Source organism: Allobosea sp. FG18, from assembly GCF_057809495.1.
Genome location: NZ_JBMDKB010000021.1, coordinates 1 through 54,147, shown reverse-complemented (window position 1 = coordinate 54,147; position 54,147 = coordinate 1). Strand labels below are relative to the sequence as shown.

At 66.4% G+C, this 54,147-nt stretch carries 58 protein-coding genes and 2 tRNA genes; 36 read left to right on the top strand and 24 right to left on the bottom strand.

Annotation, left to right across the window (positions count from 1 at the left end):
- Positions 1–516: 516 nt before the first annotated feature.
- Together ACODTJ_RS21875 and ACODTJ_RS21870 are read left to right on the top strand one after the other, a co-directional pair.
- Positions 517–831, top strand: coding sequence for a hypothetical protein (locus ACODTJ_RS21875; protein WP_454656361.1), 315 nt, complete (start codon positions 517–519; stop codon positions 829–831).
- A gap of 166 nt (positions 832–997) precedes the next feature.
- On the top strand, positions 998–4,444 hold the full coding sequence (locus ACODTJ_RS21870; protein WP_454656360.1) for a tetratricopeptide repeat protein: 3,447 nt from the start codon (positions 998–1,000) through the stop codon (positions 4,442–4,444).
- A gap of 3 nt (positions 4,445–4,447) precedes the next feature.
- On the opposite strand, the gene ACODTJ_RS21865 is transcribed toward ACODTJ_RS21870, so the two are convergent.
- The 4 genes from ACODTJ_RS21865 to ACODTJ_RS21850 all read right to left on the bottom strand — a co-directional run bounded on the left by ACODTJ_RS21865 (position 4,448) and on the right by ACODTJ_RS21850 (position 7,783).
- A complete protein-coding gene (locus ACODTJ_RS21865; RefSeq protein ID WP_441471609.1) occupies positions 4,448–4,792 on the bottom strand; it encodes a lipid-A-disaccharide synthase N-terminal domain-containing protein in 345 nt (114 codons plus the stop codon).
- A complete protein-coding gene (locus ACODTJ_RS21860) occupies positions 4,792–5,535 on the bottom strand; it encodes a glycosyltransferase family 2 protein (protein WP_454656359.1) in 744 nt (247 codons plus the stop codon). The genes ACODTJ_RS21865 and ACODTJ_RS21860 overlap by 1 nt, the downstream gene beginning before the upstream one ends.
- A 79-nt stretch (positions 5,536–5,614) precedes the next feature.
- Complete coding sequence (locus ACODTJ_RS21855; RefSeq protein ID WP_454656358.1) at positions 5,615–7,309, bottom strand: ArnT family glycosyltransferase; 1,695 nt, start codon at positions 7,307–7,309, stop codon at positions 5,615–5,617.
- A gap of 216 nt (positions 7,310–7,525) precedes the next feature.
- A complete protein-coding gene (locus ACODTJ_RS21850; protein ID WP_454656357.1) occupies positions 7,526–7,783 on the bottom strand; it encodes a hypothetical protein in 258 nt (85 codons plus the stop codon).
- Between the two features lie 103 nt (positions 7,784–7,886).
- Between ACODTJ_RS21850 and ACODTJ_RS21845 the strand changes: the two genes are divergently transcribed.
- Complete coding sequence (locus tag ACODTJ_RS21845) at positions 7,887–8,177, top strand: hypothetical protein (protein WP_454656356.1); 291 nt, start codon at positions 7,887–7,889, stop codon at positions 8,175–8,177.
- A 4-nt stretch (positions 8,178–8,181) separates the two neighbouring features.
- Here the strand turns inward: ACODTJ_RS21845 and ACODTJ_RS21840 are convergent, their stop codons facing one another.
- Both ACODTJ_RS21840 and ACODTJ_RS21835 read right to left on the bottom strand, forming a co-directional pair.
- Positions 8,182–9,192 carry a hypothetical protein gene (locus ACODTJ_RS21840; RefSeq protein WP_454656355.1) on the bottom strand — a complete coding sequence of 337 codons (1,011 nt, stop codon included), beginning with the start codon at positions 9,190–9,192 and terminating at the stop codon, positions 8,182–8,184.
- 44 nt (positions 9,193–9,236) lie between these two features.
- The gene (locus tag ACODTJ_RS21835; RefSeq protein ID WP_454656354.1) at positions 9,237–10,223 is read right to left on the bottom strand and encodes an extracellular solute-binding protein; all 987 of its coding nucleotides are present in this window, start codon (positions 10,221–10,223) and stop codon (positions 9,237–9,239) included.
- A 111-nt stretch (positions 10,224–10,334) separates the two neighbouring features.
- On the opposite strand from ACODTJ_RS21835, the gene ACODTJ_RS21830 reads away from it, so the two are divergent.
- The 3 genes from ACODTJ_RS21830 (at position 10,335) to ACODTJ_RS21820 (ending at position 13,445) form a co-directional block, all read left to right on the top strand.
- Complete coding sequence (locus ACODTJ_RS21830; RefSeq protein ID WP_454656353.1) at positions 10,335–11,378, top strand: ABC transporter ATP-binding protein; 1,044 nt, start codon at positions 10,335–10,337, stop codon at positions 11,376–11,378.
- The gene (locus ACODTJ_RS21825) at positions 11,375–13,048 is read left to right on the top strand and encodes an ABC transporter permease (RefSeq protein ID WP_454656352.1); all 1,674 of its coding nucleotides are present in this window, start codon (positions 11,375–11,377) and stop codon (positions 13,046–13,048) included. The genes ACODTJ_RS21830 and ACODTJ_RS21825 overlap by 4 nt, the downstream gene beginning before the upstream one ends.
- Positions 13,049–13,178: 130 nt before the next feature.
- Entirely contained in the window at positions 13,179–13,445 is a 267-nt protein-coding gene (locus tag ACODTJ_RS21820; RefSeq protein ID WP_454656351.1) for a hypothetical protein, read from the top strand.
- Positions 13,446–13,554: 109 nt separating this feature from the next.
- On the opposite strand, the gene ACODTJ_RS21815 is transcribed toward ACODTJ_RS21820, so the two are convergent.
- From ACODTJ_RS21815 to ACODTJ_RS21805, 3 genes are all read right to left on the bottom strand, one after another.
- A tRNA-Arg gene (locus ACODTJ_RS21815) sits at positions 13,555–13,631 on the bottom strand.
- 31 nt (positions 13,632–13,662) lie between these two features.
- Positions 13,663–13,968: an ETC complex I subunit gene (locus ACODTJ_RS21810; RefSeq protein ID WP_454656350.1), complete on the bottom strand. Its 306-nt coding sequence runs from the start codon at positions 13,966–13,968 to the stop codon at positions 13,663–13,665.
- Positions 13,969–14,037: 69 nt separating this feature from the next.
- Positions 14,038–14,114, bottom strand: a tRNA-Pro gene (locus tag ACODTJ_RS21805).
- A 173-nt stretch (positions 14,115–14,287) separates the two neighbouring features.
- On the opposite strand from ACODTJ_RS21805, the gene ACODTJ_RS21800 reads away from it, so the two are divergent.
- Positions 14,288–14,779, top strand: coding sequence for an HNH endonuclease (locus ACODTJ_RS21800; protein WP_454656349.1), 492 nt, complete (start codon positions 14,288–14,290; stop codon positions 14,777–14,779).
- Here the strand turns inward: ACODTJ_RS21800 and ACODTJ_RS21795 are convergent.
- The 3 genes from ACODTJ_RS21795 to ACODTJ_RS21785 all read right to left on the bottom strand — a co-directional run bounded on the left by ACODTJ_RS21795 (position 14,673) and on the right by ACODTJ_RS21785 (position 15,403).
- A complete protein-coding gene (locus ACODTJ_RS21795) occupies positions 14,673–14,978 on the bottom strand; it encodes a hypothetical protein (RefSeq protein ID WP_454659070.1) in 306 nt (101 codons plus the stop codon). The genes ACODTJ_RS21800 and ACODTJ_RS21795 overlap by 107 nt on opposite strands.
- 35 nt (positions 14,979–15,013) lie before the next feature.
- Entirely contained in the window at positions 15,014–15,151 is a 138-nt protein-coding gene (locus tag ACODTJ_RS21790) for a hypothetical protein (RefSeq protein WP_454656348.1), read from the bottom strand.
- Between the two features lie 114 nt (positions 15,152–15,265).
- Positions 15,266–15,403 (bottom strand): hypothetical protein, encoded by a 138-nt coding sequence (locus ACODTJ_RS21785; protein ID WP_454656347.1) that lies wholly within the window; start codon positions 15,401–15,403, stop codon positions 15,266–15,268.
- A 117-nt stretch (positions 15,404–15,520) separates the two neighbouring features.
- Here ACODTJ_RS21785 and ACODTJ_RS21780 point away from each other — a divergent pair, with 117 nt between their 5' ends.
- Positions 15,521–16,378 (top strand): DUF6270 domain-containing protein, encoded by an 858-nt coding sequence (locus ACODTJ_RS21780; protein ID WP_454656346.1) that lies wholly within the window; start codon positions 15,521–15,523, stop codon positions 16,376–16,378.
- Positions 16,379–17,171: 793 nt separating this feature from the next.
- The gene (locus ACODTJ_RS21775; RefSeq protein ID WP_488850042.1) at positions 17,172–18,197 is read left to right on the top strand and encodes a DUF6745 domain-containing protein; all 1,026 of its coding nucleotides are present in this window, start codon (positions 17,172–17,174) and stop codon (positions 18,195–18,197) included.
- A 161-nt stretch (positions 18,198–18,358) separates the two neighbouring features.
- On the opposite strand, the gene ACODTJ_RS21770 is transcribed toward ACODTJ_RS21775, so the two are convergent.
- Complete coding sequence (locus ACODTJ_RS21770; RefSeq protein WP_454656344.1) at positions 18,359–18,841, bottom strand: DUF192 domain-containing protein; 483 nt, start codon at positions 18,839–18,841, stop codon at positions 18,359–18,361.
- Positions 18,842–19,044: 203 nt separating this feature from the next.
- On the opposite strand from ACODTJ_RS21770, the gene ACODTJ_RS21765 reads away from it, so the two are divergent.
- Positions 19,045–20,874: a hypothetical protein gene (locus tag ACODTJ_RS21765; RefSeq protein ID WP_454656343.1), complete on the top strand. Its 1,830-nt coding sequence runs from the start codon at positions 19,045–19,047 to the stop codon at positions 20,872–20,874.
- 45 nt (positions 20,875–20,919) lie between these two features.
- Positions 20,920–21,633 carry a CatB-related O-acetyltransferase gene (locus ACODTJ_RS21760; RefSeq protein WP_488850039.1) on the top strand — a complete coding sequence of 238 codons (714 nt, stop codon included), beginning with the start codon at positions 20,920–20,922 and terminating at the stop codon, positions 21,631–21,633.
- Here ACODTJ_RS21760 and ACODTJ_RS21755 read toward each other — a convergent pair.
- From ACODTJ_RS21755 to aspS, 5 genes are read right to left on the bottom strand one after another with little or no spacing between them, the layout of a single operon-like run.
- Positions 21,605–22,657, bottom strand: a complete 1,053-nt coding sequence (locus ACODTJ_RS21755) for an acyltransferase family protein (RefSeq protein ID WP_454656341.1) — start codon at positions 22,655–22,657, stop codon at positions 21,605–21,607. The genes ACODTJ_RS21760 and ACODTJ_RS21755 overlap by 29 nt on opposite strands.
- Complete coding sequence (locus tag ACODTJ_RS21750) at positions 22,654–23,535, bottom strand: glycosyltransferase family 2 protein (protein WP_454656340.1); 882 nt, start codon at positions 23,533–23,535, stop codon at positions 22,654–22,656. Before ACODTJ_RS21750 ends, ACODTJ_RS21755 begins: the two co-directional genes overlap by 4 nt.
- 42 nt (positions 23,536–23,577) lie before the next feature.
- Positions 23,578–23,880, bottom strand: coding sequence for a hypothetical protein (locus tag ACODTJ_RS21745; RefSeq protein ID WP_454656339.1), 303 nt, complete (start codon positions 23,878–23,880; stop codon positions 23,578–23,580).
- Positions 23,881–23,893: 13 nt separating this feature from the next.
- Positions 23,894–24,262, bottom strand: coding sequence for a hypothetical protein (locus tag ACODTJ_RS21740; protein WP_454656338.1), 369 nt, complete (start codon positions 24,260–24,262; stop codon positions 23,894–23,896).
- 5 nt (positions 24,263–24,267) lie between these two features.
- Complete coding sequence (gene aspS / locus ACODTJ_RS21735; RefSeq protein ID WP_454658973.1) at positions 24,268–26,046, bottom strand: aspartate--tRNA ligase; 1,779 nt, start codon at positions 26,044–26,046, stop codon at positions 24,268–24,270.
- Between the two features lie 143 nt (positions 26,047–26,189).
- On the opposite strand from aspS, the gene rnd reads away from it, so the two are divergent.
- The 3 genes from rnd (at position 26,190) to ACODTJ_RS21720 (ending at position 27,940) form a co-directional block, all read left to right on the top strand.
- Positions 26,190–27,329 carry a ribonuclease D gene (rnd, locus tag ACODTJ_RS21730; protein WP_454656337.1) on the top strand — a complete coding sequence of 380 codons (1,140 nt, stop codon included), beginning with the start codon at positions 26,190–26,192 and terminating at the stop codon, positions 27,327–27,329.
- Positions 27,330–27,423: 94 nt separating this feature from the next.
- A complete protein-coding gene (locus ACODTJ_RS21725) occupies positions 27,424–27,669 on the top strand; it encodes a type II toxin-antitoxin system Phd/YefM family antitoxin (RefSeq protein WP_454656336.1) in 246 nt (81 codons plus the stop codon).
- On the top strand, positions 27,659–27,940 hold the full coding sequence (locus ACODTJ_RS21720) for a type II toxin-antitoxin system RelE family toxin (protein WP_454656335.1): 282 nt from the start codon (positions 27,659–27,661) through the stop codon (positions 27,938–27,940). Before ACODTJ_RS21725 ends, ACODTJ_RS21720 begins: the two co-directional genes overlap by 11 nt.
- 12 nt (positions 27,941–27,952) lie before the next feature.
- Here ACODTJ_RS21720 and fliP read toward each other — a convergent pair whose 3' ends face one another.
- Positions 27,953–28,720, bottom strand: coding sequence for a flagellar type III secretion system pore protein FliP (gene fliP / locus ACODTJ_RS21715; protein ID WP_454658972.1), 768 nt, complete (start codon positions 28,718–28,720; stop codon positions 27,953–27,955).
- A 155-nt stretch (positions 28,721–28,875) separates the two neighbouring features.
- Positions 28,876–30,213 carry a hypothetical protein gene (locus ACODTJ_RS21710; RefSeq protein WP_454656334.1) on the bottom strand — a complete coding sequence of 446 codons (1,338 nt, stop codon included), beginning with the start codon at positions 30,211–30,213 and terminating at the stop codon, positions 28,876–28,878.
- Between the two features lie 223 nt (positions 30,214–30,436).
- Here ACODTJ_RS21710 and flgB point away from each other — a divergent pair, with 223 nt between their 5' ends.
- The 7 genes from flgB to cckA all read left to right on the top strand — a co-directional run bounded on the left by flgB (position 30,437) and on the right by cckA (position 36,381).
- Entirely contained in the window at positions 30,437–30,838 is a 402-nt protein-coding gene (gene flgB, locus ACODTJ_RS21705; protein ID WP_454656333.1) for a flagellar basal body rod protein FlgB, read from the top strand.
- 2 nt (positions 30,839–30,840) lie between these two features.
- Complete coding sequence (gene flgC / locus ACODTJ_RS21700) at positions 30,841–31,251, top strand: flagellar basal body rod protein FlgC (protein WP_377838759.1); 411 nt, start codon at positions 30,841–30,843, stop codon at positions 31,249–31,251.
- Positions 31,252–31,283: 32 nt separating this feature from the next.
- Positions 31,284–31,607 (top strand): flagellar hook-basal body complex protein FliE, encoded by a 324-nt coding sequence (gene fliE / locus ACODTJ_RS21695; protein WP_454656332.1) that lies wholly within the window; start codon positions 31,284–31,286, stop codon positions 31,605–31,607.
- Positions 31,608–31,631: 24 nt separating this feature from the next.
- A complete protein-coding gene (gene fliQ, locus ACODTJ_RS21690; protein ID WP_047578234.1) occupies positions 31,632–31,898 on the top strand; it encodes a flagellar biosynthesis protein FliQ in 267 nt (88 codons plus the stop codon).
- A gap of 77 nt (positions 31,899–31,975) precedes the next feature.
- Positions 31,976–32,731: a flagellar biosynthetic protein FliR gene (gene fliR / locus ACODTJ_RS21685; RefSeq protein ID WP_454658971.1), complete on the top strand. Its 756-nt coding sequence runs from the start codon at positions 31,976–31,978 to the stop codon at positions 32,729–32,731.
- Between the two features lie 7 nt (positions 32,732–32,738).
- Entirely contained in the window at positions 32,739–33,806 is a 1,068-nt protein-coding gene (gene flhB, locus ACODTJ_RS21680) for a flagellar biosynthesis protein FlhB (protein WP_454656331.1), read from the top strand.
- A 70-nt stretch (positions 33,807–33,876) separates the two neighbouring features.
- Positions 33,877–36,381: a cell cycle histidine kinase CckA gene (cckA, locus tag ACODTJ_RS21675; RefSeq protein WP_488850032.1), complete on the top strand. Its 2,505-nt coding sequence runs from the start codon at positions 33,877–33,879 to the stop codon at positions 36,379–36,381.
- 33 nt (positions 36,382–36,414) lie between these two features.
- Here cckA and ACODTJ_RS21670 read toward each other — a convergent pair whose 3' ends face one another.
- Together ACODTJ_RS21670 and ACODTJ_RS21665 are read right to left on the bottom strand one after the other, a co-directional pair.
- Complete coding sequence (locus ACODTJ_RS21670) at positions 36,415–36,837, bottom strand: DUF1330 domain-containing protein (RefSeq protein WP_488850030.1); 423 nt, start codon at positions 36,835–36,837, stop codon at positions 36,415–36,417.
- Positions 36,837–37,664: a crotonase/enoyl-CoA hydratase family protein gene (locus ACODTJ_RS21665; protein WP_488850028.1), complete on the bottom strand. Its 828-nt coding sequence runs from the start codon at positions 37,662–37,664 to the stop codon at positions 36,837–36,839. Before ACODTJ_RS21665 ends, ACODTJ_RS21670 begins: the two co-directional genes overlap by 1 nt.
- A gap of 81 nt (positions 37,665–37,745) precedes the next feature.
- Here ACODTJ_RS21665 and ACODTJ_RS21660 point away from each other — a divergent pair, with 81 nt between their 5' ends.
- From ACODTJ_RS21660 to ACODTJ_RS21635, 6 genes are all read left to right on the top strand, one after another.
- Positions 37,746–38,339 (top strand): TetR/AcrR family transcriptional regulator, encoded by a 594-nt coding sequence (locus tag ACODTJ_RS21660; protein ID WP_454656327.1) that lies wholly within the window; start codon positions 37,746–37,748, stop codon positions 38,337–38,339.
- Positions 38,340–38,514: 175 nt separating this feature from the next.
- Positions 38,515–39,561 (top strand): recombinase RecA, encoded by a 1,047-nt coding sequence (gene recA / locus ACODTJ_RS21655; protein WP_257732354.1) that lies wholly within the window; start codon positions 38,515–38,517, stop codon positions 39,559–39,561.
- A gap of 322 nt (positions 39,562–39,883) precedes the next feature.
- Positions 39,884–42,526, top strand: coding sequence for an alanine--tRNA ligase (gene alaS, locus ACODTJ_RS21650; protein WP_454656326.1), 2,643 nt, complete (start codon positions 39,884–39,886; stop codon positions 42,524–42,526).
- Positions 42,527–42,533: 7 nt separating this feature from the next.
- Positions 42,534–43,697, top strand: a complete 1,164-nt coding sequence (locus ACODTJ_RS21645; RefSeq protein ID WP_454656325.1) for a cyclic nucleotide-gated ion channel — start codon at positions 42,534–42,536, stop codon at positions 43,695–43,697.
- 2 nt (positions 43,698–43,699) lie between these two features.
- Entirely contained in the window at positions 43,700–44,323 is a 624-nt protein-coding gene (locus tag ACODTJ_RS21640; protein WP_454656324.1) for a hypothetical protein, read from the top strand.
- Between the two features lie 68 nt (positions 44,324–44,391).
- Positions 44,392–45,027, top strand: coding sequence for a class I SAM-dependent methyltransferase (locus ACODTJ_RS21635; RefSeq protein ID WP_454656323.1), 636 nt, complete (start codon positions 44,392–44,394; stop codon positions 45,025–45,027).
- A gap of 80 nt (positions 45,028–45,107) precedes the next feature.
- On the opposite strand, the gene ACODTJ_RS21630 is transcribed toward ACODTJ_RS21635, so the two are convergent.
- A complete protein-coding gene (locus ACODTJ_RS21630; RefSeq protein WP_454656322.1) occupies positions 45,108–46,322 on the bottom strand; it encodes an NADP-dependent isocitrate dehydrogenase in 1,215 nt (404 codons plus the stop codon).
- Between the two features lie 328 nt (positions 46,323–46,650).
- Between ACODTJ_RS21630 and ACODTJ_RS21625 the strand changes: the two genes are divergently transcribed.
- The 4 genes from ACODTJ_RS21625 (at position 46,651) to ACODTJ_RS21610 (ending at position 50,228) form a co-directional block, all read left to right on the top strand.
- A complete protein-coding gene (locus ACODTJ_RS21625; RefSeq protein WP_454656321.1) occupies positions 46,651–47,463 on the top strand; it encodes a hypothetical protein in 813 nt (270 codons plus the stop codon).
- Between the two features lie 77 nt (positions 47,464–47,540).
- On the top strand, positions 47,541–48,278 hold the full coding sequence (locus ACODTJ_RS21620) for an SDR family NAD(P)-dependent oxidoreductase (RefSeq protein WP_454656320.1): 738 nt from the start codon (positions 47,541–47,543) through the stop codon (positions 48,276–48,278).
- A gap of 89 nt (positions 48,279–48,367) precedes the next feature.
- A complete protein-coding gene (locus ACODTJ_RS21615; protein ID WP_454656319.1) occupies positions 48,368–48,913 on the top strand; it encodes a 2,4'-dihydroxyacetophenone dioxygenase family protein in 546 nt (181 codons plus the stop codon).
- Between the two features lie 142 nt (positions 48,914–49,055).
- The gene (locus tag ACODTJ_RS21610) at positions 49,056–50,228 is read left to right on the top strand and encodes a lipase family protein (protein WP_454656318.1); all 1,173 of its coding nucleotides are present in this window, start codon (positions 49,056–49,058) and stop codon (positions 50,226–50,228) included.
- Positions 50,229–50,280: 52 nt separating this feature from the next.
- Here ACODTJ_RS21610 and ACODTJ_RS21605 read toward each other — a convergent pair whose 3' ends face one another.
- Positions 50,281–50,688, bottom strand: coding sequence for a flagellar assembly protein FliX (locus tag ACODTJ_RS21605; RefSeq protein ID WP_454656317.1), 408 nt, complete (start codon positions 50,686–50,688; stop codon positions 50,281–50,283).
- A gap of 374 nt (positions 50,689–51,062) precedes the next feature.
- Here ACODTJ_RS21605 and ACODTJ_RS21600 point away from each other — a divergent pair, with 374 nt between their 5' ends.
- From ACODTJ_RS21600 to ACODTJ_RS21580, 5 genes are all read left to right on the top strand, one after another.
- A complete protein-coding gene (locus ACODTJ_RS21600) occupies positions 51,063–52,148 on the top strand; it encodes a flagellar basal body P-ring protein FlgI (RefSeq protein WP_454658970.1) in 1,086 nt (361 codons plus the stop codon).
- Positions 52,148–52,504, top strand: coding sequence for a rod-binding protein (locus ACODTJ_RS21595; protein ID WP_454656316.1), 357 nt, complete (start codon positions 52,148–52,150; stop codon positions 52,502–52,504). Before ACODTJ_RS21600 ends, ACODTJ_RS21595 begins: the two co-directional genes overlap by 1 nt.
- Positions 52,491–52,979, top strand: a complete 489-nt coding sequence (locus ACODTJ_RS21590; RefSeq protein ID WP_377838773.1) for a hypothetical protein — start codon at positions 52,491–52,493, stop codon at positions 52,977–52,979. The genes ACODTJ_RS21595 and ACODTJ_RS21590 overlap by 14 nt, the downstream gene beginning before the upstream one ends.
- Positions 52,980–53,203: 224 nt before the next feature.
- Positions 53,204–53,656, top strand: a complete 453-nt coding sequence (locus tag ACODTJ_RS21585) for a hypothetical protein (protein ID WP_454656315.1) — start codon at positions 53,204–53,206, stop codon at positions 53,654–53,656.
- Positions 53,657–53,909: 253 nt separating this feature from the next.
- A partial coding sequence (locus tag ACODTJ_RS21580) for a flagellin N-terminal helical domain-containing protein (RefSeq protein ID WP_488850021.1) occupies positions 53,910–54,147 on the top strand: 238 nt, incomplete at its 3' end.

Here is a 54,147-nt window from a genome sequence, read left to right as displayed (position 1 = left end):
CGAGTTCCAGCTCGCGTGGCGGCGTGGAACTGGGGATTGTCAGCGATCGTTCAGGTCTGGCGGCGGATGATCGCGACAGGAGGAAACTTCAATGCGGTTCACAGCCCTCGCTTCGGTTTTGCTGTTCGGAACGCTTGCGGCAGGCTGCGTCGATCAGCGCTCCTACGCTTACCCGGGCTCGTACTGCGATGAGTATGGCTGCGGTGCGCCGGTTGCCCCGGTCGTCCAGGCGCCCGCTTATTGGGGCGGCGGCCCCGGCTACGGCGGCTATCCACGATACAGGGGCGGAGGATATCGCGGCGGGCCGTATGGCGGGCCGCCTCCGCCGGTCGGCTACAATCCCCCGACCTGCAGCGAATGTTAGAGCCGTCCGCTTTGAACGGCCGAGCTTCGATGGTGCGCCTGACGGTTCCGAACAAGGACGTCCGCCAACGCTGGCGTCAGGCGCCGGGGATTGGCTGCCAGCGATGGTTGGTCAAGCTTCTGCTTTTGTCGCCCGCAGGTTAGAAGGCGCCGATGTGGCACAGCGCTAAGGGCATCATCAAGAGCACGAGCGGCCTGAACGATATCGTGCTCCACGTCCTGCTGGGCGCGGCCATCTTCATCGTCCTGGCGATCGCCTTGAGGCGGCCGCTCTTGGCGTTCCTGCTGACCACGATCATCCAGATCGCCAACGAGCTCGTCGACCTCATCGAGGACGCGACGGGAACCGGCGTGGCCGGCTCCCTCGCCGATATCGTCTGGACGATGATCATCCCGGTCGTGCTTCTCGGCATCTGGGCGCTGAGGTCGCGGTTCCGGCGGCCCATTCGTGATCGTTCGAACCGGTGACGTCGCGGTGCCGGCGATCATTCGCGATCCGCCCGAGGACATCCCACCTCACCGCGAAAACCCGTCATCGTCAGTGGTTGAGGGATGCGACTGTTAACACGCCATTATGGTTGACGCGCTAGCGTGCCGGAGGGCCGCTGCGTTCGGATGAAGGCGGCGAGGCCCAGTGTCGCGTTGGGTCGAGTATCACGGTTTGCGTCTGTCGCGCTCCTTTGCCTTCGGTATCGGGCTGGCCGCTCTCACGCTCGCCGCCGGCCTGGAGACGCCTGCCTTCGCGGCTGGCGCGAACCTGCGCGGCGAAGCCATGCCGGCGGGCTTCGGCCGGCTGTCCCTGACCTTCGACGAGCCGATCCAGACCCGTATCCGCGTCTCCAACGGCGTGCTGATCGTCGCCTTCGGTAGCCAGGTCCAGGTCGATGTCGCCCGCATTGCCCGCGAATTGCCGAACTACGTCTCCGTCGCTCGCGTCGATCCCGACGGGCGCGGCATGCGCTTCGCACTGACCCAATCCTACAAGGCCAACCTGATCGAGGCCGGCGACAAGGCCTTCATCGACCTGCTGCCGCAGAACTGGTCGGGCGTCATGCCCGGCCCGCCGCCGGAAGCCCTCGCCGAGCTGACCGAGCGCCTGCGCCTCGCCGAAGTCCGGGCGAAAGACGCCGCGCGCCAGCCTCCCGCCCCTCCAGCCACGCTGACGATGAGCTCGGCCAGCCTGCCGACGCTGGAGCGCCTGATTTTCAAGGCACCGGCCGAGACGAAGCTCGCCAGCAACCTGTCGGACGGTACGCTGAAGCTGGTCTTCGACCGGCCGATGAATGTCGAGGCCGCCGCCATCCGCAATGCCCTGCCGACCGATATCGACCTCACCGGCCTCGATGCCGGCAAGGAAGCGCTGAGCCTGACCCTGTCGCTGCCCAAGGACTGGCAGGTCCGCAGCTTCGACGACGAGACCGGACTGGTCGTCGACCTGCTGCGCCCTGTGAAGCAGGAAGCGCCATCGCTTGTCGAGTTGTCAAAGCCGCCAGCACCGACGCCGCCTGCTCCGGCTGCGACACCGCCAACCGAACCCGCTCCAAAGTCCGCGGCGACGGCACCGGCGGCCCAGCCAGCCACACCGCCCACCCAGGCTGTGGCCGCAGCGCCAACTGCGCCCGAAGTGCCGCCGGGCCCGGTCGCCATCACGGTCGACGGCAAGCGCCTCGATTTCCGTTTCACCCGCCCCACGGGGGCCGCCGCCTTTCTCGATGCCGGCGTGATGACGCTGGTCTTCGACACGCGCGACACCATCGATCCCGCGAAGCTCGCCGGGCTGATGCCCAAGCTGATCGAGGACAGCACGGTCACCCGCGAGGGCAAGGTGACCCTCGTCAGGCTCAGGCTCGCCGGCCAGCCGCTTGCGCGCGTCTTCGACAACGGCCCGACCTGGTCGCTCGATCTCGGCGAGGATGCGGGACGGCCCGCCACCCCGGTCGAGCCGCAGCGCAGCATGGACGAGCGCGGCCAGACCATCGTCGCCGTGCCGCTCGCCGGCCTCACCGGCATCCACTGGCTTGAAACCGGCCCCGCCGGCCTTCCCGTTGCCGTAGCCACCGCGACGGGCCCGACCCGGCTGACGCCCAAACCCTATCAGTTCGTCGAATTCGGCCTGCTCCCGACAGCGCAGGGACTGGCCGTCCAGCCACATGCGGACGACGTCGCGGTCCGCGCCGGCACGGAGCAGGTCCGCATCGGCCGCAGCGGCGGGCTCAACGTCTCGCTCGACATCGGCGCCCCCCTCCCCAAGCCGGAGGAGAAGGCCAGGAAGCAGGAGGCAGCTCCGCTGCTGGACGGCGACGCCTGGGCCAGGCTGCGCCTCGACAATCCGCGCGAGCGCGCCCGCGCCCTGATGCTCGACATCACCGACGCTTCGCGTGGCCGCAAATCCGAAGCCCGTCTCGCGCTCGCCCGTTTCTATGCCGCCAACGGGCTGATGCCCGAGGCCGCCGGCCCGCTCAACGCCTTGCTCGCGGACGATAAGGCGATGCGCGGCAACCGCGAGGCGCTCTTCCTCAGGGGCGTCATCGCCACCGGGATGCATCGGCACCAACAGGCGCTGGCCGCCTTCGATGCCGGTCCGATCAAGGACGATGTCGAGGCAGGGCTGTGGCGCGCGCTGGTCGAGGAGCGCCTGAACCGCAATGCCCAGGCGCTGGTCGGTTTCCGCCGCGCCGAATCCGTGCTCGACCGCTATCCGCTCCATCTCCAGGGCGAATTCCGCGAGGCCATGGCACGCACTGCGCTCGCCCAGCAGGATATCGCTGTCGCCGAGCGCCAGATCCAGGCACTGGCGGACATGCCGCGCGGCAGTTTCGACCAGGAGCATCTCGCCCTGCTCCAGGCGCGGCTCGACGATATCAGCGGCCGCCCGGAGGCCGCGATGAACGGTTACAAGCCGCTCTTCGAGGCCAAGAGCCGCCCGGTCGCGGCGGAAGCTCAGTTGCGTGCGGTCAAGCTCGCGGATGCCGAGAAGCGCACCGACATCAAGCCCGAGGAAGCCATCGCCCGGCTGGAGACCGTCTCGGTCATCTGGCGCGGCGGCCGGCTGGAGATCGAGGCGCTGGCCGGACTCGGCCGGCTCTATGCCGACCAGCAGCGCTGGCGCGACGCCTTCATGGTCGCGCGCCGCGCCAACGAGAACTTCACCGAGGATCCGCTGACCAGCCGCATGCACGACGAGACGGCGCAGCGCTTCGCCGAGTTGTTCAGCGGCTCCGGCCTCGGCAAGCTGCCGCGCATCGAGACGCTGGCGCTGTTCTACGACTTCAAGGAATTCCTGCCGATCGGCCGGCGCGGCGACGAGATCACGCGCCTGCTCGCCGACCGGCTGGTCGAGCTCGACCTGCTCGATCAGGCCTCCGAGATCCTGAAATACCAGATGGACCGGCGCCTCAGCGGCGCGGCGCGTTCCACGGTCGCGGCACGCCTCGCCATGATCGACCTGATGAATGGCAAGCCCGCCGACGCGGTCCGCGCGCTCAACACCACGCGCCTCGTCGAGCTGCCGGCAGATGTCAAGCGCGCCCGTCTGCTGCTCGAGGCCAAGGCGCTCTCGGACCTCTCGCGCACCGATCAGGCGCTCGAGATGCTGGAGGTCGAGCGAGGCCCCGAGATCGATCGGTTGCGCGCCGACATCTACTGGACCGGCCGCCGTTGGCGCGAGGCGGGCGAGGCCTACGAGCGCCTGCTCGGCGAGAGCTGGCGCGGCGACGGCGCGCTCGGGGACAGCGAGCGAGCCGATGTCATGCGTGCCGGCGTGTCGTATGTGATGGCGAGCGAGAACCTGTCGCTCGACCGGCTGCGCAGCAAGTTCGCGCCGAAGATGGCCCGCGGCGCCGATGCCCGGACCTTCGCCTTCATCACCGGGGCCGACCGGACCCGCGCCGCCGACATCCGCGAGATGGCGCGCGCCACCGCGAATGCCGACACGCTCTCGGACTTCCTGAAGGCCTATCGCGAGCGCTATCCCGCCTATTCGGCAGCGATGCGCAAGCCGCAGGCTCCTGCCGCCGACAAGCTGCCTTCGCCCGCCGAGGGCGCGGCAGCCGAGCCTGCGGCGCCGCCGTCGCGGAGCTAGATCCTAGCCCGGACCCGAATTCGTGTCCTCGCCGCGCGCCTTGGCGCGCAGGACGAATTGCAGGTTGCGAATGTAGACGAAGACACCGAAGCCCTGGCCGAGGATGAAGACCGGGTCGCGCCGATAGAGCGCATACATCAGCAGCAAGGCGCCGCCGCCGATCGAAAACCACCAGAAGGTCATCGGCACGACCGAACGCCCGGCCTTCTCGCTCGCCAGCCACTGCACGACGAAGCGCATGGTGAAGAGCCCCTGCGCGACGACGCCGAGCAGGACCCACCAGTCGATATTGTTGACGAAGACGTCGTGGAAATAATTGCCGATGGTCTGCTGCAGGTCGATGAGCATCACATCGTCTCCGAGACGATCTGGGGCACGCGCTTGCGCCGCCGGATCAGCCACCAGACACCGGCGAGATCGAGGATACCGACCCAGAGCCGGTCGAAGAAGCCGTAATTCGAGACACCGGTCAGCCGCGGCCGGTCGTGCACGTCGACATGCAGCACCTTGTGGCCCTCACGCGCCATCAGCGCCGGCATGAAGCGATGCAGCGCATCGAAATACGGCAGGGCGAGATAGGCCTCGCGGCGGAAGCATTTCAGCCCGCAGCCGGTATCGCGCGTATCGTCCTTCAGCACGCGCACGCGCACGCCATTGGCGATCTTCGATTGCCAGCGCTTGAAGCCGGTATCCTTGCGACCGACGCGCTGCCCCTGCACCATCCCGGCCTGGAGGCCGGCCTTCTGCAGGACCTCGACCATCTCCGGCAGGAAGGCCGGATCGTTCTGGCCATCGCCGTCGAGTGTCGCCACGATCGCCGAGCGGGCATGGCGCACGCCGCTGCGCACGGCCGCGCTCTGGCCGCAGGACTGGGCGTGGGTGACGACGCGCAACCAGGGCCGCGTCGCGGCAAGATCGGCCAGCGCAGTCGCCGTGCCGTCGGTCGAGCCGTCATTGACATAGACGATCTCGAACGGGCCGATCGCCGCGCAGGCCTTCTCGATATCGGCGACGAGCGGCGCGATGTTGCCGACTTCGTTGCGCACCGGCACGACGACGCTGAGCAGCGGATGGGAAGAGGTTTCGGTCAAAGGGACATCATCCGGAAAAACGGTCCGCAAACTGCGTCAGAGCGACGGATAGGGCAAGGGTTTCGAGCAGAAGGGTGCCTCACGGCGAGCGGGCGAAGACGGCGATCTCCAGCTTGCGCCCGCCATTGAGGTTGAAGCCGTTGATCGTGGTCACGAGTCGCGGCTTCGGGTTCTGGCTCGCCAGCGCCGCATTGAAATCAGTGGCGAAGCGGCTCTCGACGAAGGCGACGCGGCAGCCCGGCTGGTTGAGGAAGGCGGCTGCATCGGCGCCGCTCGCGGCCATGGCGAGCTTCGTGCCGGTCAGGAAGACCAGGCTCGGCTCGCGATAGCCCAGCGTCACGACGGCCGGATCGGCACAGCCGGCAGCCTTGACGCTCTCCGCCAGCCGCGGTGAGAGCTTCAGCGAGCGCAGGCTCTCGATGGCAAAGGGATAGACCGCGATGGTCAGCAGCAGGCTCGCCAGCACGCAGCGCCAGAGCGCGCCCTCGAAATCGAGCCGCCGGAACGCCGCGACGACGCTGACGCCGGCGAGCAGGACGAGCGCGAAGAACGGCAGCGCGAGCAACGGCACCGCCCGGTCGAGCGTCCAGTTGCCGAACAGGATCGTGCCCATCAGCGCCAGCGGCACGATCACGACGAGGCAGGCGGTGAGCACCGCGCCGCGCCGGTAGCGGTTGATTCCCCCATTGAGCACGGCGAGCAGCAGGAGCGCGGTGATCGCCGGATAGAGCGGCAGAACGTAATGCGGCAGCTTGGTCGGCACCGCCTCGAAGACCAGCCAGGACGGCACGATCCAGGCGATCAGGAACAGGATCTGCGGCTCCTTGCGTCGCACCCAGGCGAAGGGCACCGCCATCGCCGCGAAGGCCGCCGCCGGCCAGTAGGTCGCGAAGAAGACGACGAGATAAAGCCCGGGCGGCCCCCAATGCTTTTCCTGCCCCTCGGCGACCTTGCCGAGCATGTCCTGGCCGACGCTGTCGGCGAAGAAGCTGCCGCCGGTCTTGATCATGATCGCGGCGAACCAGGGCAGCGCGACCACAAGGCAGAGCAGGAGCCCGGCGCCGAAGCGCAGCGGCTTCAGCCAGCGGAAGGAGCGCTGGCTCGCGCTCAGCACGAGGATGGCGAGGCCCCAGACCATCGGCACGATCGGCCCCTTGATCAGCAGGCCGAGCGCGGTGGCGCCCCAGAACACCAGCCAGTTGCGCCGGTCCGGCACGAAGGCGAGCGAGCGCGTCCAGTCGAGCCAGGTCCGGGCCAGCGCGCCCATCGTGGCAACGGCGCAGGCCGCCAGAAGCGCATCGGTCTTGGCGATGCGCGCCTCGACCCCGAGCAGCACCGCGGCAGCCATCAGCGCCCCGCCAAGCAAGGCCAGCGGCGGCGACAGGAAGGCCAATAGAGCCCAATAGGTCAGGAGCACGGTCGCGGTCGCGCCGATGAGCGAGGGAATGCGATAGAGCCAGATCTGCGTGCGCGCCTCCGGCACACCGAGCGCCTCGCCGGCCTTCACCGCCGCGCTCTGCAGCCAGTAGATGCCGACCGGCTTCTTGTGGCGGGCTTCGTCCTGGAAGCGGATATCGACGAAATCGCCGGTCTCCAGCATCTGCTTGCTCGCCTGCGCGAAGCGCGGCTCGTCACGGTCGAGCGGCTGGAGCGTGCTGTATCCGGGCAGAAAGGCAGCGAGCGACAAGAGCAGCAGGAAGATGCAGGCCCGCAAATGGCTGGCCGAAGCCGCTTGCTTGAGGCGGTCGATCGCTGGCGTGAGCGAAAACATCATTCATCCCCGCGGCTGCCGGCCGCAACTGTCCAGAATGCCGGCTGCCGCCCGATGGCGGGCCATTCAGGCACGATCAAGGCGGTGCCGCGCGGGGTTTACGCCGCCGGGCGTAGGTCGGCAAGCGCCGAAGGCCGATGGAGCCGATACAGGGCGCTGCGCCGCGTCATATAATATCGCGATGTGGACGCCAGCCGTCGATCGCCGGCGGCTCCCGCGTCAGTCGATGGAGGCCGCGCTGTCGACGCGGATCGCCTGGACCATGCGCGGGGACAGGGTCATGGCCTGATCTGGCGCCGGCACGACAGGCCCCACCGAAGCCGACAGGTTGATCGGCAACTCACAGGCCGCCTTGGGGCCGAGCATGGAGGCAGATTCGAGCACTGGCAGGCTGGCCGTCCTAACGAAACCGGGCTCAGCCGATGCCGGAGACGAAAGAGCCGCCGCGAGGGCGGCGATGGCGACGAACCGCAACATGGTTGCTCTCCACATGTCCCCCAATCCCATAACGAGGCAAGGCGCGACCTGTTCCGTTGGGCTGGAACCGAGCTATGCTGGCCGGAAACGGGGAAGGCTCGGCATGACGCGCCTGCTGACGAAAGCGCTGCTCTCCGGCCTCGTCGGCCTCGTCATCGGCCCGCTTTTGGGTGTGATCGCGGTCTTCGGCCTGATGCTGTTCGATCCGAAATGCGGCAGCCCCGGCGATTCCGGCGGCTGCGCGATGGGCCTGCTGACGGTGCCGGTCGCCCTCGCCCTGCCGAGCTTCGGGCTGTTCGCGCTCGTCAGCCTGATCAGAAACCTGTGGAGGCTGCGCCCGCGCGACCCCGCCGCCAAGATCCGCAAATTGCGGAACTGGGGCCGGGAAGACTGACGCCTCAGCGATCGAACGCGATTCCGAGATAGGTCCGGTCGTCGGTCCAGCCGTCGGCCCCGGAGCCCTTGACGCTGGCATAGGGGCCGATCTTGTCGGGGTCGATCCGCTCGACCTCGGCGAAGCTCGCCTCCCAGGCCGCGACCCCGAAAGCGTCCGGCTCGGCGAAATAGCCGTCGCTGAACAATTCGAGCCGCGCGACCTCGGTGGCGGGGTAATCCGCCGTGAAGACGTGCCGCTCGGCGATGGCGAAGCCGTCGAGCACGCCATAGCCGAGATCGCTCGTGGGATGATTGGAGAAGACGCGCTGGCCGCTGATGCCGCTATCGACGATCCGTTCGATCTCGGCCCGCGCGATCGTCGGCATCTCCTCGTCGCAAAGCCGCAGCACATGCGCCCTGATCGTGGCGCAAGCCTCAGCGCTCAGCCCGGCCGGCGGCTCGCGCAAACCATTCCAGACGGCATCGTCCGAGATCGAGCGCTGAGGCAGCGGATCGGCCCGCATCCTGCCAAGATGCGCCCAGCATTCGCGCCGGATCAGCGCCGTCACCCGGTCGAGCGGCTTCTCCTCGACATGGCGGATCGTTCCCAGCGCTTTCCCGCTCAGCCGGATGCCGGAATCGCCGATCGAGACCAGTTGCAGCACCGGGCCGTCATGATAGCCCAGCGCCAGCGTGCAGCCGATCCGGACGGCGGGATCGGCCGATGCCTTGTCCAGCAGACCATGCGCGGCATAGCCCCCGCGCAGTGCATCGCCCAGCGCCTGGACCAGCCTGCGTATGCGATCCGGCCCGCCGCGAACGCTCAGGTCCTCGTCGAGCAGGAAGCGGGTGAGCTCCGTCGCCACGAGGACGGAGGCGAAGCGCCCGGCCCGCATGGCGCCAAAACGGCGCCCGCTGCGGTCGGTCACCCCGTCGATCACGGCATAGCCGCGGCCGGGCAGGATGACGACACTGTCCTCGTTCTCCTCAGGCGTGGCGAAGCGCTTGCCGAGGCTGAAGCATTCAATCTGCATGGTCGTCGTCGTATCCGGCTGTCAGCGTATGCCCGTCGCCTCTGTCAGTTGCCGGTCACCTGGCGCCACTTCTCGATCATCGCCTTGGTGCCGCCGAGCTCCTCGACGGACTTGAGCTTGACCAGCTTCAGTTCGGAAAGCGGCTTCACATCGCCGGGCGCGGCGACATCCTTGCGCACCGAGCGGCGGCCCGCCTCCTTGACCAGCGCCTCCTGCGTCTTCTTCGACAAGGCCCAGTCGATGAAGCGCTTCGCCGGCTCCGGGTTAGGCGCGCCCTTCAGCATCGCGACACCGTCGGGCGAGGTCGTGGTGCCGTCCTCGACATAGGCGATCTTCACCGGGGCACCGCCGGCGACATATTCGAGCGCGTTGTCCTCGAGCGTCAGGCCGAGCGGCGCCTCGCCATCGGCGACGAAGCGCGGGACCGCGCCGGAGCTGTCGGAAAAGACGAAGTTCTTGGCCAGCTTGCCGTAGACATCCCAGCCCTTGTCGCCGCCGGCGGTCAGCACGGTCGTCATCTGCTGGAAGGCCGAACCGGAATTGTCGACGCGGGCCGAGGCAACCTTGCCCTTCCACTTCGGATCGGAGAGCTCGGCCCAGTTCTTCGGGATGTCGGCATCCTTGACCATGCGCTTATTGACCATCAGCACGTAGATGACGGTCGTGTAGGGCGTCCAGGCCGGGCTGCTGACGAAGCGCTCGTCGATGGCGCCCTGATCCTTCGGCGCATAGGGCGCGAGCAGGTCGGCATTCTCGCCCAGCAGCGAGCCGGTCACGCTCCAGATCACGTCGGCCTTGGGCGCGGCAGCCTCGGCACGGGCCCGGCGGAAGACGTCGCCGGAACCGAGCTGGACGACCTCGGCCTTGATGCCGGTTTCCGCTTCGAAGAGCGGGATCATCTTCTGCACGATCGAGGACTTGTGGGCGGTGTAGAGCACGACCTTGTTGTCGGCCGCGACCGCCGCTCCCGCGACACCGAACAGCCCCGCCGCCAGCAGGATGCGGCCGACCCAGATTTTCCGCGACGTCATGATGTTCAAGATCCTCTCCCAGTGCGTCGATCTGTGCCGACGATGATCAGCCATCTTGCCGTCCAATCGCGGCCATGCGCAACTAGGGGAAAGGGGAGATTCTTTGCCGGCATGGCTTATTTGAACGTCGAAGGCGCGATCAAGCGCTACGGGCCCACAACCGCGCTGAACGGCGTGTCCTTTTCCGTTGCCCAAGGGGAGTTCTTCACGCTGCTCGGCCCGTCCGGCTGCGGCAAGACGACCTTGCTGCGCTCGATAGCCGGCTTCTCGCAACTGTCGGAGGGCAAGGTTTCGCTCGACGGCACCGATCTGCTCTCAGTGCCGCCACACAAGCGCGATATCGGCATGGTTTTCCAGGACTATGCGATCTTCCCGCACCTGACCGTCGCCGAGAACGTCGCGTTCGGCCTCAAGGCGCGCAAGGTCGCCGCGTCGGAGATTCGCGACCGCGTCGCGGAGGCCCTGGCGACCGTCCGCCTCTCGGCGCTGTCCGAGCGCCTGCCCGCAGCGCTCTCGGGCGGCCAGCAGCAGCGCATCGGCATCGCCCGGGCGATGGTGGTGAAACCGCGCCTGCTGCTGATGGACGAGCCCCTATCCAATCTCGACGCCAAGCTCCGGCTCGACCTGCGCGACGAGATTCGCGACATCCAGCGCACGATCGGCATCGCCGCGATCTATGTCACCCACGATCAGGAAGAAGCGCTCGCCATCTCCGACCGGATCTGCGTGATGGATGGCGGCTCGATCGAGCAGATCGGCACGCCACAGCAGATCTATGGCAAGCCAGCGACACGCTTCGTCGCCTCCTTCGTCGGAACGATGAACCTGCTCCAGCCCTCCACCTTCGGCCTGCCGGACGTACCGGGCGTGGCGCAATGGGCCCTGCGGCCGGAGCGCCTGCGCCTTGCCGAGGCCGGGGCGGCCGGGCACGGCGCCTCCGCCATCACCGGCGTGGTCGAGCATTTCACCTATCTCGGCCGCGAGGCCCATCTGACGGTCCAGGCCCAGGGGAACCGGCTCGTCGCGCAGATCGCCGCCCCTCCCCCGGACCTCGTCATCGAGGCCGGTCGGGAAATCCAGCTCAGCTTCGACCGGGCCGATCTGCACGCCTTCGATGCCGCAGGCCAGCGTCTCCAGACGGAGCTTGCGGCATGAGCGCGGTCGCCGCCCCGGCAAGGCGCATCGGTTGGCGCCCGGATTTCTGGACGCTCGTCGCGGTAGGAGCCTGGGCGATCCTGATCGTGCTGCTGCTCATCCCGCTCGGCCTCGTGCTGATCTCCAGCTTCCGCGACGAGAGCGGCCAGCTCACGCTCGCTAACTGGCAGAGGCTATTCACCAGCACGCGCTACTTCAACGCCCTGATCAACACGCTGATCGTCGGCTTCGGCGGGCTGGCGGGCGCGCTCCTGCTCGGCTCGGTCATGGCCTTCTGCATGGCTCGCCTCCGCATCGCGGGCGGCCGCTTCGTTTCGATGATGGCGATCCTGGCGCTGGTCTCGCCGCCCTTTATCGGCGCCTATTCCTGGATCGTGCTGTTCGGCTCGGGCGGCATCGTCAGGCAGACCCTGATGAGCTGGGGCATCAACATGCCGCCGATCTTCGGCGTCTGGGGCATCCTCATAGTCTTCGCCTTCAAGTTCTATCCTTACGTCTACCTGCTGACGTCAGGCGCGCTCGCCAACATCAACCGCTCTCTGGAGGAGGCGGCAGAGAATCTCGGGCTGACGCCGTTCCAGCGCGTGATGAAAATCTCGTTCCCGCTGGTCCTGCCGGCGCTCTCGGCCGGCGGCCTGCTCGCGCTGATCCATGCCATCGCCGATTTCGGCACGCCACGCCTGCTCGGGCGCGGCTTCAACGTGCTCGCGACCGAGGCCTACACCGCCTATTCCGCCGAGATCGGCTCCAATCTCGGCATGGCGACCACGCTCAGCCTCGTCCTGATCTTGATGTCGATGATCTTCGTCTTCATCCAGCGCTACATGTCGCGGCGCAACGTCTACCACAGCAACCTAATCAACCGGCCCGAGAAGATCCAGCTGCGCGGCTTCGCGAATGTCGCGGCCCATGCGGCGGTCTATTTCATCGCGCTGGGCGGCGCGATGCCGGCGATCATCGCGGCGATCTACTCGATCAGGAAGACAAACGGGCCGGTCTTCCAGCCCGGCTTCGGCCTCGAAAGCTACAGCCGCATCATCGCCACGCTCGGCGACGTCGTGCGCAACTCGCTCGTCTTCTCCGGCGTCTCCGTGCTGCTGATCGTCGTGATCGGCACGCTGATCGGCTGCCTCGTCGCCAGGCGCAACACTGCCCAGAGCTCGCTGCTCGATGCGACCCTGATGGTGCCCTATGTCATGCCGGGCATCGTCGTCGGCGTCGCCTTCATCGCGGCTTTCAACACGCCGCCGCTGGTGATGACCGGCACGGCGGCGATCATCATCCTCTCCGTCTTTATCCGCCGCCTGCCCTATGCGGTGCGCTCCTCGGCGGCGGCGCTGCGGCAAGTCGGACCGAGCATGGAGGAAGCAGCGATCTCGCTCGGCTACAGCCCGGTCCAGGCCTTCATGAAGGTGACGATCCCGCTGATCCTGCCCGGCATCGTCGCCGGCGCGATGCTGTCCTTCGTGACGGCGGTCAACGAGCTCTCCTCGTCGCTGGTGCTCTATGTCGGCGGGACGATCACGATGCCGGTCAAGATCTACATCGCGATCAACGATGGCGACTACGGCACGGCCGCCTCACTCTCGACGATCCTGCTCGTGCTCAGCGGCACCGCGATCTACCTCGCCTTCCGCCTGCTGGGCCGCGACGAACGCGCCTTGCTCTAGGCGCAAGGCCAGGCGAGGCCCACAGGCAGATCAGATCAAGGCACGGTTCTTGAAACGCCGCCAACGAGAGGCCATCTCTCGGATCAGGCTGGAACAACGCGTTCCCGCAATGGAACAAAGAGGGTACGAAATGTCGCTCTACGGGACTTTGAAGAGCAGCGTTACAAGGGTTCGCCAGATGCCGGCTCCAAACATTCGGCAAGCTCCACTTGCTTTCGGCATGGTCAGTCTGGCGATCGGCTACTACCTACGCAAGATTCTTGGTCTGTACGACGCAGCCGCCGTCACCCCGCTTGGACTCTCTTTGCTCTCCGTTGCTGGAGCGGCGCTCCTGACATGCGCGATCGTGATCGCGGCGGGCTTCGTCGCCGAGGGCGAACGCGCTGAGCAGGCGTAGCAGCGGCCCGGCAAGCCCCAGCTCGATCACGCCTTGAAAGACAGTTGGAAAGCGGCTGGATTCTTCCAACTGTCGAGGCACCGCAAACGGGCTGAGTGCTTGAAAGGAGTGGCGAGCCCGGCAGGATTCGAACCTGCGACCAGCAGCTTAGAAGGCTGCTGCTCTATCCATCTGAGCTACGGGCCCGAAAGCGAGGGAAGTCCCTCGCCTGTCGGCATCAATGCGTCCACTGACCGACGCGCGTGAACTTGAAATTGTCGGAATAGGAGGCCGTGCGACGCTTGGCTTCGTTCGGCTGTTCGACGCGATAGGCGATGCCGTTGCGCGTGGCATAGGCGACGGCAGCAGCCTCGCTGTCGAACCAGAGCTTGAGCTGGCTCTTCATGTCCGAGGACGAGGTCCAGCCCATCAGCGGCTCGATCTGCCGCGGCGCCTCCGGCTCGTACTCGAGCAGCCAGCGCTCGGTCTTGGCCGTGCCGGACTGCATGGCCGTGCGGGCCGGGCGATAGATGCGTGCGGTCATGAAAGCGCTCTGCCGTCACCAAACCTGTGCAGCCCGCGACGCGAACCGCTTCATACAACCTCGGAATGATGGTCGGGGCACCAGGATTCGAACCTGGGACCCTCTGCTCCCAAAGCAGATGCGCTACCGGGCTGCGCTATACCCCGACAGTCCGCAAGTGCATCGAAACACTCGCGAAACTCCCGCAACGTCCAAACGTCAAGCCGTTGCAGGCCGGAACGCAATAGCATCGGCCGGTCGGTTTGGGAACAGGAAGTTCCCGTAAACTCCCCAGCGATGTTCTGCGCTCGTTCCGGCCCCTCTCCCCGGAGGGCTGGCCGTGGGTGAGCGGGCGACGATCCAGCAGCTCTCTGCTGAGCAGGGAAGTCGGTGCGCCTATTGTGGCGTTCGACTTGTCGTTCCAGGTCTCGACCGGAGGGGGGGGCGGACAGCTTGGAAGGAAGGCCAGCCGAACACCGGCCCTCGCCGGTCCTACAAGTTCCGCCGCGCGACCTTCGACCACGTCGTCCCCAAATCGGCGGGCGGCAAGGATCGATGGGATAATCTCGTCGTCGCCTGTCTCTGGCGCAACGGCTACCGCGCGAACCAGCCGGCCGATGTCGCCTTCCTGAAAATCGCTCGCCGGCTTCGGCGCCGCTCGCACCCGCACCAGCAATACGAAACCACCGGCTGGCGGCCGTCGTCGAACAACGGCTTGCGATCGATCACCTATCCCGCGGCTCCCGTCGAGGCCTCCCCCCCATGTCTGAGCGGGCAAGCACGAGCAGGTTCAGGCTTTCGACGATCTTGCCGTTCTGGACGGCGTCATTGATGTCGCCGGCTTCTATCTTCTTCTCGACGCGGTCGATCCGAAGCTCCTGGGCCTTAGCCGCTGCCCCGAGCTTCTCCATGTTGTTCTCTCGGCTGTAGTACCAGCCGAAAGCGACGAACAGGATCAGCACTATGTTGAACGTGCTGACGGGCTGCTTCATGAAGGCTTTCAGCATATCGGGCCCCGTTTTATCATCCATCGGCATATCCTAAAGCGCAGGCCAGTCGGGATTGTTCACTTCGAGGCAGCGATGTGTTTGATCGCTTGATCCTTGGCGGCGGAGCCGGAAGACGATCCGACCCAGTAGTAGACGACGCCGGCCGCCAGAGACTGCCAGGCGCCAAGCAGGAACAGCACCACGTCCTGCTGCACGCCAGACGCTTGCCGAGATCCCTCCGGCCTTCGTAGCGCTCGAAATAGGCCGGACCGCCGTACGCCTTCAGCGCCTTGAAATAGTCCGTCTCAAGGCATGCTTGAGCCAGGAACTCAGCCTCGCGTCCCGGCGTGCCGATCCCGCCCGCCTTCAAGCCATTCCTGATTGTCGACGATGCCTTGGACAACGGCAGCATTGCGTTTCGCGCCGCACGCCTTGGCGAGCTGCGTCAGGTCAGAGGTCGTGAACATGAATGCTCCGAGCAACAAAAAACCCGCCGGGCATGCGACGGGTTCTTTGGGGTTGAGATTAGATGAGTGATCGGGCAGATTAATGATTAGGCATTTTCAGGGGTTGGGGTTGAAATCTTGAAACGAGATTGGCCGAACGGCTTAGATTCCGTTCGATCTATTGGCGTAATCGGTTCATGTGTCGCACGAGATGCTAGGGTTTCTGTCTTTCCAGAAGCGCAGTGCCATTACCTTTGGCGCGTAAACACCATTAGTCTCATGTCAAGAAATTTGCGGAATCCCGTGAATCTGGAGCGGTTTGATTTCGACGAACCATCGCTAATGACCATTGACAGGGACATAAACAAGAATTTTGACCTAAACGAGCTAATGAGCCATGGTTCAATTATAATAGATTTTTATCGTGACACTTACTCTGTAGTTGATTTGGGCGGTGGTCGCTACGTAACATTCGGGTATGAACTAGAGAAGATTGGCTGCGAAGCGCTGGATTTGCCTGTTGTTAGGGGCATACCATTCACTGATCCATCTTACCCCGAACTATGGCTGTCCCATTTCCTAAAATTCTCCCGGCGCGTTAACGCGGCTAAAGTCAACGTTTTCATCGCACCGGTCCACCAATCTAGCGTTTGGTGGACAGAGACTGAGTTTAGGCGAGATGAGACTTGGCTGCCCCGCCATGTGATCGTGAGAGCGAAGGTTCTTGGGTTCATGCAAAGGATCGCTTTAGCAAGCCTTAGGCGGTCTGTTATGATCCCGATGCAGCCCGAAGACATAAAGCTGGATGAAACTCATGAATATGGGCTTGGTCCTTCGCATCTTTCTCAGAGCTCCTACGATAGAGCCAGCCTATTGATGCGCAAGTTCCCAGAAATCGTTCACTCCATCAGCGCATCAGCGGCGCGCCGATCGGAAATTATTCGGGATGAAATGAGTGATTGGATTACAATGTCGAGACAGGGCCACCCAATCTAACGCTATGTGACAATTTTAAGCACACCTCCGTCATTCCATAAATCACCTGAGATCAGCCCGGATGTCGACGTAGGCAATGAGGTAAGCCCGACTATCGCGGCCGACACTCCGTTGCGCCTTAACCGGAAGAACTGTAGGAAACTCAATTCATTATCCGCTGCCACAAAAGCAGGCAGCTCTTGCGCAGTAAGGTCAAACATTAGCTTACGATTGTTTGCGGTGGCGGCGGTTTCATCCATCCAGAAACGAGGGATTGGAGCCGCTTTTTCTGATTCAATGAATGTCTGAACTCAGCTCCCAAAGCGGGCAAATTCTGAACCAGAGCGAACGACAGATAGATCGGTCAAATTCGCGACGTTACCAATGTAAGCGTCGTGCGCGCCTGCCGCTCGGATGGCGGCAGAAGGCCCGATAGCCGCCGTAGCAAAGCTTGCAGCGCCCCATTTCGGATTTGACATCGCGATCGGACCGGACCCATCGACGTGATACCGAACTTTGGCGTCTGAGGGCGATTGCGGCCCTTGAAAGATCGGCGCGACAAGCGAGAGGGAATTCCCCGAGAAATTCACGTCATCCCAGGTGTTGTTAGCGAAGCCGGCGTGCGGCCTCTGGCGCCACGTACAGCCGTGAGGCTGCCAGGTCGCAGGTCGAGTTGCAGGCCTGGAATGCCGTCAACAACTGTCGCGGCGGCTCGCTCTGGGCTGCTGGGTGGGCTGCTTACCTCTCCTTCTTCCGCGACGTGTGCGGCTGGTCTGACCCAGTCCTAGAGCGCTTTGAGATCGACGAAGCCCTGATGAAGAGCTGCGGTTGGGTCTGGTGGCATGAGAACGTGCTCGCCATCTCCGACCGCCCGACCGTGATCAATCGCGACAAGCAGGGCCGGCTTCATAGCGAGGTCGGGCCGTCAATCGCCTATCGCGATGGCTGGCAGCTTCACCACTGGCACGGAACGTCTGTCCCTGCCGAGTGGATCGAGAAGCGCGCTGATCTCAGCCCGAACACGGTCATCAAGGCTCAGAACGTCGAGCAGCGTGCGGCAGGAGCAGCAATCGTTGGATGGCCGAAGATGCTTTCCGTCCTCAAGTCGAAGACGGTCAATAAGCACGCCAACCCGAACATCGGCGAGCTGATCGAATTGACGCTTCCGGGCCTTGATGAGCCGAAGGAGCGCGTCCGCGAGCTATCCGATTCCGAAGAGGAGAAGCTGTTCGCCAATGTGCGTCCAGGCTATCGGCCGATCCTGCGCTTCGCGGTGCTGTCTGCCCTTCGTCGCAACGAGCTGCTGGCGATGCACTGGGAGCACGTCGACTGGGGCGGCCGGCGTCTCAACCTGATGCGCAAGGGTGAGGTCATCGGCTTCATCCCGCTCTCGACCGAGATGGAGCGCGTCCTGCGGAGCGTCATCCCAGAGGGCGAAACGAGCCCTGCCGGCCCGGTCTGGCTTTACCGGCCTGCCCGCCATGAGGAAGGCGCCGATAACCTGACACCGCGCCCGATCACGCATGAGGGGCTGAAGACCGAGTTCCGTCGCGCTCGCAAGAACGCCGGCATGAAGTCAAGCCACCAAGATCCGCTGATGGGCTACCGATTCCACGACAACCGACGCACCGGCATCACTCGCTTGGTGCGCGATAGCGGCAACCTGAAGCTCGGTCAGAAGCTCGGCCGGCATGCCTCAATTGCGACGACGATGAAGTATGCCCACGCCACCGAGGACGATCTGCGCAAAGCGCTCGACGCCGTGCATTCTTCCCGTGAAAGTTCCCAGATTGATAACGAAGCTCTCGAAAACACCAAGGAAATCAAGAGGATCGTATGATTAGGCAATCTGCTCCCAAAGCAGATGCGCTACCGGGCTGCGCTATACCCCGACGAAGCATTCCAAACGTTGCGGTTCGCTATCATGCTACAGGCCGCGCCGGCAAGCGAAAGCCAACCGCATCGCGTCGCCCGTGTGCAGCAATCTGGCCGCCGCACCCCTCAGCGCTTGAACAGCGCGTGCTCGACCTTGTCTCCCGCCTTGATGCCGAGCTGCTTGCTGACGCCGCCATTGATCTCCAGCACCGACAGAACCGGCTCCCCCGATGGAATCGTCCGCGTCGAGAGCGGCTCGGTGCGCTCGGCGATGCGCGCAATCGTGCCATCCGCCCGGATGAACAGCATGTCGAGGGAGATGTAGGTATTCTGCATCCACATCGCCACCGGCTCGGTGGCGGCGAAATCGAACAGCATGCCGCGGTCAGCCGGCATGTAGCTGCGGAACATCAGGCCCTTCGCCCGCTGATCCGGCGTGCGCATCACCTCGACCTGGAAGGTGTGGCGCGTGCCACCGCTGACGATGACGAGCGATTCGAGGCCCGCGCCTCCGGCTGCGGCCGGCTGGCCCTGCGCCTGCAGCCCGGCCGGGGCCAAGGCGATCAGCGCCAGCGCGACGGCGGCGAGAGCGGTTCTGACGGCATGCATCGCTTTGGACTCCGTGGCGGCCATGGCCCGCATGCTCTAGAAGCGGCCGATGGCAAATCTTCGGCAGATGGCCGCGTTCGCCGCCTTTCGGTCAAGCCTTTCGTCATCATATGAATGCGGGATGCCACGCGGCGCCGCCTGACGGCTTTCTTTCGTCATCGGCTTGCGGCAGTTTCGCCGGACCAAAGAACCAGGAGATATCCATGATCGCTGCGCGCCCTCGTCGGACGACGCATCTCGCAGGCACGGCCCTGGCCGCCTTGTTCCTGACCTTCGCGTCCTCGACCTGGGCCGCCGATTTCCAGCTCGACAACGTCAAGATCGACCTCGGCAAGCTGGTGATCAACGCGCCGAAGATCGCGGTCAAAGGCTCGACCCTGGAGAAGGATGCCTTCCTGGCGCTGTTCACTGGCACCGGCGAATCGGCTGCCGGCCGGGCGGCCAAGCTGAACGCCGCCGAGATCAGCGCGCCGGAACTCTCGCTGGTCCAGACGGTCGGCGACCAGAAGCAAACCACGACCTATCGCGACATCCGCCTCACCGATATCCGCGAGGGCAAGGTCGGCCGCGGCGAATCGGCCAGCGCCAGCATCACGGCCGACGGCGCCACGACCGGCCCGATGAAGGGCGAGCTGAAGCGCACTACCTTCGACGCCTTCGACCTGCGCCAGATCACCCGCGTCCTGACCGAGAAGGCAGCGCCCGGCACCAACGAGGCGATGCTGCCGATCATCGGGAATTTCGAGCAGGACGGCTACAACCTGGATATGGGCAAGGCCGGCAAGATGTCGCTCGGCCGCACCACCGCGCGCGGCTTCGCGGCCAAGGTCGGCCCCGAGCCGCTGCTCGAGGTCATGTCCCGCCTCGCGGCGGCGAGCGAAGAGGTCGAGCGCAAGCAGGGCGACAAGACGGCCGATGCCGACAAGTCGCCGACGAAGACCGAGGCCGAACGGCAGCTCGGCCTTTCCGTGCTCTCGCTCTTCGACATGTTCGAATACGGCAGCGGCGAGGCGCGCGACCTCGTCATGACCGTGAACCCGCCGCCGAAGACCACCGCCAAGGGCGACGCCGTCGACATGCGGATCGCCCGCATGGCCTTCGGCGAGAACACCTCGGCGAAATCCGGCTTCGTCATGGAAGGCTTCCAGTTCCGCTCCGGCGAGGCCAAGGGCGGCATCGATTCGATCGGCTATTCCGGCTTCGCTTTCGCTTCCGTCATCCGCGAATTGCGGGCCGCGCTGGCCGAGCCGGATAAGCCGATCGACGAGTTCGATTTCCGCCGCTTCATCCCGACCCTCGGCACCATCCGGCTTGCCGGCATCTCGATCGACGCGCCCGCGATCATAACCGGCAAGGAGCCGGTCAAGATCTCGCTCGGCACCTTCGAGATCAAGGCGGGCGAGCAGTTGAACGGCATCCCGACCAGCCTGGCGCTGACGATCGACAAGCTCGTCACCCCGGTTTCCGAGGCCACCGGCAACCCGGCCGCCAAGGACATGATCGCGATGGGCATCCGCACGCTCGACCTCTCGGCCAAGCTCGACCTCGCCTGGGAGGCAGCCAAGAACGAGATCGCCATTCGCACGCTCTCCTTCGGCAGCGCCGGCCTCGCCCAGATCGAGGCCTCCGGCACGCTCGGCAACGTCACCAAGGACCTGTTCGCCAGCGATCTCGCGCTTGCCCAGGTCGCGGCGCTCGGCGCCACCGCCCGCAACCTGCAGGTCAAGCTGCAGAATTTCGGCCTGGTCGAGAAGCTGGTCGAGAACGAGGCGCGCAAGTCCAAGCGCAAGGTCGAGGATGTCCGCCAGCAGTTCACGATGGTCGCGAGCCTTGGCCTTGCCGCCATTCTCGGCCCGTCCGACGGCGCCAAGAGCGTCGCCGCCGCCGCCGCCCGCTTCGTCGCCAAGCCCGGCACGCTCACCGTCTCCGCCAGCGCCAAGTCGGCGACGGGCCTGGGCCTCGCCGACGTCATCACCATGACGGAGCCGACGGAGATCTTCGAGAAGATCGACCTCAAGGCCGATGCGCAGTGAGCTGAGCATTTTTAAGCGAAGTGGACACCGGTTCGCGTGAAGAAAATGCGACCAACTGAGGATCACGCCGTCGCGCCCGAAGACCGCAACTGGCGCCCCTCCGCCGTCCAGGCGTGGTGGGCGGGCCTGGCGCCCGTCCCCCGCGGCTGGCTGCGCAAGCGCCTGAACCCGGACAACCAGACCCGGCTGCATCTCGCGAAGCTGATCACGCGGCGGCCGGGGCAGTTCACGGTCGGCGCCTATACCTATGGGCGCCCCAAGGTGCGCTTTCCGGAAAGCGGCGCCCGGCTCGTCATCGGGCGCTACGGCTCGATCGCTGAACAGGTCGAGATCCTGCTCGGCGGCAACCACCGCCTCGACTGGGCGACGACCTATCCCTTTCCCGCCCTGCCCGGCCTCTGGCCTCAGGCGGGTGCGCGATCGGATTATCATTCGTCGCGCGGCGACGTCGTTATCGGGCACGACGTCTGGCTCGGCTCGCAATGCATGGTGATGTCGGGCGTTACGATCGGCCATGGCGCCGTGGTCGCGGCGCGCTCCGTCGTCACGCGCGACGTGCCGCCCTATGCGATCGTCGCCGGCAATCCGGCCCGTGTCGTCAGGTATCGCTTCGACGAAACCCGGATCGCAGCACTCGTCGAAACCGCCTGGTGGAACCGGCCTCGCGCCGAGATCGAACCGCTGATCCCGCTGCTGCTGTCAGAGCAGATCGACGCGTTGCTGGAAGCGCTCAGGAAGCGCCCATCAGCCGGCGCTTGAGCCCGAGCGCCGGCTTCTCGATCAGGTACCAGGACAGCGCCGCCACGACGACGGTCACGGCCAGCGACGGCCAGAGCAGCGCCACCGCGCCAAGCGAGGGGAACAGCGCGTGCAGCGCCTGCTGCACTGGCCAGCCATAGAGATAGACACCGTAAGAGAGATCGGCCGGCGGCTCGACCGAGCGCCGTGTCAGGGCCGGCGCCAGCGCCAGCACGAGAACGCCCCAGGCTGTGACGAGATAAAGCGCCGCCTTGTAGAACGGCGTGAAGGAGAGCGGCACCAGCGCGAGCAGCGCAACGGCCAGCAGCGGCAGCGAGAGCGGCACCTTCTCGCGATAGAGATAGACGACGCCACCGGCGAGGAAGATCAGCGGCAGGCGCAGCGCCGTCTCCGTGCCCTTCGAACCATGCGGCGCCATGACCTCACGCAGGACGACGGCCAGCGTCAGCACCAGGAGCGCCGCCAGCGCGAGACGCGGCCGCGCCAGTATTCCGGCGAGCCCCGCGACGAGCACACCGAGATAGCACAGCGTCTCGTATTTCAGCGTCCACACCGTCCCCAGCGGGAAGGGCAACGGGTTGGTCTCGAAGACGCCAGGCAAGGCCGCCGCGCTCTTGAAGGTGGTGAGCGTGCCCGAGATGAAGCGCCACAGCCGCGGGTCGCTGAAATAGGCGGATCGGTCGAGTGTCGTCATCGCTGCGCCCAGCACGAGCGCGACGATCAGCGTCGCCGCGATCAGCCCCGGCGCGATCCTGAGCAGGCGCGCCACGACATAGTCGCGCCAGCCGCGCCTGACGAAGCTCATCGTCACCAGAAAGCCGGAGACCGCGAAGAAACCGTTGACCGCATGCTCACCCAGCGTGAAGCCCGTCGTCTGGAACCAGGGCTCCTGCTCCACCCGCCCGTCTGTGACGCTGAAGGCATGCGACACCACGACAGCGAGAGCCATCTCGAGCCGGAGCAGGCCGAAATTATTGTGCGGATTAGCGAGCGCCTCCGCGACCGTGGACCGAGGCCCGCTCATGGCATCTCCCCCAGCCCCTCATGGGCGAGCGCCGTCTCGCCACGCCGCCAGGCACGCGCGCCGGCGGCCGAGCCAGCATGCGCGAACATCTTCTCGCGCTTCAGCAAAAGCCCGTAGCCCGCAGCCTTGCCGATATTCTCCAGCATGCGGATCGGCCCTGGCCCGGCGAGCCCGTATTTCCGGGCGATGTAGTGCTCGGACCAGGCGAGGTGCCAGCGCGCCTTGAAGCGCCGCTGCGGCGACGGCGCCGTCGAGCGGCCACGGCCATGGCGCGCCTCGGCTTCATGGACATGGACAAGCGCATGGCCGGCATCGCGCATGCGCCGGCACAGATCGTCATCCTCGTAGAACAGGAAGATTGCCGGGTCGAAGCCGCCGAGCGCGACGAAGGCCTCGCGCCGGATCAGCAGGCAGGCCCCCGACAGGAAGGGAAGGCAGGCATCGCCTTCCGGGATCGCCATGGCACCTGAGCGATTGAGATGCGGAGGCGAAAGCAGCGAGCGCGGCTGCAGGAAGATGCGGCCCGACGGCTCGACGATGCGCGGCGCCAGCATTCCGGCATCGGGATAGCGTTCGGCGGCCGCGAGAAGCGCCGCGGCAGCGCCCTTCGTCAGTTCAAGATCCGGATTGACGATCAGCACATACGACGTGTCGGCTACGACGACGCCGAGATTGTTGGCCCGGCCATAACCCTCGTTGCGGGCATTCGCGATCACCCGCGCGCCCTTCGCCACCGCGATGGCGCGGCTGTCGTCGCCGCTGGCATTGTCGACGACGATGGCGGGCACGCCCTCCCCGGCCAGCGCATCGAGGCAGGCGGGCAGGACCTCGGCGCTGTCATAGCTGACGACGATGGCGGTGATGGCGGCGGCGGGCATTGCCGCCTTGTGGCCATGTCGGGAGGCCGGAAGCAAGCGATTTCAGCGGCGCGCGAGCGCGCCGATTTCGCCCTTGATCCGCTCGCGCTCGCCAGCCTCGCAGCGATGCGGCGCCTTGTAGGACTTCACGGCATAGCCGGCATTGGCCGCGACGAAGCGTTGCCGATCCTGTCGATCGAGTCGCGCGATAATCCGGCTGCGATCGACCTGCAGGCCGCAATCATAGGCGCGCGAGACGGTGGCTGCGGCATACTCCACCGTGCCGGGCATCGGCCCGACGGCCGTGCAAGCCGCGAGCACCGCGCACAGAGCCGTTGCAGCGGCAAGCTTAGGGGACGAAGGCATCGGCACGGGCAGCTCAGAGCGTGTTGAAATCCCCGGCCCGGATACGGCCCATCCGCACCTTCAGCTCCGCCCGCTCCTCGGCCGTGCAAGGCTGCGGCTTGACGCCCTGATTGATCATCTCGGCTTCGGAGACACCGACATAAGCCGAGCGTGCAGCCGCGATCTGCTGGTCGTCGGCGCCCCTCGCCTTCTCGGCCGCGAGGAAACGGTCGAGCGTCGTGCGCTGCGGCGAGCCGGCCTTGCAGGCCGTGGCGCGTGACACTGTCGTCGCCAAAGTCGAGGCACGGCCGGCGCTGCTGTCGCCGGCGGCGACGCAGGCGCCGAGCAGCGGCGCAAGAAGACAGGCGAGCGGCAGCGCCCGCCCGATCGACAGCAAGGCCATGGACGTCAGCCGTTCTTCTCGGGAGCGTTGATCCGCAGATGCGCCTCGCGCAGCTGCTTCGGCGTCGCCTCGGCCGGTGCCCCCATCAGCAGATCGACGGCCTGCTGGTTCATCGGGAACAGCGCGACCTCGCGCAGGTTCGTCGCGCCGGCCAGCAGCATGATGATGCGGTCCACGCCCGCCGCCATGCCGCCATGTGGCGGAGCGCCGTACTGGAACGCGCGATACATGCCGCCGAAGCGCTCGATCACCGTTTCCTCGCCATAGCCGGCGATCTCGAAGGCTTTCACCATCGCTTCGGGGCGATGGTTGCGGATGCCGCCGGAGGCCAGCTCGAAGCCGTTGCAGGCGATGTCGTACTGGAAGGCCTTGAGCGAGAGCGGATCTTCCTCGGTCAGCGCCTTCAGGCCGCCCTGCGGCATCGAGAAGGGGTTGTGCGAGAAATCGACCTTCTTCTCGTCCTCGTTGTACTCGAACATCGGGAAGTCGACGATCCAGGCGAAGGCATAGGCGTTCTCGTCGATCAGCCCGAGCTCGGAACCGACCTTGTTCCGGGCGCTGCCGGCGAACTTGTAGAACTTGTCCGGGTCGCCCGCGACGAAGAAGCAGGCATCGCCGCCCTTGAGTCCCATCTGCTTGATGATCGCGGCGACGCGCTCAGGTCCGATGTTGTTGGCGATCGGCCCCTGGCCCTCGCCGTCTTCCTTGACCATCAGGTAGCCGAGGCCCGGCTGCCCCTCGCCCTGCGCCCAGGAGTTCATCCGGTCGCAGAAGGCTCTGCTGCCGCCGCCCGGCGCAGGGATCGCCCAGACGCGGTTCTTCTCGCCTTCGAGGATGCGCGCGAAGACCTTGAAGCCCGAGCCGCGGAAATGCTCGGAGATGTCCTGCATGATGAGCGGGTTGCGCAGGTCCGGCTTGTCGGAGCCGTATTTGGCGATGGCTTCGGCATAGGGAATGCGCGGCCAGTTGCGCGCGACTTTTTTGCCCTCGGCGAACTCCTCGAACACGCCGGTAATGACCGGCTCCATCGTCGCGAAGACGTCTTCCTGCTCGACGAAGCTCATCTCGACGTCGAGCTGGTAGAACTCGCCCGGCAGACGGTCGGCGCGCGGGTCCTCGTCGCGGAAGCAGGGCGCGATCTGGAAGTAGCGGTCGAAGCCCGCCATCATCAGAAGCTGCTTGTACTGCTGCGGCGCCTGCGGCAGCGCGTAGAATTTGCCGGCATGCAGGCGGCTCGGCACCAGGAAGTCGCGCGCGCCTTCCGGCGAGGACGCGGTCAGGATCGGCGTCTGGAACTCGGAGAAGCCCGAATCCTTCATGCGGCGGCGCATCGAGTCGATGACCTTGGTGCGCAGCATGATGTTGTTGTGCAGCTTCTCGCGACGCAGGTCGAGGAAGCGGTACTTGAGGCGGGTATCCTCGGGATATTCGAGGTCGCCGAAGACCGGCAGCGGCAATTCGGCCGAAGGGCCGAGCACTTCGATCGCCGTCGCGAAGACCTCGACCGCACCGGTCGGCAGGTTGGCGTTCTCGGTGCCGGCGAGGCGGGCCTTGACCTTGCCGTCGATGCGCACGACCCATTCCGAGCGCAGCGTCTCGGCCTCGGCGAAAGCCGGCGAATCGGGGTCGATGACGACCTGCGTCATGCCGTAATGGTCGCGCAGGTCGATGAAGAGCACGCCGCCATGGTCGCGGATGCGATGGCACCAGCCGGAGAGGCGGACATTCTGGCCGATGTCGCTGTCACGGAGCGCGCCACAGGTATGGGAACGATAGCGATGCAGGGTCACGGGCTCAGTCTTTCGGAAATGCGTCGGTGGCCGGCGCGAAGCGCCAGCCACAGCTTGGGGCTAACCACACGCGCGCGCCCGAAATGTCAAGAACGCCCGCGACATCCTGCGGCTCTCTCTGCTAAGACGACGACATCATGCATCTGATTTCCGATACCGCCGCGCTCTCCGCCGCCTGCGATCGCCTCGCGACCCATCCTTTCGTCACGGTCGACACCGAGTTCCTGCGCGAGACCACCTATTACCCCAAGCTGTGCCTGATCCAGATCGCCTCGCCGGACGAGGCGGTACTGGTCGACCCGCTTTCACCCGATCTCGACCTCACCCCGTTCTTCGGGCTGATGGTCAACGAGAACGTGGTCAAGGTCTTCCACGCCGCCCGGCAGGACCTGGAAATCGTCTGGCTTCTCGGGCGCGTGCTGCCGACCCCGCTCTTCGACACGCAGGTCGCGGCCATGGTCTGCGGTTATGGCGACTCGGTCGGCTACGAGCAGCTCGCCAACGACCTCGCCAAGGCGCGCATCGACAAGTCCTCGCGCTTCACCGACTGGTCTCGCCGCCCGCTGACGGAGGCGCAGCTGTCCTACGCCGAATCGGACGTCACGCATCTGCGCGACATCTATCTCGCCTTGAAGGCCGATCTCGATGCCACCGGCCGCGAGAACTGGGTGGCTGAGGAGATGTCCGTACTGACCTCGCCCGCGACCTACGAGGTCAAGCCGGAGAATGCCTGGCAGCGCCTCAAAGGCCGCATCCGCAAGCCGCGCGAGCTTCCGAACCTGATGGAGATCGCCGCCTGGCGCGAGCGCGAGGCGCAGACCCGCGACGTGCCGCGCCAGCGCGTGCTCAAGGACGATGCGCTGATGGATATCGTCCAGCGCGGCCCGCGCTCGGTCGAGGCGCTCGCCGAATTGCGCTCCGTCCCCAACGGCTTCGAGCGCTCGCGCAACGGCGCCGAGGTTCTGGCCGCGATCGAGCGCGCCGCCGCCCTCGATCCCAAGACCCTGCCCCGGCTGGAGCGCGAGCGCGGCCGTCCGACCAATGCCGCGGTGCTCGACCTGCTCAAGGTCCTGCTCAAGGCGGTGGCGGATGCCGAGCGCGTCGCCCCCAAGATCATCGCCTCGACCGACGATCTCGAGGCGATCGCCTCCGACGACCTCGCCCAGGTCCCGGCCCTGCAGGGCTGGCGCCGCAGCGTCTTCGGCGAGAAGGCATTGGCGCTCAAGGACGGCTCGCTCAGCCTGCGCATCCAGCGCGGCCGGGTGGTCGTGGGCTGACGGCCTCTGGCGACGCCGAATGCACCACGCTATATTGACCTTAATTCAGACCTGAAATTGGCATCTTATTTTCGGGTCGAGTTAAGGGGAAGCCATGCAGCGCGTCGAAGCTGAGATCGCCGTCAGCGTCTCCGATCTCGAGAAGAATCCTACTGCCGTGGTCGATGGCGCGCGGGGCAATCCGGTCGCGATCCTGAATCACAATCGCGTCATGGCCTATATGGTGCCGGCCGACACTTATGAGGCGCTGGTCGATGCGCTCGACGATCAGGTTCTCATCGAGATCGTCCGGGCGCGGGCCGGCGAAAAGGGCGAGCCGGTCGGTCTCGATGAGCTATAAGCTCGAATTCCTGCCATCCGCACGGAAGGAATGGGACAAGCTCGGCGTGACGTTGCGCGAGCAGTTCAAGAAAAAGCTCGGTGAGCGACTGGCGCATCCAAGGGTGCCCGCTGACGCCCTGCATGGCCTGCCGGATCACTACAAGATCGAATTGCGCGCCGCGGGCTATCGGCTGGTCTATCGCGTCGAGGACGAGCGGATCACGGTCGTGGTCGTTGCCGTCAGCAAGCGCGAACGCTCACAAGTCTACGACGCCGCGAAAAAGCGATGAGACTTACCCCATCTACCCGCTGCCGTAGCTCTTCACCAGCGAGCCCGCGACAAGCCCCCAGCCGTCGACCAGCACGAAGAAGATCAGCTTGAACGGCAGCGCCACCGTCACTGGCGGCAGCATCATCATGCCCACCGACATCAGGATCGAGGCCACCACCAGGTCGATGATCAGGAAGGGCACGAACAGCAGGAAGCCGATCTCGAAGGCGCGGCGCAGTTCCGAGATCATGAAGGCCGGGATCAGAACCTCGACACCGATATCCTGCTGCGTCTGCGGACGCGGCCCCTGCGACATGTCGAGGAACAGCGCCAGGTCCTTCTCGCGGACATGCCTGAGCATGAAGGTCTTGAAGGGCACGACGCCGCGATTATAGGCCTCCTGCGGCTGGATCTGCCCGGCGACCAGCGGCTGGACCGCCGTCGTGTAGGCCTCGCGCAAGGTCGGCGCCATCACGAATCCGGTCAGGAACAGGGACAGTCCGAGGATCACGGCATTGGGTGGCGCGGTCTGCGTGCCCAATGCCGAGCGCAGCAGCGACAGTACGACCACGATCCGGGTGAACGACGTCACCATGATCAGGATGGACGGCGCCAGCGACAGCACCGTGATGACGGCGATGAGCTGGAGCGCCCGCTCCGCCACGCCGCCGCCCTGCCCGAGGTCGAGCGACAGTGTCTGCGGCAGTGCCGGCACGCTCTGGAGCACAAGCAGCAGCGCGGCCGCCGCCAGGGCACGCCCGCCTCGAAACCGTCTCGCTCGTCCGCCGATGACCTTCACGCGCGCCGCCACTGCCCGACTCAACCGATCGGGTGCGCCTGAAGCTAGCCACGCGAAAACGCCGCGCAACCGGTGCGCGGCGTCATAAGGCTGGAGAGCCGACAATCCTGTTGATGGCCCGCCGCCCGAAGGCGCTCAGGCCGTGCGCCCCTGCCTCAGGACTTGGCCTTGGGATCCCGGCCAAGCAGCCGGGCGAACTCGGCTTCGATCGCGTCCACAGAGAAGGGATCGATCTCCTTGGTCGCGGGCTCGGCCGGCTTTTCGGACTCAGGCTGCGGCTTGGGAGCTTCGACCGGAGCCGGCTCTTCCGCGATCGCGACAGGCGCCGGCTCGACGAAAGCGGGCTCGTCGACAATCGGCTCTGGCACGGGATCCGGGGTCGGTTCCGACTCCGGCTCCGACGGCTCCGGATGATGGATCTCGGCCGGCTTCGGTTCGAACAGCTTCGGCTCCGGCGCCTTCGAAAGCGGGCGATCCAGCGAAAGCCCGAGCGCGGCAGCAAGCTCGGCCTCGACATCGCTCGGGATCGGCTTCTGGCGCGGCGGAGCGACCGGGGCCGGCGCCACGACGGGCTCGGATACGATCTCCGGTTCCGGAGCCAGCGGCTCGATGTGAGGCGCCGCCGCTTCCACCGGCGCCAGCTCCGCCTCGACGACGGGCGCAGGCGCAAATGTCTCGACGGGCGCGGGCGGCTCGACAGCCGGCGCAGCGCTCGCGACAGGCGCCTCGCTGCCGAGATTGGCCGGACGCACGGCGGAGAAGGGCCGCTTCAGCGCCTCTTCCAGCTGGCGCGTCATGTCGTCGAGCTCGCCGGGGCTGACGGCCGGCTGCGGCGCATGTTCGCGCGCGAAGCTCGGCGCCGGCCCGGTCGTGACCGGGGGCACCGGCATGGCCGGAGCGGCAGGCTTGGCAGGGGCAGCAACCGCCTCGCCCGCGGCAGCGACGCCGAGAGCGGCGGCGACACCCGCGGTCGCGGCCGTGGACGCAGAGATCGTCGCAGGCGGCTCGACGGGCACGGAAACGGGGCGGGTCGGCAGCGGTGGCAGCAGTTCCGGCCCTTCGGGATAACCGGTGCGGCGTGCCTCATCCCCTGCCCGCAAGGCGGGCTCGCTCGGCGGAACCAGCGTCTCGAACGGCGGCAACGGCCGGTCCATCGCGGCGGTATCGGCATAGCTCGGCGGCGCGGCGCGGCTGCCGCTGCGCAGGATGTTCGTCTCGACCACGACATCGGACGCACCGCCGATCATCAGCAGATGCTCGATATTGTCACGCCGGATCAGCACGAGCTGACGCTGGCGATCAAGGTCGTAGGTGTCGACGACGCCGAGCCGGGGCTGGCGCTGCCGCCCCCCGGCCTGGCTGCGCAGCCGCAGGCGTCCGCCCTTGATCTGCCGCACGAACAGGCCGAGCAGCGCGAGAAGCACGAGAACGACGATGATCGCGACAATCGCCCTCTGCGGGGTCGTAAGTTCCAATCCGAACAAGCTCTGCAAGGTATGCCTCTTAACGCCACGGCGGCCCGGACGGCCGTTAAGTCCCGCCCATTGTTCAACACCTTGGCTATAGCATAACGCTTTCGCTATCGGGAAACATGGTGAACGCGTGGTTAATCACACCTGCGAAAGCCCGCCTCTTTAACCGGATATTAACCATGAACCCGGCAGGATTTGCCCAGTAGTCCCGCCTCGCCGGCGGCGATAACGGGGAGCTGGAGCCATGGCGAACGACGGATTCAGCCTCAGTGGCGGCCTGATGCAGGCGCTGAAGACGCGCATGCATTACCAGCAGTCGCGCCAGAAGGTGCTCGCCGAGAACGTCGCCAATGCCGACAGCCCCGGCTTTCGCCCGGTCGATCTGAAGCCGCCGAGCGCCGATCCGGCCAGAGCCGGCGTAGCGGTCGCCCGCACCAGCGCCGGCCATATGAGTCTGACGAACAGCAATGGCGGCTTCGACGGTACCGGCGCCCCGCGCTTCGAGACCACGCCCAACGGCAATGCGGTCAATCTCGAGGACGAGATGCTCAAGGTCGCGCAGAACCAGTCCGACTATCAGCTCGCCGCCTCGCTTTACAGCAAGGGCCTCGGCCTGATGAAGATCGCGATCGGGAAAGGCCGCTGATCATGGACCTGATCAAGAGCATCGCCGTCGCCGCCTCCGGCCTGCGCAGCCAGTCCGGGCGCATGCGCGTCATCTCCGAGAACATCGCCAATGCCGATTCGGGCCCCGAGCGCGCCGGCGCCGAGCCCTATCGCCGCAAGGTCCCGACCTTCCAGCGCCATTTCGACCGCACGCTCGACGCCCAGCTCGTCGCGCTCGGCAAGGTCCAGCGCGACCAGAGCGCCTTCAAGACCAAGCACGAGCCCGGCAACCCGGCCGCCGACGCCAATGGCAACGTGCAGATGCCGAACGTCAATTCGCTGGTCGAGATGGTCGACATGCGCGAGGCCCAGCGCAGCTACGAAGCCAATCTCAACCTGATCTCTTCGACGCGCCGGATGATCCAGCGCACCATCGACATCCTGCGCGCCTGAACAACGCGGCTCCAGAAGGGGACTGAATCGCCATGGCCACTCCGGGCTTCGCCGCCGGCGCCTACGCCAACATCCAGGGGATGGGTGCCGGCAATCTGATGCGCAAGCCGCTCGCCACGGGCGGCGCGGAAGCGGGTGGGCCGGATTTCTCGGCCCTGCTCGGCAAGGCGCTCGATGCGACGGCGGATGCCGGGCGCAAGGCCGATGCCCAGACGGCGAGCGTCGCCGGCGGCCGCGCCGACATCGTCAATGTCGTGACGGCGGTGGCAGAGAGCGAGGCCGCGATCGAGACCCTGGTCGCCGTGCGCGACCGCGTCATCGCGGCCTATGAAGAAATCATGCGGATGCCGGTCTGACGGCCTCAGGATCGGATAGAGATCATGACTTCCGGAGCCATTCTCGACATCGCCCGCGACGGCATCGTCGTCTTCCTCAAGGTCGGCGGCCCGCTGATGGTGATCGCGCTCGCGGTCGGTCTCATCGTCTCGCTGATCCAGGCGCTCACGCAGATCCAGGAACAGACGCTGGTCTTCGTGCCGAAGATCGTCGCCGTCTTTGCCGCGCTGCTGCTGTTTCTCCCGTTCATGGGAGACGCGCTGGCGGGTTATATGGGGCGAGTCGCCGCCCGAATCGCCACGGGCGGATGAGCCCGTCGCGCCTGCTGCCGGCCTTGGCCGGCGCGGGTTCGCGGCGCACCCATTGGCGCGAAGGTGCCCGCGGCACGATGCAAATCGCGATCCTGCCCGAGATCAGCGCTATTTTCGTGCTCGTCTTCGCGCGGGTCGGCACGCTCGTCATGCTCATGCCGGGCATCGGCGAGCGTTTCATCTTCTCGCGGGCGCGGCTGTCTCTCGCCTTCTTCATCGCCCTGATGATCGTGCCGATCGCCCGGCCCTCCCTGCGGGTGCCCGGCGACGTCTCCGGCGTCGTCGCCCTGCTGATCGGCGAATTGCTGGTCGGCCTCGTCATCGGGCTCTGCGCCCGGCTGGTGATGGCCTGCCTGCAGACCGCCGGCACGCTCGTCGCGCAGACCATGGGGCTGGGCTTCGCCATGACGGTCGACCCGACCGGCGGCATGCAGAACCCCTCGATCGGCAACTTCCTGACGATGCTCGGCATCACGCTGATCCTGACCACGGACCTGCACCACATCGCCATCGCCGCGATCCATGAAAGCTACCGCCTGCTGCCGCCGGGCGGCGCCGTCGACCTGACGGACACGATGGCGCTCGCCGTCCGCTCGACAGCGCGCGGCTTTGCGCTCGCGATCCAGATCTCGGCGCCCTTCCTCGTCTTCGGCCTGCTGTTCAATCTCGGGCTGGGCGTGCTCGCGCGGATGATGCCGCAGCTGCAGGTGTTCTTCCTCGCCGTGCCGGCCTCGATCATGGGCGGCATGCTCGTCCTGCTCGTCGTGCTCAGTGTGATGATGAGCGTCTTCATCGACGACCTCGGCGCCTTCCTCCGTCAGTTCACAGGCTGAGGCTGCGATGTCCGAGGAAGCCGACAACGAAGACAAAACAGAAGACCCGACCCAGCGAAAGCTGGACGAAGCCACTGAGAAAGGCGACGTCCCCAGATCGCAGGAGATCGGGACCTTCTTCGTGCTCTGCGGCTTCACGCTCTCCCTGCTGGTCGCCGCCGGCTGGTCCTCCCGTGAGGCGATGCTGTCGCTGCGCTCCTTCCTGATGAACGCGCACCAGGTCCCCTCCGATGGCGCCTCCTTCATGCAGATCACGCAGCGCGGCGTGCTGACTGGCTTCATGGCGCTCGGCCTGCCCTTCGCCTTCATCCTCTGCGCGGGCCTTGCCGGCGCGATGCTCCAGCACAAGCCGCTATGGACCTTCGAGCCGCTGATGCCGAAATTCGACCGCATCTCGCCGATGGCCGGCGCCAAGCGGCTGTTCGGCAAGGAGGCCTGGGTCAACTTCGCCAAGGGTCTCGCCAAGACCGCCCTGATCGGTATCGTCGTCTGGCTCACGCTCTGGGGCCAGCATGACCGGCTCGAAGGCTTCGCCCAGATGGGCGTCGAGGCGCTGATGCCGGCGACGCTCTCGCTCGCGATCCAGCTGATGGGCGCGGTCCTCGCCCTCTTCGCGATCATCGCCATCGGCGATTTCGGCTGGCAACGCTTCTCCTGGTACCAGCGCCAGAAGATGACCAAGCAGCAGATGAAGGACGAGTTCAAGAACTCGGAAGGCAATCCCGAGGTCAAGGCGAAGCTGCGCCAGATCCGCGCCCAACGCGTCGGCAAGCGCATGATGGCGGCGGTGCCCAAGGCCACCGTGATCATCACCAACCCGACCCACTTCGCCGTAGCCCTGCAATACGAGCCCGGCATGGCGGCGCCGCTCTGCCTCGCCAAGGGCGTCGATGCGATAGCCCTGAAGATCCGCGAGGTCGCCGGCGAGCATCGCGTGCCGATCGTCGAGAACCCGCCGCTCGCGCGCGCGCTCCACGCCACGGTCGGCATCGACGAAGAAATTCCTGTCGAACACTATCAGGCTGTCGCCGAAGTCATCGGATACGTCTTGCGCCTGAAGGGCCGGCGCGCCTAACTCGACAGGGATGCGAAGGAAGCTTGGCCGCCGGTTTCCGCGCGGCCGCAAGGGAACGGACTCCACCGCAATGAGCGGCACCACGGCGACCAACACGATCGATCGCTCCGACAAGCCCGGCCATATCGGCATCATCCTGCTGGTCGCGGGCGTGCTGGTGGGCGCGGCGATCGCGCTCGGCTTCCTCGCCAATGAATGGGCGCAGCCCCTGATACTTGGCCTGCTCGCCATCCTCTCGGTCGTCGGCGTCTTCGGCCTCTTCGCCTTCGCCATCGGCCTCGTGCAGTTTTCCGGCCGCGCCGCCCGCAACGACCTGACCAAGGCGATCGTCGACCGCGCCGACGATGGCATCGTCGTGACCGAGAGCGAGAACGAGATCGTCTATGCCAACGAGGCCTATCTCGCGCTGGCGGGCGCCACCGGCGCCAATGACCTGAAGCCGGTTGGCCGCCTGCTGACCGGCCGCGCCGATGTCTCGGAAGCGATCTACCGGCTTGCCACCGCCGCCCGCGAGCATCGTCGCCTCGTCGAGGAGGTCCGCCTCGAGCCCGCCCTGAACGAGCGCGGCGAGGTCGGCTGGTACCGCGTCCGCGTCTCGCCGGTGCGCCGCGAGGCCACGACCGCGACGATCTGGTCGGTCTCCGACATCACGCCCGAGCGCGAGCGCCAGGAAAACGCCTTCCAGGAGCTCCAGCACGCGATCGACTATCTCGACCACGCGCCGGCCGGCTTCATCTCGATCGATGCCGATGGCGAGATCTCCTATCTCAACGCCACCCTCTCCGGCTGGCTCGATTTCGACCTCGCCCGCTTCGGCTCGGGCGGCCTGCATCTCGAGGATGTCTGTACCTCCTCCGCCGCCGCCCTGATCCAGGCGATCCGCGGCCAGCCCGGCGATGTCCGCGTCGAGGTGCTCGATGTCGACCTGAAGCGCCGCAACGGCGCCCCACTGCCCGTGCGCCTGCACCATCAGGTCGCCTTCGGGCAGGACGGCCGCGCCGGCCCCTCGCGCACCCTCGTGCTCAACCGCACGGCCGGCGAGGCCGGGGCCGATGGCGGCAGCGATGCCGAAGTCCGCTTCGCCCGCTTCTTCCATTCGACGCCGATGGCGATCGCCACCGTCGACGAGGCCGGCGCGATCCTGCATTCCAACGCCGCCTTCGCCCGCCTGATCCCGGCGGGCCTCAGGCCCCGCACCATCCACGACCTCGTCGCCTCCGGCGCCGGGCTCAACGAGGCGCTGGCCGAGGTGGTCGCCGGGCGCTCGGGCGGCGCGCCGCTCGACCTCGCGCTTGCCGGCGAGGACGGCCGCTCGGCCAAGCTCTACCTCACCCCCGTCGCCGGCACCGAAGGCGGCGATGGCGAGCGCGCCATCGTCTATGCACTGGAGACCACCGCCGAGCGCAAGCTGCGCGACAACATGGACCAGGCCGGCAAGATGCAGGCGGTCGGCCAGCTCGCCGGCGGCATCGCGCACGATTTCAACAACGTGCTGCAGGTCATCATCAACGCCTCCGAGTTCCTGCTGGCGAGCCACCGGCCGACCGATCCGTCCTTCCCGGACATCATGCAGATCAAGCAGAATGCCTACCGCGCCGCGGCGCTGGTACGGCAGCTCCTCGCCTTCTCGCGCCGCCAGACGCTGCGCCCGCAGGTGCTGGAGCTCGGCGAGGTGCTTTCCGACCTCTCGCTGATGCTGAAGCGCGTCGTCGCCGACAAGGTCACGCTCGATGTCCGCCAGGGCCGTGATCTCTGGCCGGTCAAGGCCGATCTCGGCCAGCTCGAGCAGGTCATCGTCAACCTCGCCGTCAACGCCCGCGACGCCATGCCGGACGGCGGCAAGCTCGCGGTCCGCACCCGCAACGTCGCCCGCGAGGACTGCGCCTCCTTCGGCCACGAGGCCCTGCCGGCCGACAATTACGTCCTGCTGGAGGTCGAGGATACCGGCACCGGCATCCCTCAGGAGCATCTCGACAAGATCTTCGAGCCGTTCTTCACCACCAAGGAGGTCGGCAAGGGCACCGGTCTCGGCCTCTCCATGGTCTACGGCATCGTCAAGCAGACCGGCGGCTACGTCTTCGTCGACTCGACCATCGGCAAGGGCACGGCCTTCCAGATCTTCCTGCCGCGCCATGTGCCGAGCCAGGAGGAGATCGCCGCCGAGGCCGCCGCCAAGGAGGCGCCGAAGAAGCTCGCCGCCGACCATACCGGCGCCGGCGTCATCCTGCTGGTCGAGGACGAGGACGCGGTGCGCGCGCTCAATGCCCGCATGTTGGTCTCGCGCGGCTACACCGTCCATGAGGCGGCATCGGGCGTCGAGGCGCTCGACCTCTTCCTGCAGAACGACGGCAAGATCGACCTCGTCGTCTCCGACGTGGTGATGCCGGAAATGGACGGCCCGACGCTGCTCGGCGAATTGCGCAAGCGCAACCCGAACACCAAGGTCGTCTTCGTCTCCGGCTATGCGGAGGAAGCCTTCCGCAAGAACCTGCCGGAAGGCGAGGAATTCCACTTCCTGCCCAAGCCCTTCACGATGAAGCAGCTCGTCGAGACGGTGAAGGCGGCGATGGGCTAAAGGCCGGCGACCTCACGGCCGCCAGCCCTGGCTTCAGGCGTTTGAGAAGCGCGAGCCCGCAACGCTCGCGCCGTATCGTACGAGCCGGCAGTCCTTCACGGCCGCCAGTCGGTGTTGCATCGCCTCACGGTAGACGGGATCGCGAAACAGCGCCGCGAAAGCCTCGACGCTTGGATATTCGGCAATGAAGCAGACATCCCAATTTTCTGCTTCAGGCCCGATCAGCATCTGCTCAAAGCGGCCCCGCCACAGGATGCGCCCACCCAACCGCGCCAGGACCGGCTCGCTGATCCGGCCGTAGGCGGAGAAGGCCTCGACCCCAGATCCACCTCGCCCGTCAGGATACTGCGCCAGCTCATGCAGGCGAATCAGGTTGAGCATCTGGACCGGCCCCGCCCTGTCCGCAGCGCGGAAGGCGGCCAAGCTCTCGCGTGAAAAGGTGGTATGGTCCGTCATCACGTCTCTCCCCGTCCCGCAGTCCGCGACCAGGAGCCGATATAGCGCGGAGCGCGCCGCCCCATCCACGCATCCAGCCCCTCACGCAGGTCCGCGGTCGGTGCAATGCGTGCGAACTGCTCGCTCTCGATCAAGAGCCCTTCGCCGATGCTGGCATTGATGCCACGGGTGACCGCCGCCAGGATGCTGGCCGTCGCCAGCGGGGAATGCCGCATGATCCGCTGGGCCAGCTCATGCGCTGCCGGCAGCAGATCATGATGCGCCGCGACGTGATTGACCAGCCCCAGCTCCAGCGCCCGCGCAGCTGGGAAGGGATCCCCGGTCAGGAGCAGCTCCAGCGCGCGCTTTCGGCCGGCCAGCCGCGGCAGGCGCTGCGTCCCACCGAAGGTCGGCGGCATGCCGAGATTGATCTCCGGCTTGGCGAAGATCGCCCGCTCGCTCGCGATGGCGAGCGGAACCGCTTCTGTAATTTCGCAGCCGCCGCCATAGGCGAGACCGTTCACTGCGGCGATCACCGGCTTGCAGAACGCTTCCAGCCGTGCGGTCAGCCGTTGGCCGCGCCGAACGAAGTCGCGCACCGCGGTCTCCGGGCTCGAGGCGACGCTGCCTGAGAACTGGGGAATGTCGCCCCCCGCGGAAAAGGCGCGTTCCCCGGCGCCCGTCAGGATGACGACACGAATGGCCGGGTCGTCCTCGATGACGTCGAGATGGGCGAGCAGCCGGTCGATCAACTCGTAGCTCAGCGCATTGAGCTTGTCGGGCCGGTTAAGTGTCAGCGTGGCGATTCCGCCAGCGCTGGCGAAGAGAACGGGATCATGGTCAGGCATGAAAACCTCCTGGGTCATCGACCGCGGAAGGCTGTCTGCCCGGCTCTGTCATGTATACTACCTATACGGTATACATCGATCATGAAGAAGCCCGACAGCCCTACCCGCAAGCGCATCGTCGATGCCGCCAGCCGGCTCTTCTATGATGAGGGAATCCGCGCGGTCAGCGTCGACTCGGTCGCAGCAAAGGCCGGGGTGACCAAGCGTACGCTCTATTATCATTTCGAGAGCAAGGACGATCTCGTCGCAGCCTATCTCGACGCGCGCGACCAGCCCAATCTCGCCCTCATGGCGCGGTGGTTCGACGAAGCCGACGGGGGACTGCCGGACAAAATCGAAGCGATCTTCCGTCAGCTCGCCCGCTCGGCGCGCCATCCGCGCTGGAAGGGCTGCGGCTTTCTGCGTACCGCCGCCGAACTCGCCCCGCTGCCCGGCCACCCCGCCGTCAGAATCGGCGCGCGCCACAAGGCCGGCTTCGAGGCCTGGCTCGCCGGCGCCTGCGCGGCGGGCGGCATCCCGCCCTCAGCCGAGCTGGCCCGCCAGGTCGTCCTGCTGATGGACGGAGCGTTCTCCATTATGTTGGTGCATCGCGACCCCGGCTATATCGAAGCGGCGGGCCGGGCGGCAGCAGCACTGGCGCGAGCAGCGCAGTCCCCTGGGACAAGCGCTCCATAACGCCCAGCAACCGCCTCCTGACAGGAACTGACATCGAGAACAAAAAAAGAACTTGCCGACAGGAACAAAGCGTGACCATTCTCATGTCAAGACGCATTGAGATGTCCCCGTCGCCCTGCCATAAGGAGCCCGAAACGTGAATCAGGCGAATCTCAAACTCGTGGAAGGCTCCTCGATGGACAAGGCCAAGGCGCTGGATGCGGCGCTCTCCCAGATCGAACGCGCCTTCGGCAAGGGCTCGATCATGCGGCTCGGCAAGAACCCGCAGGCGATCGAGATCGAGACGATTTCGACCGGTTCGCTCGGCCTCGACATCGCGCTCGGCGTCGGCGGCCTGCCCAAGGGCCGCGTCATCGAGATCTACGGGCCGGAATCCTCGGGCAAGACCACGCTGGCGCTGCACACCATCGCCGAGGCCCAGAAGAAGGGCGGCGTTTGCGCCTTCGTCGATGCCGAACATGCGCTCGACCCGGTCTATGCCCGCAAGCTCGGCGTCAATCTCGACGACCTGCTGATCTCGCAGCCCGATACCGGCGAGCAGGCACTTGAAATCACCGACACGCTCGTCCGCTCCGGCGCGATCGACGTGCTCGTGGTCGACTCCGTCGCGGCGCTGACGCCCCGCGCCGAGATCGAGGGCGAGATGGGCGACGTCCAGCCGGGCCTCCAGGCCCGCCTGATGAGCCAGGCCCTGCGCAAGCTCACCGCCTCGATCTCGCGCTCGAACTGCATGGTCATCTTCATCAACCAGATCCGCATGAAGATCGGCGTGATGTACGGTTCGCCGGAGACCACGACCGGCGGCAACGCGCTCAAGTTCTATGCTTCGGTGCGCCTCGACATCCGCCGCGTCTCGACGCTGAAGGAGCGCGACGAGGCGACCGGCAACCAGGTTCGCGTCAAGGTCGTCAAGAACAAGGTCGCGCCACCCTTCAAGCAGGTCGAGTTCGACATCATGTTCGGCGAGGGCATATCGAAGGTCGGCGAACTGATCGATCTCGGCGTCAAGGCCGGCATGGTCGAGAAGGCCGGCGCCTGGTTCTCCTTCGACAGCCAGCGCCTCGGCCAGGGCCGCGAGAACGCCAAGACCTTCCTCAAGACCAATCCAGACGTCGCCGCCAAGATTGAAGCGACGATCCGCCAGAATTCCGGCCTCGTCGCCGACCGCATCCTCGATCAGGCGGACCCGACCGCGGACGATCTCGACGAAGGCGAGGCCTGAGGGAACACGGGCACAGCCGTCATTCCGGACAAGCCGCGGAGCGGCGCCGATCCGGAATCCATCATAGGGCTCTGCGTTCTACGATGGATCCCGGGTCAAGCCCGGGATGACGCAGAGAGTGCCAATGACGGGCAGAGCTATTCTTGCCCTCCTCTATCAAGCGGGCGGTCTTCGGACCGCCTGTTTTCGTTTGCCGATAAGGCCTTGCGGCTGGTGCGCTGCATCAAGCTTTCTGGACAGGTGCCAACCGCCTGACTAGAACCGGTTCTTCCCGCCGAGCGCGAGCCCGGCCTCCTGCCCAAGATCAGAGCGCAAAAGAGCGATGAGCGGCGTCAACGATATCCGGTCGACCTTCCTCGACTACTTCAAGTCCCAGGGCCACGAGATCGTGCCGTCGAGCCCACTCGTGCCGCGCAACGACCCGACGCTGATGTTCGCCAATTCGGGCATGGTGCAGTTCAAGAACGTCTTCACCGGCCAGGAGAAGCGCCCCTATTCGCGCGCCACCACGGCCCAGAAATGCGTGCGCGCCGGTGGCAAGCACAACGACCTCGACAATGTCGGCTACACCGCGCGTCACCACACTTTCTTCGAGATGCTGGGGAACTTCTCCTTCGGCGACTATTTCAAGGAACAGGCGATCCACCACGCCTGGACGCTGGTCACCCGCGAATTCGGCCTGCCCAAGGACAAGCTGACGGTCACCGTCTATTCCGAGGACGACGAGGCGCACGCGCTCTGGAAGAAGATCGCCGGCCTGACCGACGACAAGATCATCCGCATCCCCACCTCGGATAACTTCTGGCGGATGGGCGATACTGGCCCCTGCGGTCCCTGCTCCGAGATCTTCTACGATCACGGCGACCATATCTGGGGCGGCCCGCCCGGCTCGGCCGAGCAGGACGGCGATCGCTTCATCGAGATCTGGAACCTCGTCTTCATGCAATACGAGGAAGCGGCCGGCGGCATCCGCACCAACCTGCCCCGCCCCTCGATCGATACCGGCATGGGGTTGGAGCGCATCGCGGCCGTGCTCCAGGGCACGCATGACAACTACAATATCGACCTGTTCCGCGCCCTGATCACCGCGATCGCCGACCTGACCTCGATCGATCCGGATGGCCCGATGAAGGCGAGCCATCGCGTCATCGCCGACCATCTGCGCTGCGCGTCCTTCCTGATCGCCGATGGCGTGCTGCCTTCGAACGAAGGTCGCGGCTATGTCCTGCGCCGGATCATGCGCCGCGGCATGCGCCATGCGCAGCTCCTCGGCGCCAAGGAGCCGCTGCTCTACAAGCTTGTACCTGCCCTCACCCGCGAGATGGGCCGCGCCTATCCCGAATTGCTGCGCGCCGAGGCTCTGATCACCGAGACGCTGAAGCTCGAGGAAACGCGCTTCCGCACCACGCTGGCGCGCGGCCTCACCCTGCTCGACGACGCCTCGAAGGACCTGACCGCCGGCCAGAGCCTCAAGGGCGATGTCGCCTTCACGCTCTACGACACCTATGGCTTCCCGCTCGACCTGACGCAGGACGCGCTGCGCGCCCGCGAGATCACGGTCGATATCGAGGGCTTCGACGCCGCCATGCAGCAGCAGAAGGCCAAGGCGCGGGCCGCCTGGTCCGGCTCCGGCGAGGCTGCAACCGAGACGCTCTGGTTCCCGCTGCGCGACAAGGTCGGCGCGACCGAGTTCCTGGGCTACGACACCGAGACCGCCGAGGGCGTCGTCACCGCGCTGATCCGCGACAATGCCGAGGTCCAGGCCCTGAAGGCCGGCGAGAGCGGCTTCATGCTGGTCAACCAGACGCCGTTCTATGGCGAATCCGGCGGCCAGGTCGGCGATGCCGGCCTAGTCAAGGCGCCGGGCACGGTTGTCGAGGTCACGGACGTCCAGAAGAAGCTCGGCGACGTCTTCGCCCATAGCATCACGGTCAAGGAAGGCGAATTGAAGCTCGGCGCCGCCGTCGAGCTCGTCGTCGACCATGAGCGCCGCACCGCGATCCGCGCCAACCATTCGGCGACCCACCTGCTGCACGAGGCACTGCGCCTCGTCCTCGGCGACCATGTCGCGCAGAAGGGTTCGCTTGTTTCGGCCGATCGCCTGCGCTTCGACTTCTCACACCCGAAGCCGATCAGCGCCGAGGAACTGCGCGAGGTCGAGGAGATCGCCAATGCGATCGTCCTCCAGAACGAGCCGGTCACCACCCGCCTGATGAGCGTCGACGAGGCGATCGCGTCCGGGGCGCGGGCCCTCTTCGGCGAGAAATACGGCGACGAGGTTCGCGTCGTCGCGATGGGCACGAACCCGGCCGGCCGCGCCTATTCGGTCGAGCTCTGCGGCGGCACGCATGCCTCGCGTACCGGTGATATCGGCCTCGTCAGCGTCGTCGGCGAAGGCGCGGTGGCGGCCGGCGTGCGCCGCCTCGAAGCCATGACCGGCAATGGTGCGCGCCTGCGCCTCAACGAGGAATCGCGCCTGCTCGACGGGCTCGCGAGCCTGCTCAAGGTCCCAGCCAACGAGGCCGGCAACCGCCTGGCCGCGCTGATCGAGGAACGCCGCAAGCTCGACCGCGAATTGACCGAGGCCCGCAAGAAGCTCGCCATGGGCGGTGGCGGCGCGGCCGAGGATCCGATCCAGGAGATCGCCGGCGCGAAGCTCCTGGCCCGTGCGGTCACCGGCATCGAGATGAAGGACCTGAAGAGCCTCGCCGACGAAGCCAAGACGCGCGTCGGCTCCGGTGTCGTCGCCATCGTCGGCGTCGCCGATGACGGCAAGGCCGGCGTCGTCGTCGGCGTCACGCCTGATATGACCGAGCGCTTCGACGCGGTCGCGCTGGTCCGCGTCGCCTCCGAGCAGCTCGGCGGCAAGGGTGGCGGCGGACGCCGCGACATGGCCCAGGCCGGCGGGCCGGACGGCAGCAAGGCGCAAGCCGCGCTCGACGCCGTCGCGGCGGCGATGGGCTGAGGCGGAGATGGCCGCCGCCACGCCTCAAAGGGGCTGGCGGTGGCAGGTTCACCTGTGGCTCGACCACGGCGCCGGCGACGATCTCGTCGCCACCGTGATCCACCGGGCACTGGTCGCGTTGATCTGCGCCAACGTGCTGGCGATCGTGCTGGAATCGGTCCCCACGCTCGCCGCCCGCTTCGGGCCGGGCTTCGATCTGCTGGAGCGCATCTCGCTCGCGGTCTTCACGGTCGAATACGCCATCCGCATCTGGATCGCGCCCGAGCATGCCCGCTATCGTGGGATGAGCGCGATCCGCGCGCGGCTCGCCTATCTTCGCACCTTCCCGGCCATCATCGACCTGCTCGCGATCCTGCCGCTCGCCGCCAGCCTGGTCGGCTTCGGCGAGATCCGTATTCTCCTGCTGCTGCGCCTGCTGCGCTTCTTCAAGCTCGGGCGCTATTCGCCCGGCATGGCCTCGCTCGCGGCGGCGCTGACGGCGGAGCGCAAGGCGCTGGTCGCCTGCTTCGTCATCCTGATGGGCGTGATGCTGGTCGCGGCGAGTGCCATGCATCTCGTCGAGCATGAAGCCCAGCCCGACAAGTTCGGCACGATCCCCGATGCGATGTGGTGGGCGATCATCACCCTGACCACGGTCGGCTATGGCGATGTCTATCCGGTGACGGTGGCCGGCAAGGGTGTCGCGGCTGTCACCGCCGTGCTTGGCCTCGTCATGCTGGCCCTGCCGGTCGGCATCGTCGCCACGGCCTTCGCGCAGGAGATCCACCGGCGTGAATTCGTCGTGACCTGGAGCATGATCGCGCGTGTGCCGCTGTTCGGCGGGCTCGACGCGAGCGAGATCGCCACCGTGATGCAGTTCCTGCGCGCCCAGTCGGTGCGTTCAGGCGCGGTTATCATGCATCAGGGCGAGCCCGGCCGGGCGCTCTATTTCATCGCCAGCGGCGAGGTCGAGGTCGCGCTCGCCAATAGTCGCGACCGGCTCGACGAAGGCCATTTTTTCGGCGAACTCCAACTCGATGATATCGCCATCGCAAGCCATTCCCCCTGCCCGCAAGCAGCGGTGGCGACGGCTCCTTCCAAGCTTCTGGTGCTCGATCCCGTCGATTTCCGGGCACTGACCATGCGCCACCCCCGGCTTGCCGAGCGCATTCGGACGCTGGCGAGAGGATGAACGTGAAACGCCGCTCCCTGATCGCGCTCGCTGCCCTGCTCCTGCCGGTGCTGGCTGCTGCGCAAACGAAACCCGCTCCGCGCCGCAGCGACACCCCCGCCCTCTCCGCGGCCCGCACCATCGTCGCCGGCGCGCCGCTCAGCGTCTTCCTGAGCAATGCACCGCAAGGCGCCCGCCTCGCCATCGCCCGGACGGACGATCCCGCAAGCAAAGCGATCGTCGTCGTCGAGCCCAAGACTGCGGTCCCTGCCCTGCCGACGCCGGGCGCCGTCGGCGCTTATGAACTGCGCCTCACCATGGAGAAGGACGGCGCGCCCGTGATCCTGCTGCGCCAGCCGCTCGCCACGACCGAGCCGCGCGCGACGCTGGCGGCGCCGGAGCGCGTCGGCCGCGGCCAGGGCCTGCCTGTGCGCGGCATCGGCCCGAATGGCGAGCAGGACCGCGTCATGCTGGTGAGGCCCGAAGCGCCGGCCGATGCCGACGGCCCGCGCTTCTTCCCGGCCGAGAATGTCGAGGCGACGCTGGAGGCACCGGACCAGCCGGGCGTCTATGAGCTGCGCTATATTCTGCATGCGCCGCTGGCGGAGCATCGCATTCTCGCGCGGCGCGTCGTGAAGGTCGAATGAGCCCCTTCGCGTAAAATTCCAGCAATCTTCGCTGCCTATACCGTCCTTACCTAAGGGAGCGACGAAGGATGAACGCCGTGAATGACGCCCGTTTCTGGGATCGAACGTCCAGCCGGTATGCCCGCAGCGCCATCTCGGATCAGGCCGGCTATGAACGCACGCTGGATCGCACGCGTGAATTGCTGAAACCGCAGGACCGGGTGCTGGAACTCGGCTGCGGCACCGGATCGACGGCGCTCAGACTGGCCGATAGCGTGCAAAGCTATCTGGCGACCGATATCTCCACCGGCATGATCGCGATTGCCGAGCAGAAGCAGGCGACCGAGACGATCCCAGGGTTGAGCTTCCGCGTCGCGACAGTGGAAGCGCTCGCACCCGATGAGCGTTTCGACGCCGTTCTGGGCTTCAGCTACCTCCATCTGGTGCGTGACCTGCCTGGCACGCTGCGCCGTATCCATGCGCTGCTCGCCGAGGGCGGGCTGTTCATCTCCAAGACCCCCTGTATCGGGGACATGAACCCGCTCGTCGGATACGCTGCCCTGCCCGTGATGCGGGCGCTCCGGCTGGCGCCCTATGCTGCCGTCTTCCGCGCGGCGGAGCTGAAGGAACGCGTGTCTGCAACGGGTTTTCAGATTCTGAACGTCGAGAACCATGCGAGCAAGGGCACGCACTGGCGCCCCTATATCGTGGCCCGGAAGACCTGATCACTGCGAGCTGGCGCGGCGCATGAAAAAGCCCGGCCTTTCGGCCGGGCTTCTCATACCACGCAAGCGAGCGCCTGAAATCAGGCAGCCATCGCCTTGCGCATGTTGTCGCTGACCTTCTCGAGGAAGCCGGTGGTCGAGAGCCACTTCTGCTCGGCGCCGACCAGCAGGGCGAGGTCCTTGGTCATGTCGCCGGCCTCGACCGTGTCGACCGTGACCTTCTCCAGCAGCGAAGCGAACTTGGCGAGCTCGGCATTGTTGTCGAGCTTGGCGCGGTGCGCGAGGCCACGGGTCCAGGCGAAGATCGAGGCGATCGAGTTCGTCGAGGTCTCCTTGCCCTTCTGGTGCTCGCGATAGTGACGGGTCACCGTGCCGTGCGCGGCCTCGGCCTCGACGGTCTTGCCGTCGGGCGTCATCAGCACCGAGGTCATCAGGCCCAGCGAGCCGAAGCCCTGCGCCACCGTGTCGGACTGCACGTCGCCGTCGTAGTTCTTGCAGGCCCAGACATAGCCGCCCGACCACTTCATCGCCGAAGCGACCATGTCGTCGATCAGGCGGTGCTCGTAGGTGATGCCGAGCTTGTCGAACTCGGCCTTGAACTCGGCCTGGTAGATCTCCTCGAAGATGTCCTTGAAGCGGCCATCATAGGTCTTGAGGATGGTGTTCTTGGTCGAGAGATAGACCGGGTACTTGCGGATCAGGCCGTAGTTCAGCGAGGCGCGGGCGAAGTCGCGGATCGAGTCGTCGAGATTGTACATCGCCATGGCGACGCCAGCCTCGGGGGCCTTGAAGACCTCCTTCTCGATGACCTTGCCGTCCTCGCCAACGAACTTGATCGAGAGCGTGCCCTTGCCCGGGAACTTGAAGTCGGTCGCGCGGTACTGGTCGCCGAAGGCGTGACGGCCGATGACGATCGGCTGGGTCCAGCCCGGCACCAGGCGCGGCACGTTCTTGCAGATGATCGGCTCGCGGAAGATCACGCCGCCGAGGATGTTGCGGATCGTGCCGTTCGGCGACTTCCACATTTCCTTGAGGTTGAACTCCTTCACGCGGCCTTCGTCCGGCGTGATGGTCGCGCACTTGACCGCGACGCCATGCTTCTTGGTGGCGTTGGCGGCGTCGATCGTGACCTGGTCGTTGGTTGCGTCGCGGTTCTCGACCGAGAGGTCGTAATAATCGAGCTCGAGATCCAGATACGGGAAGATCAGGGTGTCCTTGATCTTCTGCCAGATGATCCGGGTCATCTCGTCGCCGTCCATGTCGACGACCGGGTTGGCGACCTTGATCTTGCTCATGCGATGACCCCTGTTCTCTCCAGATAGAACGATCCGAAATCGCGGCTTTCGGCCACGGTCCACGGCTGGGTCGCTTCCTAGAGCATGTTCCGCAAAAGTGGAAACCACTTTTGCGGCCCAGAACATGCTCAGTGATTTGATTAGGCGCGAATTCTTGTCCTTCGGCCGATCTCGGCCGAAGGGAAAGCGCGCCGCGGGTTCGGGGCGGCGGGGGAAGCGCGGCTTTCGGGCAATCTCACGCAACAATCTTTATGTTGCACTGCCGCAAAATCGGCATCTTCCCCGCCTAGCCTGTCCTGCCGCTCGTCATAGCGACAGGACGAACGACGTGTTCCGTTTCATTTTCGATATCCGCGCCGGCCTCCAGCCGGCCGCAATCCTTCTCGCGGCGCTGCTCAGCCCGGCCCTCGCCTCCGCCCCGCTTACGGACGAGGAACAGCCTGCCACGCCGCTGCCGATCCCGCGCGGCGCATTGATCGATCCTGACGCCGACGAGATGCCGGCGCTCGCCGCGAGCGAGCCCGACGCCATCGTCTTCGATCCGGGGCTGGCTGCGCTCGGCCGCGCCGCCGCCTCCGGCGCGCATCTGCGGGCGCGGGCGCCGATCCCGGTCGACATCATCCGCAAGGGCTTCGCCGCCCGCCAGCACACGATGAGCACGACGCCGGACCGTTCGGTCGGCTTCAAGCTGGACCGAGGAGCCTTCTCGCTCTCGACCACGCTCTCCGATCCGGCAAGCATCGGTGCGACCCGGAACGCCGAGCTGCGCTGGCGCCTCGCCCAGCCGGCAGGAGCGGGCAAAGGCTTCATCTGGGGTCTCGCCACCGGCGGAGGCAGCTCGCTCTACGGCAATCCCGAGCAGATCGGCGAGGCCTTGATCGGCTACCGGCAGGAGCTGTTCCCGCACCTCACCCTGACCTCGCAGCTCACGATGGGCGGGACTTACGTCTTCGCACCGGGTGACGGCATCCACACCGCGATGACTCCGGAGATGAAGCTCTCGGTCGATCTCGCCAAGCTCGCCGATCTGCCGTGGCAGACCTCATTCGACGTGACGCTGGCGCGCAAGGTGCCGCTCGTCGCCAGTGATTTCGAAACGCGCGGCCAGGCGATGCTCTCCTTGAAGTACAAGTGGAACTGACCGTCACGGCCGCCATCGCATGGCGGCCTGCATCATCCTGCCTTCCCCCTGGACGCGGGCCGCTCTAGCCTCGCTCCATGACACACTCGACTTCGACCAAATTCGCCCTCGTCACCGGCGGCACGCGCGGCATCGGCGCCGGCGCCGCCCTCGCGCTCGCCACCGCGGGCTATGACGTACTCGCCACCGGTCTGACGGAAGAGGAGGTCGCGGCGCCGCCGGCCCACCCCGCCATCCGCCACGCCCGGCTCGACGTGACCCGTGACGCCGAGGTCGCCGCGATCGTCGCGACCTGCCCGCGCCTCGACGCACTGGTGAACTGCGCCGGCATGATCCAGCGCGGCGGCAAGGAGTTCGAGATCGACGCGTTCCGCCTGACCATCGAGGTCAATCTCAACGGTACGATGCGGATGTGCCTCGCCGCCAAGGACAAGCTCGCCGCCAAGGGCGCGGACAAGGCCGGCGGCGCCATCGTCAACATCGCCTCGATGCTGACCTTCCACGGCTCGCCCTTCGCGCCGGGTTATGCGGCCTCGAAGGGCGGCATCGGCCAGCTCACCAAGTCGCTCGCCGCCGCCTGGGCGCGGGAGGGCATCCGCGTCAACGCGGTGGCGCCTGGCTGGATCGAGACCGAGCTGACCCGCCCGCTGGTCGAGGATGCCGAGCGCTCGGCCCCGATCCTCGCTCGCACGCCGATGGGTCGCTGGGGCAAGCCCGGCGATGTCGGCGGCGCCATCGCCTTCCTGCTCTCGGACGCCGCCCAGTTCGTCACCGGCGCGATACTGCCGGTCGATGGCGGCTATCTCGCCGTCTAGAAAAGCGATTCCGGCCTAAGGACTTGGGCCGCAAACCTGAATCGAATTGTGCGCGGATTGAATCAGAACATCAGCACGGGAGAGACACCATGAACACGACGAGCCCGATGCCCGTCGCGGCCACGCAGGAGGAGCGCTGGACGCCCTATCGCCACCCCCAGCCGAAGGAATCGCCACCGGAGTTGGTCGTCCCGAACGTGATCCCGACCGACGAGCGCGTCTGGGTCCCGGTCGACGACAATGTCTGGTTCCGGCCTCTGCTCCTCTGCACCTCTCGCGGCTACTGGATGAACCTGCTCAAGGTCCGCCGCGCCGGCGTGCTCTCGCGCCACCGCCATCCGCTTCCGGTCCATGGCTATGTGCTGAAAGGCAAGTGGCGCTATCTGGAGCATGACTGGGTCGCGACCGAGGGCTCCTATGTCTACGAGGCGCCCGGCGAGACGCATACGCTGGTGGTCGATCCCGAGACGGAAGAGATGATCACCATGTTCCAGGTCAATGGCGCGATGATCTATGTCGACCCGGACGGCAAATGCCTCGGCTATGACGACGTCTTCACCCGCATCGACAAATGCCGCGCCCATTATGCGGGCAATGGGCTGGGCGCCGAATACGTCGACCAGTTCATCCGGTGAGCGATGCGCGGCCCGCCTGCCCGGCGGCCGGGCCGTCCATGATCGGCACGTCCCGGCGCCGCCGCGGAAGCAATTGCTAAACGGTATCCGGGCTAATCACCGGAGAATCTGAAGCCTGCGCCTGCTCCGCGGAGACACATCCATGCGGCTCGTCATTACCCTGCTGGTCTGGATGTCGGCCGCCTTCTCCATCGCACCGGCCGGGGCACAGTCGGCTCTCTACACGGCGACGGCCGCCGAGATTGCCGGAGGGCTTCCCGGAACGGTGATCCGGACGGAAATCCTGAACGGCACGCCCGACGGCGCTACGGCCTATCGGATGCTCTATCGCTCGCGCGGGCTCGACGGCAAGCCGATCGCCGTCTCTGGCATTGCGATCGTCCCGTCGGGACCCGTTCCACCCGGAGGCCGCCCGGTCGTGGCCTGGGCCCATCCGACGACCGGCGTCCAGCCGCAATGCGGGCCGTCGCGCTCCGGCGGCATCTTCCTGTCGATCCAGGGCCTGCGCGCGATGATCGCGCGCGGATACATCGTCGCGGCGACCGATTACGCCGGCCTCGGCGGGCCCGGGACACATCCCTATCTGGTCGGTGAGAGCGAGGGCCGCTCCGTGGTCGACTCGGTGCGGGCGGCTCGCCAGCTTGCCGGCGCCTCCGCCGGGCGACGCTTCGCCGTCTGGGGCCATTCGCAGGGCGGGCACGCGGCGCTCTTCACCGGCATCCTGGCGAAACGCCTGGCCCCCGAGCTCGATCTGGTCGGCGTCGCGGCCGCCGCGCCTGCGACCGAGCTCAGGCCGCTCCTGGCCGACGACATCGAGACCGACGGGGGCCGCAACCTGACCGCGATGACCCTCTGGTCGTGGGCGCGCGTCTACAAGGCCCCCCTCGACAAGGTCGTCTACCCACAGGCGATTCCCGTCGTCGACGAACTCGCCGCGGACTGCATCGAGAGCCTGTCCGATATCCTGCGCCGGCTGCGCCCGACCAAGGCACTGGAGCGCAAGTTCCTCGTCGACGAGGACTTCGCCGCCCACGAGCCCTGGCGCTCGCTTCTCGATCGGAATTCGCCCGGCCTCGTGCCGCGCAGCATCCCGGTCTTCCTCGCGCAGGGCACGGACGACACGCTGGTCAGGCCGCAGGTCACGCGCGACTATGCCGACAGGCTCTGCCGCGCCGGAAATTCGGTGCGGTTCGTGGCGCTGCAGGGCGTAGGCCATCTGCCGGCAGCCGAGGACAGCGCCGCCGCCGCAGTGGACTGGATGGAACAGCGCTTCAAGGGCGCGCCGCCACCGAGCGACTGCACCCGGGCGAAGTGAGGATCAGCACCATGCTGCGATGGCTCCGATCCGGGCGATCAGGCGGAGTCAGCTAGCGGCCGAGCTTGGCGAGCTCCACCGCGGCGCGCAACTCGATATGGGCGAGAACCTCGTCGAGCCGCGGATCGTCCGTCGTCTCGCGCCTGAGCGCCAGCGTCGTGCGCAGCCGCTCCAGCTCCGATGGCAGCACACGCCCGGCGAGCAGCGCCGCCTTCAGCCGGTCGAGCCCGTCGAGCAGGTCATGCCCGCGCCTGGCCTGCCGGCGCTTGCGATCCTGCGAATCTTCCTGCGCCTGAACGGCGAGCAAGGTGTCGAGCGGGCCGGCCGCGCTGACGCCGCTGCTGCGGGCCGCGGTCGCGCTGTCCTGCGTCGGAAGCGTGAAGGCCGCGCCGCTCGAGCGCCTCGCGGAACTGGCCGGGCCGGCATTCGAGACGGGCGCGCGCTGGTCGATCCTGATCATCGGCGGCCTCTGGAGGCATCGGACCGAAAAGTGGATGCCACTTTTCGGTCCGATGCCTGGATAATGATCCAGATCGTCACTTTGCGTCCGATAGGACGCGCGACGATCTGGAAGGGTTAACGAACTCTTGCCGGAAGACGGTTAACAGCCGGTAAACTGCCCGGCAGAAACTGCCGCCCCGGCAGGAAGCGCAGGCTCCGCAAGAGCCTCCCGACCATACCGCCGAACTGCAAAGGACTGACAAACAAGGCTTTTCAATTTTGAGCGGTTTGGCACGCCGCTCGCAAGGGCTGTGGCGAGTTCAACTATCCCTTGGTGCCCGACACATGTTCCGCAACCCCGCCCTGAAGACGCTGCTGAAGCCGCTGGCCGCGATGCTGGCCGTGGTCGTCGGCCTGTCGTCGCAGCCGGTGTTCGCGCTCTCCCGCATCAAGGACCTCGCCTCGGTCGAGGGCGTGCGCACCAACCAGCTCCTCGGCTACGGCATCGTCGTCGGCCTCAACGGCACCGGTGACACGCTCAATAACACGCCTTTCACCAAGCAGTCGCTACAGGCGATGCTGGAGCGGCTCGGCGTCAACACCCGCGGCGCCAACATGCGTACCGCCAATGTCGCCGCCGTGATGGTGACCGCCAGCCTGCCGCCCTTCGCCACGCAAGGCACCCGCGTGGACGTGACCGTCTCCGCCATGGGCGACTCCAAGTCGCTGCAGGGCGGCACGCTGCTCGTCACCCCCCTGCTCGGCGCCGATGGCGAGGTCTATGCCGTGTCGCAGGGGCCGGTCGCGATCTCCGGCTTCTCGGCCGAGGGCGACGCCAGCAAGATCACCCGTGGCGTGCCGACCGTCGGCCGCATCGCCAATGGCGGCGTCGTCGAGCGCGAGATCGACTTTGCGCTGAACAAGCTCCAGACGCTGCGCCTGTCGCTGCGCAATCCCGACTTCACCACCGCGCGCCGCATGGCCGCCGCGATCAACGAGTTCGTCGGCGGTGACTCGGCCGAGCCGACCGATCCCTCGACCGTGGTCCTGCAGATCCCCGCCCGCTTCAAGGGCAACATGATCAAGCTGCTCACCGATATCGAGCAATTGCGCGTCGAACCCGATCAGCTCGCCCGCATCGTCATCGACGAGCGCTCCGGCATCATCGTGATGGGCAAGGACGTCCGCGTCTCCACGGTGGCCGTGGCGCAAGGCAACCTCACCGTCACGATCAGCGAGACGCCCCAGGTCTCCCAGCCCGAGCCCTTCTCCCGCGGCCGCACCGTCGTGACGCCACAGACCAGCGTCAAGGTCGACACCGGCGGCGGCAACAAGCTCGCCCTCGTCCGCGAGAGCGTATCGCTGGCCGAGCTGGTCGACGGGCTCAACGCGCTCGGCATCGGCCCGCGCGACCTGATCTCCATTCTCCAGGCCATCAAGTCGGCAGGCGCGCTGCAGGCCGAAATCGAGGTGATGTGATGACTGTTGCCCTCGCGCTTCCCGCCGCGAATCTCGCCCTCGGCGTCGCCGGCAAGGTCGCTGGCGGCATCGCCGACGCGCTCGACCCGGCCAAGGCCAAGGCGAAGAAGCAGGCCGACGATTTCGAGACCATGTTCCTCGAGCAGATGACCGAGAAGCTCTTCGCCGGCGAAACCGGCGAGGGCCCGCTCGGCGAGAACGGCACCGGCGGCGGCATCTGGCGTTCGCAGCTGACCCAGCAATATGCCAAGCAGATTCAAAAGGCCGGCGGCATCGGCCTCTCCAACCAGATCATGCGCGACCTGATCAATCTGCAGGAACAGGCCGCCGGCGGAGTCCAGAATGCTGGCCGCTAAGCCGATCCTCGACGAGCGCCCGCGCATCGCCGACGCCCTCAGCGCGCGCGCCCTGATCGAGGCCGTCCTGGAGGCGCTCGGTGCCCTCTCGCATCTCGTCGGCGAGGAGACCGAGCTGGTCCGCGCCGGCCGCCTGCCGGAAGCGATGACCCGCGAGCCGCGCAAGACCGAGCTTGCCGGCATCTATATGCGCGGCGTCGAGCAGGTGAAGCTCAATGCCGTCGCGCTCGCCCGCTTCGTGCCGGACCAGGTCAAGCGGCTGAAGGAGGCGCACCACGCCTTCCAGGGCCTGATCGAGACCAACCAGATCGTGCTGGCGACGGCACGCGCCGTCTCGGAATCGGTGGTGCGAGATCTCGCGGCCGACGCCAACAGGCCGATGCGCGCCAATGGCTACGGCCCGACGGCCACCGTCGGCGCCGGCGTCTTCGCCCGCCCCAATTCCGGGCCATTGGTCGTCTCGCGCCGGCTGTGACGGGGCGAAGCGCCCTTCGCCTCCTGCGCCGTGAACGCCAGCCCCTTGGTTTAAAAAGGGTTTATGCCGCAGCTGCGCCGGAAACCCTAAAGATTTACCTAATTTCTTGACGCCGGATTCAATCTTTTCTGCCAATCTCCGCAGTGTCGGGTAACCACGTCCTGTTCCCGGCAGAGGACGAGAGCGGCGCAACGGCGCCGTGAACGACTCCAGAAGGAGTGGTCATGGATTTTGGCAACGCCCCCAGGCTCGCCGCCGTTACCGGCGCTCCGCCTGTCGCCCGCGCGGACGTGACGGCCCAGGCCGGCAGCGTCGCCGTGGATCTTCCCCCCGAAAAGACCGTGCAATCCGCCTCTGCGGGCTCAGCCGTCAATGTCGAGGTGCGCGCCGAGACACGCGACGCGCAGAGCCGTGCCGATGGCGAGCGCCGCGCCCGCACCAACGCCCAGAACAATCGCGAAGCGGTCCGCACGACAGACGAAACGATCGAGCGCAAGCTGATCATCGATCCGCAGACCCGGGCGATCGTGCTGCAGAAGAAGGACCCGCAGACCGGCGAGACGATCTCGCAACTGCCGGACGAGACACTCCTGAAACTGCGCGCCTACTCGCGCGAACTCAGCGAGCGGGCCCGAGAAGCCGAGGAGCCTTCTCACCAGATCGAGCGGACCGCCTGACAGGGTTCCCGCTCTCCATACCCGACACGCAAACCGCCCGCCTTTGCGCGGGCGGTTTGCGTTTGGGGCTCCGGCGTTCCAGCCATGCCGCGCTGCGTTAGAGGCTGCTTAACCATCCTCCGACAAGCCGCCGGTCCGCTTCAATTCGACGGCTGAAATTTACCGGTTGTTACGGGCTGGGGCAGCAGGGTCACCCGGTCCTGGCCAGAACGGCCTGGGCGCCAGAAGGCTCCTTACCAGAAGGTAAATACAAATGGCCGTTTCTCTCTCTGCCGGCGTCCGCAGCAACCTGCAAACCCTGCAGAACACTGCCGCTCAGGCAAACCAGATCCAGTCCCGTCTCGCCACCGGCAAGAAGGTGAACTCGGCTGTCGACAACCCGGTGAATTACTTCACCAGCCAGTCGCTCAACAACCGCGCCGACCAGCTCAACGGTCTGCTCGACGGCATGTCGAACGGCATCCAGACCATCCAGGCGGCCTCGAAGGGCA

What these genes read in the sequence shown, in the direction of transcription:
- ACODTJ_RS21875 (WP_454656361.1), top strand. Translation starts at nt 517, where the DNA reads ATGTGGCACAGCGCTAAGGGCATCATCAAGAGCACGAGCGGCCTGAAC.
- ACODTJ_RS21865 (WP_441471609.1), bottom strand. Translation starts at nt 4,792, where the DNA reads ATGCTCATCGACCTGCAGCAGACCATCGGCAATTATTTCCACGACGTC.
- ACODTJ_RS21855 (WP_454656358.1), bottom strand. Translation starts at nt 7,309, where the DNA reads ATGATGTTTTCGCTCACGCCAGCGATCGACCGCCTCAAGCAAGCGGCT.
- ACODTJ_RS21850 (WP_454656357.1), bottom strand. Translation starts at nt 7,783, where the DNA reads ATGTTGCGGTTCGTCGCCATCGCCGCCCTCGCGGCGGCTCTTTCGTCT.
- ACODTJ_RS21845 (WP_454656356.1), top strand. Translation starts at nt 7,887, where the DNA reads ATGACGCGCCTGCTGACGAAAGCGCTGCTCTCCGGCCTCGTCGGCCTC.
- ACODTJ_RS21840 (WP_454656355.1), bottom strand. Translation starts at nt 9,192, where the DNA reads ATGCAGATTGAATGCTTCAGCCTCGGCAAGCGCTTCGCCACGCCTGAG.
- ACODTJ_RS21835 (WP_454656354.1), bottom strand. Translation starts at nt 10,223, where the DNA reads ATGACGTCGCGGAAAATCTGGGTCGGCCGCATCCTGCTGGCGGCGGGG.
- ACODTJ_RS21830 (WP_454656353.1), top strand. Translation starts at nt 10,335, where the DNA reads ATGGCTTATTTGAACGTCGAAGGCGCGATCAAGCGCTACGGGCCCACA.
- ACODTJ_RS21825 (WP_454656352.1), top strand. Translation starts at nt 11,375, where the DNA reads ATGAGCGCGGTCGCCGCCCCGGCAAGGCGCATCGGTTGGCGCCCGGAT.
- ACODTJ_RS21820 (WP_454656351.1), top strand. Translation starts at nt 13,179, where the DNA reads ATGTCGCTCTACGGGACTTTGAAGAGCAGCGTTACAAGGGTTCGCCAG.
- ACODTJ_RS21810 (WP_454656350.1), bottom strand. Translation starts at nt 13,968, where the DNA reads ATGACCGCACGCATCTATCGCCCGGCCCGCACGGCCATGCAGTCCGGC.
- ACODTJ_RS21795 (WP_454659070.1), bottom strand. Translation starts at nt 14,978, where the DNA reads ATGGATGATAAAACGGGGCCCGATATGCTGAAAGCCTTCATGAAGCAG.
- ACODTJ_RS21785 (WP_454656347.1), bottom strand. Translation starts at nt 15,403, where the DNA reads ATGTTCACGACCTCTGACCTGACGCAGCTCGCCAAGGCGTGCGGCGCG.
- ACODTJ_RS21775 (WP_488850042.1), top strand. Translation starts at nt 17,172, where the DNA reads ATGAAGAGCTGCGGTTGGGTCTGGTGGCATGAGAACGTGCTCGCCATC.
- ACODTJ_RS21770 (WP_454656344.1), bottom strand. Translation starts at nt 18,841, where the DNA reads ATGCATGCCGTCAGAACCGCTCTCGCCGCCGTCGCGCTGGCGCTGATC.
- ACODTJ_RS21765 (WP_454656343.1), top strand. Translation starts at nt 19,045, where the DNA reads ATGATCGCTGCGCGCCCTCGTCGGACGACGCATCTCGCAGGCACGGCC.
- ACODTJ_RS21760 (WP_488850039.1), top strand. Translation starts at nt 20,920, where the DNA reads ATGCGACCAACTGAGGATCACGCCGTCGCGCCCGAAGACCGCAACTGG.
- ACODTJ_RS21755 (WP_454656341.1), bottom strand. Translation starts at nt 22,657, where the DNA reads ATGAGCGGGCCTCGGTCCACGGTCGCGGAGGCGCTCGCTAATCCGCAC.
- ACODTJ_RS21750 (WP_454656340.1), bottom strand. Translation starts at nt 23,535, where the DNA reads ATGCCCGCCGCCGCCATCACCGCCATCGTCGTCAGCTATGACAGCGCC.
- ACODTJ_RS21745 (WP_454656339.1), bottom strand. Translation starts at nt 23,880, where the DNA reads ATGCCTTCGTCCCCTAAGCTTGCCGCTGCAACGGCTCTGTGCGCGGTG.
- ACODTJ_RS21740 (WP_454656338.1), bottom strand. Translation starts at nt 24,262, where the DNA reads ATGGCCTTGCTGTCGATCGGGCGGGCGCTGCCGCTCGCCTGTCTTCTT.
- rnd (WP_454656337.1), top strand. Translation starts at nt 26,190, where the DNA reads ATGCATCTGATTTCCGATACCGCCGCGCTCTCCGCCGCCTGCGATCGC.
- ACODTJ_RS21725 (WP_454656336.1), top strand. Translation starts at nt 27,424, where the DNA reads ATGCAGCGCGTCGAAGCTGAGATCGCCGTCAGCGTCTCCGATCTCGAG.
- ACODTJ_RS21720 (WP_454656335.1), top strand. Translation starts at nt 27,659, where the DNA reads ATGAGCTATAAGCTCGAATTCCTGCCATCCGCACGGAAGGAATGGGAC.
- flgB (WP_454656333.1), top strand. Translation starts at nt 30,437, where the DNA reads ATGGCGAACGACGGATTCAGCCTCAGTGGCGGCCTGATGCAGGCGCTG.
- flgC (WP_377838759.1), top strand. Translation starts at nt 30,841, where the DNA reads ATGGACCTGATCAAGAGCATCGCCGTCGCCGCCTCCGGCCTGCGCAGC.
- fliE (WP_454656332.1), top strand. Translation starts at nt 31,284, where the DNA reads ATGGCCACTCCGGGCTTCGCCGCCGGCGCCTACGCCAACATCCAGGGG.
- fliQ (WP_047578234.1), top strand. Translation starts at nt 31,632, where the DNA reads ATGACTTCCGGAGCCATTCTCGACATCGCCCGCGACGGCATCGTCGTC.
- fliR (WP_454658971.1), top strand. Translation starts at nt 31,976, where the DNA reads ATGCAAATCGCGATCCTGCCCGAGATCAGCGCTATTTTCGTGCTCGTC.
- flhB (WP_454656331.1), top strand. Translation starts at nt 32,739, where the DNA reads ATGTCCGAGGAAGCCGACAACGAAGACAAAACAGAAGACCCGACCCAG.
- cckA (WP_488850032.1), top strand. Translation starts at nt 33,877, where the DNA reads ATGAGCGGCACCACGGCGACCAACACGATCGATCGCTCCGACAAGCCC.
- ACODTJ_RS21670 (WP_488850030.1), bottom strand. Translation starts at nt 36,837, where the DNA reads ATGACGGACCATACCACCTTTTCACGCGAGAGCTTGGCCGCCTTCCGC.
- ACODTJ_RS21665 (WP_488850028.1), bottom strand. Translation starts at nt 37,664, where the DNA reads ATGCCTGACCATGATCCCGTTCTCTTCGCCAGCGCTGGCGGAATCGCC.
- ACODTJ_RS21660 (WP_454656327.1), top strand. Translation starts at nt 37,746, where the DNA reads ATGAAGAAGCCCGACAGCCCTACCCGCAAGCGCATCGTCGATGCCGCC.
- recA (WP_257732354.1), top strand. Translation starts at nt 38,515, where the DNA reads ATGGACAAGGCCAAGGCGCTGGATGCGGCGCTCTCCCAGATCGAACGC.
- alaS (WP_454656326.1), top strand. Translation starts at nt 39,884, where the DNA reads ATGAGCGGCGTCAACGATATCCGGTCGACCTTCCTCGACTACTTCAAG.
- ACODTJ_RS21645 (WP_454656325.1), top strand. Translation starts at nt 42,534, where the DNA reads ATGGCCGCCGCCACGCCTCAAAGGGGCTGGCGGTGGCAGGTTCACCTG.
- ACODTJ_RS21635 (WP_454656323.1), top strand. Translation starts at nt 44,392, where the DNA reads ATGAACGCCGTGAATGACGCCCGTTTCTGGGATCGAACGTCCAGCCGG.
- ACODTJ_RS21630 (WP_454656322.1), bottom strand. Translation starts at nt 46,322, where the DNA reads ATGAGCAAGATCAAGGTCGCCAACCCGGTCGTCGACATGGACGGCGAC.
- ACODTJ_RS21620 (WP_454656320.1), top strand. Translation starts at nt 47,541, where the DNA reads ATGACACACTCGACTTCGACCAAATTCGCCCTCGTCACCGGCGGCACG.
- ACODTJ_RS21615 (WP_454656319.1), top strand. Translation starts at nt 48,368, where the DNA reads ATGAACACGACGAGCCCGATGCCCGTCGCGGCCACGCAGGAGGAGCGC.
- ACODTJ_RS21610 (WP_454656318.1), top strand. Translation starts at nt 49,056, where the DNA reads ATGCGGCTCGTCATTACCCTGCTGGTCTGGATGTCGGCCGCCTTCTCC.
- ACODTJ_RS21605 (WP_454656317.1), bottom strand. Translation starts at nt 50,688, where the DNA reads ATGATCAGGATCGACCAGCGCGCGCCCGTCTCGAATGCCGGCCCGGCC.
- ACODTJ_RS21600 (WP_454658970.1), top strand. Translation starts at nt 51,063, where the DNA reads ATGCTGGCCGTGGTCGTCGGCCTGTCGTCGCAGCCGGTGTTCGCGCTC.
- ACODTJ_RS21595 (WP_454656316.1), top strand. Translation starts at nt 52,148, where the DNA reads ATGACTGTTGCCCTCGCGCTTCCCGCCGCGAATCTCGCCCTCGGCGTC.
- ACODTJ_RS21590 (WP_377838773.1), top strand. Translation starts at nt 52,491, where the DNA reads ATGCTGGCCGCTAAGCCGATCCTCGACGAGCGCCCGCGCATCGCCGAC.
- ACODTJ_RS21585 (WP_454656315.1), top strand. Translation starts at nt 53,204, where the DNA reads ATGGATTTTGGCAACGCCCCCAGGCTCGCCGCCGTTACCGGCGCTCCG.